The organism is Photobacterium phosphoreum (assembly GCF_002954725.1).
GTDB classification, from domain to species: domain Bacteria; phylum Pseudomonadota; class Gammaproteobacteria; order Enterobacterales; family Vibrionaceae; genus Photobacterium; species Photobacterium phosphoreum.
On the sequence record NZ_MSCQ01000001.1, the window covers coordinates 589,528 to 647,198 of the forward strand.

The following is a 57,671-nucleotide window of genomic DNA, read 5'->3' on the forward strand; positions in this document are numbered from 1 at the left end:
AAAATTTTGCGTCGTGTCTTACGTGAAGAGTCGGACAAGAAAAACCTACAAACACCGAAATAATATCTTTACTGACATAATATAATGTCGGTTTGATAAAATAGTAGCAACTGATTGTGCTAGCACGTATCTAATGCCGGCTTTTATGCCGGCATTTTACTATAAAATATTTAATAGACTCTAAAACGGGGTCGTTCTGTCATCAAAGGGTACATTGTGAATTTCGAGATTGTTACAACAACTGAGCAACTTCGCCTACGGTGTGAGTTAGCATGTCAGCATACTGCTGTTATGCTTGATACTGAATTTGTACGTACGCGAACGCTTTACCCTCGTTTAGGTCTGATTCAAATGTTTGATGGTGAATATTTATCACTTATCGATCCACTTGAAGTGGAAGATATGACACCTCTATGGGATTTATTACGAAATCAAGCCGTGATTAAAGTTTTGCATGCTTGTGGTGAAGATCTTGAAGTTTTTCAGCATCATGCAGGCTGTTTACCAGTGCCTATGCTTGATACCCAAATTATGGCTGCGTTTTTAGGCCATGGTATTTCAACAGGTTTCGGTGCATTAGTTAAAGAATATGTTGGTGTTGAACTTGATAAAGGTGAAGCGCGTACCAATTGGTTAGCTCGACCGTTAACCGATAAACAACTTGATTATGCGGCGGCGGATGTACATTACCTTAAACCCTTATATGAAACGCTATTAGCGAAAGTTGAGGCGGCAGGGTATATGGATGCGTTACAGCAAGAATGTAATACCATTATGTTACGTCGTACTAAAGTTCTAGATCCGAATAAAGCGTATCTTGATATTAAAAATGCTTGGCAGTTAAATCCAAAACAATTGGCTATATTACAGCAATTGGCAGCTTGGCGTGTACGTGAAGCAAGAAAGCGCGATATTGCACTTAACTTTATTGTTAAAGAGTTACATTTATGGAAACTGGCGCATTTAGAAATAAAGTCACGCTCAACGCTTGAAAAAGAAGGGTTTGAACCAATGGAAATTCAGCGCCATGGTAATCGTTTATTAAAAATGGTCCATGACTGCGATGCGATTAATTGTGCTAATTATCCACAAAAAATAGATCGTCTGGTTGATTTTCCTGGTTACAAGCAAATGGTGAAGCGTTTAAAAGATGTGGTGACTGACGTTGAAAAAACAACAGGATTAGCACCTGAGTTTTTAGCGTCTAAAAAGCAGATTCATCAATTGTTATCATGGGCGTGGAAACATCAACGCGCTGATGAAAAGCGTCCCGAAATGCTTAAAAATTGGCGTCAAAGTTTATTTGAAACACGAGTGTTATCAATACTTGATGAAAAATAAGTGCTAGGTTAGAAAAGAAAATCCCCGCTAAGTGTTACTTAACGGGGATTTTTTATTTTTCTTCGTCAGGTAACGTGACGTTAAGTTCTAGTACCGATAACTCATCACCGTTATGATCTAGATTTACTGAAACATGTTCAGGATTGATTTGAACATATTTACTAATAACCGCTAAAATATCGCGCTTCAATTGTGGTAAGTAGGCTGGGGATTTTTGTCCAGCACTACGTCTTTCAGCAACAATAATTTGTAACCGTTCTTTTGCTACATTTGCAGTTTTCGCTCTTTTAGGACGAAAAAACTCGAGCAGTGCCATAGTCAATTAGCCTCCAAATAGACGTTTTAGGAAGCCTTTCTTTTCTTCTTCTAAGAAACGGAAAGGACGTTCTTCACCAAGTAAACGTGCAACTGTGTCTTCATAGGCTAGGCCTGCATCGGAACCTTTATCAAAGATAACAGGTTCACCTTTGTTGGATGCATTCAATACTGCTTGGCTTTCAGGAATAACACCGAGTAGTGGAATGTGAAGGATTTCTTCGACATCTTGCACACTTAGCATTTCACCTTGATTAACGCGGGCAGGGTTGTAACGTGTAAGTAAAAGATGTTGTTTAACCGGCTCGCGGCCTTTTTCTGCACGACGAGACTTAGAATCTAGAATACCTAGAATACGGTCTGAGTCACGAACTGAAGAAACTTCTGGGTTCGTGGTTACAATTGCTTCATCGGCAAAATACAGCGCCATTAGGGCGCCGGTTTCAATACCTGCAGGTGAGTCACAGATAATAAAATCGAAACCCATTTTAGCAAGTTCTTTAAATACTTTTTCAACACCATTACGAGATAATGCATCTTTATCGCGTGTTTGTGATGCTGGTAATACAAATAAGTTATCAACGCGCTTGTCTTTAATTAACGCCTGACTTAGATTTGCTTCGCCATTAATAACATTAACAAAGTCATAAACGACACGGCGTTCACAACCCATAATGAGATCGAGGTTACGCAGGCCGATATCAAAATCGATGACTGCAGTTTTTTTACCGCTCAGTGCCAGACCAGATGCAAGAGCAGCACTTGATGTTGTTTTACCAACGCCGCCTTTACCTGAGGTAACAACGATAATTCGTGCCATTTACTCAATTCCTTTATTAAAACTTTTTATAAAGCCAGGTGTTCTATACTGAGATTATTGTCTTCAAGAGATATGACAACACCTTTGCCCCAAAACTCTTCCTGAATGTTATCACTCAGCCAGTAGTTCCCTGCAACAGAAATTAGTTCAGATTGTAAGTTTTGACAGAAAATTGTCGCACTCTTTTCACCACTTGCACCCGCAATAGCGCGTCCACGTAATGTGCCATAAATATGGATACAACCATCTGAAAGAATTTCTGCACCAGCACTAACATTACTGAGAATAACGAGATCACGATTACGAGCATAAATTTGTTGTCCGGAACGAACCGGGGTACGGATAATTAATGTTGGTTCTTTATCTGTACTTGCTGGGGTATCTAATGTTTCAGCTAAAAATTCAGATGGCTCATCTTTAACAGGTCTTGCCGCATTCATAATAGCAAAACCAGCGGCTTTTGCTTGTGTTTGCTGTGTTTTATTTTTGCAGCCACCGATACCAACAGGGATCATTCCAGCGTCAATAATGCCCGTTTTTAGTTGCTCAAAGTTAATCTCAGTATCAACTTGTGATATATCTATCACAACTGGCGCTGATGCGAAAAAATTGGGAGCGAGTTCAACTTTATCTTTTAGCTGATTAGTTACTTTACTAATGTCATTATCAACTAAATGAAGTGCAGAGAGCGTGAACGAGCTCCCTTTTAGTTCTGCTATCTTGGTCATAGGTATATTATGGCTAAGATTTTAAATTAACCATTTAGTTCATTATCACAAAGGTACTAGCATGGTATATTCACTCGTCGTTAGGGGCAAGCTATCCTTGCTCTGACGTTTGTTTTTCAGACAAACTTCTCACACTATTTACTTAAAACTGAGTCAATAGTGAATGATTGCTCGTAATAGTGTTCTGAAATGTATGGCGCATAAATGAAATAGGCTAATTATATGTTGTGTTCAATCTACAAAAGTTTAAAAAAAGACAATACTTATTTATACATTAATAAAAAAGATGATTTTGCGGATGTACCCACACAATTAATGTCTACATTTGGTAAACCTCAATTTGTGATGGTGATCAAACTTGAGGGAAGAACATTAGCACTGGCTGATGTGGAGAAAGTAAAAGAGGCATTACGTACTGTCGGCTTTTATTTACAAGTACCGCCACCAGTGACTAATTTATTGGAACAATATAAGGCTGATAAAGCCGCTAAATAATAAAATAAGGCTATTATGCATAAGCGTTTGATATCGATTTTTGTTGCCATGGGAATGGGATTGTCCTCTTCTGCGTTTGCCAGTGAAGAAGGATTCGATGCCTACGTAGATAAATTAAAAGTAGAAGCGCGTGGGAATGGTATTTCAGAGCCAATAATTAATGCTGCGTTTGATGGTATTAAATATACCGCTCGTGCTGTTAAAGCTGATAATAATCAACCTGAGAAGAAACTGTCATTAGAGCAATATATTACTCGTGCAGTGCCTGATTGGAAAGTAAAGCAAGCTAATCAGCTTTATCAACAAAATAAAGTTGAACTCGAACGTATAGGTAAACAATATGGTGTGCAACCACGGTTTATTGTCGCGTTATGGGGTGTTGAAAGTAATTTTGGTAAAATCCAAGGTAATTACCATGTCGTCGAAGCATTAACAACATTGGCTTATGATGGTCGCCGTGAAGCATTATTTCGTAAACAAGTAATGGCGGCATTAGAAATATTGCAAGACGGTCATATTACGATTGATGATATGAAAGGTTCTTGGGCGGGAGCCATGGGGCAGTGTCAATTTATGCCAACCTCTTACCTGACTTATGCTGTTGATGGTAATAATGATGGAAAGGCGGATATCTGGAATACCAAAGCGGATGTATTTGCTTCCGCCGCTAATTATTTAAAACTGTCTGGTTGGGATAGTGAATATACGTGGGGGCGTCCAGTTAAGTTATCAGAGCTATTGGCTGATACTTATGAAGGCACCGAAACGGAAAAAGGAAAAACATTAGCTGAATGGCAGCAATTAGGTGTGATGACGAATAGTCGCGGTACATTACCTGATGCTGATATTCAAGCATGGCTAATTCAGCCGGATGGTGGTGAAGGTAAGTCATATCTGATATATGAAAATTATCGAACATTACTTAAATGGAATCGTTCGCATTATTTTGCTTTAGCAGTAAGTGCATTAGCTGATCGTATTCAATAATTTAATTACGATTAGATTTATATACGAACTTAAACAGTAACTAAAAAGTCAGACAATAATGTCTGGCTTTTTTTGTGGCGGATTATATTAATGGGTAAATAGGAATATAAAATTATTCTTATTGGGGATATTTATAAGCAAAATAGTCGTCGTATTATTAAATGATAGATATAAAAAAAGCCTAAAATACTTTAGGCTTTTTTATTTATTCTTTTATATTAGATTTCAAACTCTTCAAGAGCTTTACCATCATCTAATGCTTTCTTTAGGGCACTAGGTGTACGACCTTGGCCTGTCCATGTTTTTTCATCGCCATTTTCATCAATGAATTGATATTTAGCTGGACGAGAAGCACGTTTTGTTTTTGGTGCTTTAGCTAAGCTTGCTAGTAATTCTTCTGGATCAATACCGTCAGCTAATAGCATTTCACGATATTGAGCGAGTTTTTCATTACGCTCAGTTTCTTTTGCTTGTTCTTCAGCTTCAGCTTCAGAACGTTCAGTAACGACAGTTGTTAGTTTATCCAACGCTTCTTCAAGTTGTTCTAGCGTATATTCACGAGAAAGTGCGCGTAGGCTTCGAAGATTTAAAAGCGCTTTCATTGCATCAGACATTTTATATTTCCTGTTATTTTTAATTAACTGTAAATAATAATAGCAGCGTTAAAACATTTTTTGCAATAGTAATACTTTTATACATTCTGTGTAAAACATTTTAATCATTTCTTTATTTAAAAGTATTTATATTCGACCATTTATAAAATCCATCTTCATTAATAGTATAAATACAAGCGAAATAGTTTTAGTTATTGTTACAGCGTATTATATGTTAAATGCTAATGAGTATTTAAATGTTATGCTACTTCATTGTTATCGAGCGGTTATGGATGCATATCGTCTGTTTATGGTGAGTTATGTTAATTTTTACCATTGATGGTGTTGCAAAATTATGTCACTTACGTAGAATGATTTATTCCTTAACGATAAGGGTAGAGGCGCATTGTTTATTAGTAATTAATACGAGGGTGATACCGATGACTATTAGTGAAAGGAGCCGATGCCGAAGTGAGAACAATAAATCAAATATTCTTACTGGGGTTACATTGAATAAGTGTAACACTGCCATAGTAGATAAACACATAACTATGGAGTGCTACTGTGGAGGCTGGGGAGGCTAACCTTCTTTCCTTATACTCAAACCAATATGCCATTATGGTTATATCAAGCAGTAGATCTTCTAACCAAAATTGGTTGTTGTAGAGATCATAAACTTTGATAGATTATTCCCATTCATTAATATCCATTATTCCGCCATTAGTTGCACTTGGCTTGGCGATCTTAACGCGTAGAGTATTATTGTCTTTAGGTACAGGTGTTGTACTCGGGGCATTATTTCTTAACGATTTTTCTTTTTTAAATACAGGAAGTTACCTTGCAGTATCCGTAAGAGGATTATTTATTTCTGATGGTGGTATCAATACGTGGAATATGAGTATTGTGCTATTTTTAATATTGCTAGGAATGACCACCGCATTATTAACGCTTTCCGGTGGAACCCATGCTTTTGCTGAATGGGCACAGACAAAAATTAAAACCAAACGTGGGGCGAAACTTCTGGCCGCTTTTTTAGGGGTCTTCATTTTTGTTGACGACTATTTTAATAGCCTCGCTGTTGGTTCTATTGCTCGTCCTGTGACTGACCGTTTTCAGGTTTCACGTTCAAAACTAGCCTATATTCTTGATTCTACTGCAGCACCAATGTGTGTATTAATGCCTGCATCAAGTTGGGGCGCATATATTATTACCCTGATTGGTGGCATATTAGTGACTCATGGCGTGACAGAATATACGCCATTAAGTGCTTTTATGACGTTAGCACCAATGAACTTTTATGCTATTTTTGCGCTAGCAATGGTATTTGTGGTGTCATGGTTTCAATGGGATATTGGACCGATGAAAAAGCATGAACTTGCCGCTAGTCATGGTCGTGGTACCGATGTCGGTGGTGATGTTGACGATCAAGCCAAAGATTTAACCGAAGAACTTGATATCAAAGAAAGTCAGCATGGTCGAGTTGGTGATTTAGTCTGGCCAATTGTTATCCTTATTATTGCAACGTTCTTTTTTATGATATTTACGGGTTATCAGGTGCTAGCAGCAGAAGGTAAGCCGTTTGCATTATTAGGTGCCTTTGAAAATACCAATGTCGGTCAGGCATTATGCTTAGGCGGTGCTTTCGGTTTAGTTGCGGCTATCATTCCCGTGTTGCGTCAACGTATCCCTTATTCTGATATCAGCCATACATTATGGATTGGCGCAAAATCGATGTTTGGTGCGATTCTAATTTTATTGTTTGCATGGAGTATCGGTAGTGTTATTGGTGATATGAAAACAGGCCAATATTTATCAACGCTTGTTCAAGGTAATATCAACCCAGCATTCTTGCCTATGATTCTATTTTTACTATCAGGCATTATGGCTTTTTCTACCGGCACCTCATGGGGGACATTTGGTATTATGTTACCCATCGCGGGTGATTTAGCAGGGGCGACTGAAATCAGCTTAATGTTACCGATGTTAGCCAGTGTGTTAGCCGGTTCAGTCTTTGGTGATCACTGTTCACCTATCTCTGATACTACAATTTTGTCATCGACGGGCGCACGTTGTCATCATATTGATCATGTCGCAACGCAATTACCTTATGCGTTGTCTGTTGCTGTTATTTCTGCAATGGGCTTTTTAGTGTTAGGTATGACGGATTCATTAGCGTTAGCATTTTTAGTTGCAACTACCGCGTTTATTTTAATGTGTTGCTTATTGGCTTGGCTATCACGTCAACCTAAGAAAGTTATTGCATAAAATTAACCGTTATTAAAATAACCCAATGGGTGTAATTTGAACCAGTTGATGCTGTCAGCTGGTTTTTTTTATAACAACAATAACAGTTGTTGATGTAGGTACTTTTCATTGGCGATAATTTTATGTAGCATCAGCGCGATTTTTCAAATGCAATCAATATTACTAGGAAAGCCTAATGGCCCAGATGTATTTCTATTACTCAGCAATGAACGCTGGGAAATCGACCACATTATTACAATCATCATTTAATTACCGTGAGCGCGGTATGACGCCAATTATTTTCACGGCTGCAATTGATGATCGTTTTGGTAAAGGTAAAGTGAGTTCTCGCATTGGTTTGCAGGAAGATGCCGAGTTGTTTAATTCTACCGATGATCTTTATCAGACATTAATTCAGATTTCAGCAGCGGGTAAAATTGATTGTGTATTAATTGATGAAAGCCAGTTTTTAACCAAAGATCAAGTTTATCAATTAACTGAAGTGGTCGATAAATTAGATATTCCAGTGTTATGTTATGGCCTCCGCACCGATTTTCTTGGGGAGCTATTTGAAGGCAGCCGTTATTTATTATCATGGGCTGATAAGTTAGTTGAGTTAAAAACAATTTGTCATTGTGGTCGTAAAGCAAATATGGTTATTCGCCAAGATGCAGAGGGCAATGCTATTGCTGGCGGCAACCAAGTTGAAATTGGTGGCAATGATCTTTATGTATCAGTATGTCGCGCTCATTATAAAGAAGCGTTAGGGCTGTAATACGCATTCATATGAATAAAAAAGGAAGCGATGCTTCCTTTTTTATGGGTGACGATAAATAATTACTTAATCTTTATTAATGGTTATTTTTGGTGACGCTGCTTAAGTTTATTAATAACATCTTCAAGGGCGAGATTCTGATCTTGCAATAGAACTAATAAGTGATAAATAAGATCGGCTGATTCACAAACTAATTCCGCTTTATCGCCCGACGTTGCCGCCAGCGCGACTTCAACCCCTTCTTCACCCACTTTCTGCGATATACGTTTGGTGCCACGGGCGTAGAGGCTGGCGGTGTAAGAGGAATCAGGATCCGCACCTTTACGATCAGCCAATACTTGCTCAAGTTGATGCAGGAATACCAACGCAGGTTGCGCGTTAGTATTGTCGTCGTTATCAAAACAGCTGGTGGTGTTTAAATGGCAAGTTGGGCCAATTGGATCGACTTGAATTAATAGCGTGTCTTGATCGCAATCGAGCTTAATACTTTTAAGCCGTAACACGTTGCCTGAGGTTTCGCCTTTGGTCCATAACCGATTTTTAGTGCGCGACCAAAAAGTCACTTGTTCTGTGGCTAAGGTTTTAGCGAGGGCTTCATCATTCATATAACCTAGCATTAAGACTTGGCCACTGTTGTTATCTTGGATAATAGCAGGGATCAATCCGGCTACTTTTTCCCAATCAATAGTCGTTGTTAAACTCATAGTCGAATCTCCAGCTGTTGTTGTTTAAGATAGTGCTTTAATTCACCAATATTAATAATTTGTTTATGGAACACCGAGGCAGCAAGCGCACCATCGGCATTCGCTAGTTGAAAGGCATCACGGAAGTGGAACATTTCACCTGCACCACCAGAGGCAATTAAAGGCACTTGGCATACATTACGGACTTTATTTAATTGGTCTAAATCATAACCGTTACGAACCCCATCTTGATTCATCATATTTAATACGATTTCACCCGCGCCAAGACGTTGAACTTCTTGTACCCAATCACAAGTTTGCCATTGGGTCGCTTGAGTACGGTGTTCATCACCTGTAAATTGATAAACCTGATATTGACCTGTTGTAGCATCAAAGTAAGAATCAATTCCGACCACGATACATTGCACCCCAAATTTATCGGCAAGCTCAGTAATTAAAGCGGGATTAGCCAGCGCAGGGGAGTTAATCGAGACTTTATCTGCACCAAATTGCAGAATACGACTCGCATCAGCCGCTGATTTAATGCCACCCGCGACACAAAATGGAATATCAATCACTTCAGCAACACGAGATACCCAGCTTTTATCAACCACTCGACCATCACTTGAGGCGGTAATATCATAAAATACCAGCTCGTCTGCACCTTCTTCCGCGTAACGCTTAGCCAGTGGGACGATATCACCAATGATTTCATGGTTACGAAACTGTACCCCTTTCACTACTTGACCATCACGGACATCTAAACAAGGAATAATACGTTTAGCTAACATGGGTTCTCCTTAGCTATTCCAGCAATTAAACGCTTGTTCAGCGGTAAACTTACCGTCTAATAATGCGCGACCAACAATGACTCCAGCCACGCCTGAACCTTTTAGTGCAGCAATATCGTCCAGTGAGCCAATGCCGCCCGATGATTGAAATTGAACTTGTGGGTATTGGCGGCATAAGTCGACATACAGTTCAACGTTTGAACCTGCAAGCGTGCCATCGCGTGAAATATCAGTACACAAGACGTGTTTTAATCCTACTTTTAGAAAGTCTTCAAGTAGTGTTTCAATCGTGACACCTGAGTCTTCTTGCCAACCAGAAACCGCAACGATACGTTTTCCATGATTATCAATGTTGATATCAAGGGCTAATACAATGTGTTCAGCGCCGTATTTTTCGATCCAACCTTTGACGATTTCAGGCTGTTTTACGGCGGTTGAGCCAATGACTACCCGTTGTGCACCAGCATGAAGTAAATCACTAACATCTTGTTCGCAGCGGACACCGCCACCAATTTGAACATTGGCAGGTGTACTCGCAAGTAATTGACTAATTAGGCTCAGTTGGCGTGCTTGAGTGTCTTTAGCCCCTGTTAAATCGACAAGGTGGAGCCAATGAGCACCTGCTTGGTGATAGAGAGCAAATTGTTCAGTAGGGTTGACGTTATATTCGGTGACCTGTCCGTAGTCGCCTTGGAATAAGCGCACTACTTGACCTTCAATTAAGTCTAATGCGGGAATAATCATCACACGTCCTTTTGTTATCGTTATTTTGTTATCGTTATAGTTCGAGGAAATTCTTTATCAATTGTGCGCCAGCTTTACTTGAACGCTCTGGGTGAAATTGAACCCCATAAAAATTGCCATTTTGTACTGCTGCGGTAAACGGCTGACCATATTCCGTGGTCGCAATGGTTGCTCCACCTTGGCTATCACGATGATCAAACACAGGCATGGCATAGCTATGAACGAAGTAAAAATAACTGCCTGCGGGAATATTGTTAAACAGCGGGTGGTTTACTTGTGGCGTAATGGTATTCCACCCCATATGCGGCAGTGGTAAACCCTCAGCTTGGATTTTCTCAACTGACGCATCACACAACGCTAAACAAGGAATAATGTCGTTGCCATTTTGACCGTGTTCTTGTGACTCTTTGCCAAGTAACTGCATCCCTAAACAAATCCCAAGCAGTGGTTTGGTAACTTGTTTTACCAGTGCGATAAGATCACGTTGTTCAAGATTGTGCATTGCTTCGCTAGCAGTACCCACGCCAGGTAAAAACAGCTTATCGGCGGCAAGTACAACTGCTGGATCTTTGCTGACTTCGACCTGATAGCTAAGGCGCTCAATAGCAAAGCGAACCGACGCTACATTGGCGCAACCGGTATCAATAATGACTACACGTTGATCAGTGTTTGCGATTGATGGTGCTGTCATTACAACACTCCTTTGCTGCTTGGAAGCTCGTTACCTTCAACTTTGATTGCTTGGCGCAATGTACGTCCAAAGGCTTTAAATAAGCTCTCAACAATGTGGTGATCATTATTGCCTGTTGACGATAAGTGCAGCGTACAAGCTAGGGTGTCGGTTAATGAACGAAAGAAGTGTGGCACCATTTCGGTAGAAAGATCACCGACACGATCGCGGCTAAATGTTGCATCAAATTTAAGGTAAGGACGACCTGATAAATCTAACGCGCATTGGGCTAAACATTCATCCATCGGTAAGCTAAACCCAAATCGACCAATACCGCGCTTATCGCCGAGTGCTTGACGTAATGCTTCGCCCAAGGCAAGTGCGGCATCTTCGACACTGTGGTGATCATCAATGTGTAAATCACCATCGACCGTTAATGTCATTTGGAAACCACCGTGAGTGGCAATTTGATCGAGCATATGATCAAAGAAACCAAGCCCTGTTGAGATAGTATTGCCGCCAGTTTGATCTAAATTCACTTTGACATGAATATTGGTTTCTTTGGTGGTGCGTACTACTTCCGCGATCCGTGGCTGGGTAGTGAGATCTGTCACGATCTGTTGCCAATTCATGGTTTGTGGATGATATTGAATGCCTCTGATCGCCATATTTTCGGCCAATTGAAGATCCGTTTGACGATCGCCAATCACTGCTGAGGTAGCAAAATCAACTCGACCTTGTTGTAAGTAGTCTTTGACTAACCCCAGCTTTGGCTTACGGCAACTGCATTGCTGGTGGTCAAAGTGGGGGCAGATCAATACGTCACTAAAGTGAATCCCTTGTGAGCTGAAAATATCCATCATCATCGTATGAGGGGCATCAAAATCAGCTTGAGGGTAACTGTTAGTACCGAGGCCGTCTTGGTTGGTGACCATCACTAGGGTATAACCGGCATTTTGAAGTGCAAGTAATGCCGGAATAACATTGGGTTCAAATTGTAGTTTGTCTAATCGATCAACTTGAAAGTCGACCGGCGGCTCAACAATTAAGGTGCCATCACGGTCGATAAATAGAATTTTCTCTTTGCTCACAATCAATGTCCTTATTAATTATTGTTGTAATTGGCCGCGAATAAACGCGAGGGTTTTTTCACATTCGTCGCGGTTACCAACACTGATACGAATGCAGTTCTCAACCGGTGAGCGGCGTAAAATAATGCCGTTATCCCATAGCGTGTTGAATAGCTTATCGGCATCGGTAAATTTGACTAATAAGTAGTTGGCATAACCATCAAATACGGTAACGCCTGCTAACATACCTAAACCCGCTTGTAGATAAGCACGATTTGCACACAGATCTAAAACTTGAAATTTAGTCCGCGCACGACCTGCAATTGAGAGTGCTTGAAGGGCAATTTCTGTTACCGGTACAGGTACAGGGTAAGGAGCAATAACCTTGAGTAGGATTTCAATAATATCGCTATTGGCTAAGGTAAAACCACAGCGTAGTCCTGCCAGCGCAAACGCTTTAGATAAGGTTCGCAAAATAACCAAATGTGGATATGTTGCTAATAAATCTTTCACGCTATCTTGGAGACTAAAATCAATATAAGCCTCATCAATAACCACGAGTGCTTTATCTGTTGTCATCTCTAGCAGGGCAACAATATCTTTGCGGACTAATAAATTACCGGTTGGATTATTAGGGCTACAAGCAAACACAACTTTCACGCTTTCAAGGTTATTGGCGATAGCGTTAAGATCAAGTTGCCATTCAGGCGTTAACGGCACAACTTTAGCGTTAACATCGTTGGTTTCTGCACTGATGGCATACATACCATAAGTGGGTGGGCAATAGAGAATGCTATCGCACTTAGGCTCACAGAAGGCTTTTATAATAAGCTCAATGCCCTCATCCGCCCCACGCGAGGTTAAGACTTGTTGTGGTTCAACCCCTGCATAGTCAGCATAAGCGTTAATAAGTTCTGGTGGTTGGCACTCACTGTAACGGTTTAAGCCCGCAAGATTAAGCGTGTACTCATTGGCAAACGGTGATTCATTCGCATTGAGCCAAATATCACCTTTACCGCCTAAACGACGCGCTGATTGGTAAGGGGTTAATTCACGTACGGTTTTACGGGCTAGTTGAGCGATGGTCATAATGTATTCTCTTGTTGTGCAATTAATTTATTAACCCGAATAGTGACAGCGTGTTTGTGGGCGTCAAGACCTTCTGCCTCTGCAATTGTGGTCACTGTTTTTGCAATACCGAGTAAACCGTCGGCGGATAATTCTTGTACTGTCATTCGTTTGCTGAAATCGGCTAAACCGAGGCTGGAATAAGTACGGGTATAACCATATGTCGGCAATACGTGATTAGTGCCTGATGCATAATCACCGACGGATTCTGGTGACCATTGACCTAAAAAAATAGAGCCTGCGTTATCAAGCAGTGACACTAATTCTCTTGGCTCACAGGTTTGGACAATTAAGTGCTCTGGACCATATTGATTAGAGATAGCAACACACTGTAGCAATGTTTCTGTCACAATTAATAAGCTTGATGCTAAGGCTTGTTGTGCAATATCAGCGCGTGTTAATTGGGTTAATTGACGTTCAATTGCAGCAGCAGTACGGTCAGCAATATCTTGGCTAGATGTCACCAATAGTACTTGTGAATCAGGTCCGTGTTCAGCTTGGCTTAATAAGTCAGCGGCAATAAATTCAGGATCGGCGCTGTCATCAGCAATCACTAACACTTCAGATGGGCCTGCGGGCATATCAATCGCAGCGCCTCTAAAATCATTACTGACTTGGCGTTTGGCTTCGGTAACAAACGCATTACCAGGGCCAAAAATCTTATCGACACGGGTAATGGTTTCAGTGCCATAGGCCATGGCAGCAATCGCTTGGGAACCACCGACATTGTAAATATTATTAATCCCACACAGTTTGGCGACATATAAAATTTCATCGGCAATTGGTGGCGGTGAACATAAAGCAATATGACGACAACCAGCAATTTGTGCTGGAACGCCTAACATTAGTACGGTAGAGGGCAATGGCGCACTACCGCCGGGAATATATAATCCTACAGAGTTAACAGGGCGGGTGATTTGTTCACAAACGACACCTGCTTGGGTTTCAACCCGTAACGTTGGTTGCTGTTGAGCAAGATGAAACGTACTAATATTACGGTGCGCTTGCTTTAAAGCGGCTTTCATATTCTCACTTAAACGCTCACAAGCAGCATCTACATCTGCCGTTGATACGTTAAGTGTTGCTGGGCGCTGACCATCAAATTTTTCAGTAAGTGTCATCAGAGCATGATCGCCTTGCTGGCGTACTTGCTCAATAATATCACTGACAATGGCGGTGATCTTTGCGCTATTAGTAACCGCTGGGCGAGCAAGCAGCTGCTGTTGCTGATCTTTAGTGAGAGATTGCCATACTACCGTCTTCATGCCTTACTCCATCATTTTTTCAATTGGCAGTACCAGAATAGAGCTGGCACCTAACTCTTTAAGTTGTTCCATGGTTTCCCAAAACAGATTCTCAGAGCTTACAAGGTGGATCGCAACGCGGCTTTTATCACCCGCTAGCGGTAAGACGGTTGGATCTTCCGCACCAGGCAATAATTGTTTAATTTGGTCAAGGCGATCTGTCGGCGCGTGTAGCATGATGTATTTAGATTCTTTGGCTTGAATAACACCTTGCATACGGGTGAGCAGGCGATCAATTAAGGCTTGTTTGTCATTACTGATAGCTGTCGTTGATTGAATCAGTACCGCTTTAGATCGCAAAATAACTTCGGCTTCTTTTAAGCCATTAGCTTCTAGGGTCGCACCAGTGGAAACCAAATCACAAATCGCATCAGCAAGGCCTGCACGCGGCGCGACTTCAACTGAACCGTTCAGCATACAGGTGGTAAATTTAACCCCGATATCATCCATGTAGCGCTTAACTAATTGCGGATAAGTGGTCGCAATACGTTTACCATTAAGATCTTGGGGACCGTTGTAATCAGCGTCTTTATCAATCGCAATGGATAGACGACAACCACCAAAATCAAGGCGACGGAGTTTGATGTAATCACAGGCTTCGTTGCGAGCCGCACGCTCAAGGCCAACTTCTTCAAGTTCATTTTCACCAATGACGCCCAAATCCACTACGCCATCCATGATCAAGCCGGGAATATCATCATCACGGACTAATAATAGGTCAATCGGCATATTTTCAGCGTGAACCACTAAACGTTCACCGACCATATTGAATTTAACCCCACAGCGTTTAAGTAGATCTTGGCACTCTTTGCTAAGACGGCCTTTTTTCTGAATTGCAATGCGTAGTCGTTGTGTTTGCATAGTTATATTCCTTGTCTAAATTCATTCATATAATCAAAATTTGAATTAAAAATTAGGTATAAAAAAACCCTCGAAAGAAGTTTCTTCCGAGGGTCTGAATGAGATATTCCGTTATGACCACTGGAAGAAAAAATGCGTCTTCCAGGGTGAGGCGTATCCTCCCGAAAGACTAGTCAGGATGATGATGATGTTGAGATAGAATCATTTGGATACGCATAAATATTTACTCAATAAGGTTGAACGCTATTCGTTGTTGTTATTCACACTAACGAAGCTGGTTGTTTTTTGCAACAATAATTTTAGCAAAAAGTTAAAATTATTGTTAATTGTTTGTGTTAATACTTTAAGGGGATGAAATGAAGGTGGAAACAAATTAACCTCATGAAGTATAATAAGTTCTTTGATTTGTATTTAGTACGTTAGTTTTTACACTGTGATAATAAGTGAGTGCTTTTAGATGAAATTATCAATGTTGTAACAATATAGGCAGGTTAATGGGAACCAGATGATCCCCATTCATTGATTATCGTGGGTATTTATTATTGATAAAGTGGGATTTATTTTGTCTAGCCACAACATTTTTTGTGTTTTTTACCGCTACCACAGGGGCAAGGATCATTACGACCTACGCTTTTATTGCTAGTGATAGACGCAGGTGATATTGGTTGTTCATTGGAGGGCGGTTGTGGGTATTCACCATCAATATAAAACCAGCATAGTTCACCGTTTATTGACTCTTGTACAAACCGAGAACGTTCTTGCAAGAGATATTCTTCACCTGCTTCTTTATAGCCAGCTTTAAACTCGACATAACCTTGTCCGTCAGCGGCTATTTCACTGCTTATAACCTCAAGGCCGAGCCATTTTAGTGCGATAGATTCTGCAATGGCGGTGCGGTGTTGCTCAGCTTCGCAACTTGAGTGATAAGTTTGTACCACGAAATCAACTAAGCCTAAGACATGGGCGCTGTAACGCGCGCGCATGAGTTGTTCTGGGTGAGTTGCTAATGCGTGATTGGCATGAATAGGTTTACAGCATTCAGTTAGAGGTTTATGACTGCCACAAGGACATTCATCATGATGTTTTGACATGTTTTTAGCCGATCTTAGTAAAGAAGTTAGCCCTAGTTTACGTTTTCACCAGCTTCATTGGCAATCAGTGTTTATATTTGCTGCAATATATTGATGGGGTGATTAAAATAATGGTAAGTCATTGCGTATAAGTACATAATATCCTCAATTGGAATAACCCCCAATGACAATGCACCTTTTGTGCTCCTCGAATAACCCTCTTTGTGTTTAATAGTTGTTATGTCCATATTTACCTTGATACAAGCGGGATTGCTTGTAGGTGGCGGTGTTTTTTGCTTTATGTTGTTTATAGCATGGCGAAAAAACCGTAAGCAGGAAGCTGATACACGTATTATCCCTGTTGCTATTGTCGGTGGTTTTGCCCACTTTTGTGACACATTAGGGATTGGCAGTTTTGCTATTATGACGGCAGGCTATAAACAGTTTAAGTTGATTGATGATCAACAGTTACCTGGAACCCTTAATTGTCAGTCAGTAATGCCTACTGTTTTTCAGGCATTTATATTTATGACGGCGGTTTCGGTTGATTCGGTAACATTACTGAGTCTAGTCGTTGCAGCTTGTGTTGGGGCAACCATTGGGGCGCGTTTAGTCTCAAGTTGGGATCGACAACATATTCGTATTGTAATGAGTGTCGCTCTATTAATTGTGGCGGGTTTAATGCTTGCTGGTCAATTAAAGTTGTTTCCACTTGGTGGCAGTAGTCTTGGTTTAAGTGGTTGGAAATTGGTTATTGGTATTGTCGGTAACTTTATTTTTGGTGCTTTAATGACCGTAGGAATAGGCTTATATGCGCCTTGTATGGTGATGATTTACTTATTAGGTATGAATCCATTAGCGGCTTTTCCTGTCATGATGTGTTCGTGTGCGTTCTTAAGTTTCTTTTCATCGGCGAGTTTTATGCGTCATAATCGTTTTAATAGCCGCGCAACAGTAACTGTCGCGCTAATCGGACCTATTATGGTGATGATTGCTGCTTATTTCGTGAAATCATTAGATATGCATGTACTTGCGTGGTTAGTGTGCGCGGTGGTGTTTTATACTTCAGTGACTATGTATCGGTCATGGGCTGCGGATAGAAAAATCATGCCGAGTACAGCAATGAAATTACAATAAGATTAATGATCATAATAATGTATGATTAATCCATAAAAAAGGTACGTATATCGTACCTTTTTTTGTTTTTGTATTTTGGGTAGAAATGATTAATCTGAGCTTGGGGTATTGAAATTACGAGTCTCTAGTTGGTAACCTTCGACGTTATACACCAGTACCGAACCATGATCATACCAATCACCAAGAACGATACGCTGCGCTGGTATGCCATCGATATCAAGATCATGAATATCCGGTCGGTGCGTATGGCCGTGAATCATTTGGGTGACATTTGCCTCACGCATTACCCGTACTACTTCTTCTTGAGTAACATCCATAATCGATTGGCTTTTGGTTTTATTATTTTTACCACTATTGGAACGGATCTTATCACCGACTTTTATACGGTACGATAATGGTAATCGCGCAAAGAGCCACTGAATAATAGGGTTATGGACTTTTTTTCGGTAGCGTTGGTAGGCGGGATCGCTAATACACAGTGTATCGCCATGTAAAATTAACGTTGGGGTACCGTAAAGATCAACCACAGTATGCTCGGGTAATAATATTATTCCCGTTTCACGGCTAAATCGTTTACCAATTAAAAAGTCACGGTTGCCATGAATAAAATAGCAAGGTGTGCCAGTGTCTGTCAGCGTTTTGAAGGCTTGTTTAACTTGCTGTAGAAAAGGAGAGTCTTCATCATCGCCAATCCACATTTCGAATAAATCCCCTAATACATACAGGGCATCGATATGGTGGGTTTCCTCGGCCATAAAGCGTAAGAAACAAGCGGTAATGTCAGGTCGTTCAGCACTTAAGTGCAAATCTGCAATAAATAATGTCGTCATAATTGATTAATAAAGGGCGGTAACTAACCGCCCTTTGCGAAGAATTACTCTTCGATTGTTACGTTTTTGATAATAACGTCTTCAACTGGCACGTCATCGTGGTAACCGTTACGGCCTGTTTTAACTGCTTTGATTTTCTCAACTACGTCCATGCCTTCAACAACAGCAGCAAACACACAGTAGCCCCAGCCACTCATGTTCTCGCCAGTGAAGTCTAGGAAGTTGTTATCTTTTACGTTAATGAAGAACTGTGAGCTAGCAGAATGCGGTGCGTTGGTACGCGCCATTGCTAATGTGCCTGTTTTGTTGCTTAGGCCATTGTTTGCTTCATTATTGATTGTTGCGCGTGTTTCTTTTTCTTCCATACCAGGAAGCATGCCGCCGCCTTGAACCATGAAACCATCAATAACACGGTGGAAAATAGTACCGTTATAGAAACCGTCACGGCAGTACTGTAAGAAGTTAGCACAAGTTACCGGTGCTTTATCTTCGAAAAGGTTAATTTTGATATCACCAAAATTTGTGTGAAGGGTAATCATGATTTTTTCCTTAAATGGAGTATTTTCTTTAAGCCTGAATATTAACTTACCTTAGCCGTGTCAGACAAACATTACCCGCTTAATCTGCACTAATTGCTAAAATAGCATCCATCCTTGAATTTTCCTTGCGATCAAATGCTATAAAAGGTGTAATTACCGACAAATTTGAAATTAATGAGTAATGCTGAGACATGTTAAAGATCTATAATTCGCTCACACGACAAAAAGAAGTATTTACACCCATCCATCCTGGCAAAGTCGGTATGTACGTCTGTGGCGTTACGATCTACGATTTATGTCATATTGGGCATGGTCGTACATTCGTCTCTTTTGATGTAGTGTCGCGTTATTTGCGTTACTCAGGCTACGATCTTACTTTTGTTCGTAATATTACTGATATCGACGATAAAATCATTAAACGTGCGGCTGAAAATGGCGAAAGCTGTGAATCATTAACTGAGCGTCTAATTGGTGAAATGCACACTGACTTTGATGCTTTAGGCATGAAACGTCCAGATGTTGAACCGCGCGCAACGCAATTTATTGCTGAGATTATTGCACTTTGTGAGCGTTTAATTGAACGTGGTTTCGCTTATGTTGCATCAAATGGCGATGTGATGTTTGAAGTGAGTAAGTATGACGATTATGGTCGTCTTTCTAAGCAAGATCTCGATCAACTTCAAGCCGGTGCGCGGGTTGATATTGATATGGCAAAACGTAGTCCACTCGATTTCGTGCTATGGAAAATGTCTAAGCCGGGTGAGCCTACATGGGAATCACCATGGGGCCCAGGTCGTCCTGGTTGGCACATTGAGTGTTCAGCGATGAACTCGTCTATTCTGGGCGATCACTTTGATATTCATGGTGGCGGTTCAGATTTACAATTCCCTCACCACGAAAATGAAATTGCGCAATCATGCTGTGCTCACGATGGTCAATATGTGAATACATGGATGCACAGTGGCATGGTAATGGTTGATCGTGAAAAGATGTCTAAGTCATTAGGTAACTTCTTCACTATTCGTGATGTATTAAAGCATTACGATCCTGAGACAGTACGTTACTTCTTAATGTCTGGTCATTACCGTAGCCAGCTTAACTATAGCGAAGATAATCTAAAGCAAGCTCGTTCAGCGCTTGAGCGTTTATACACTTCACTACGTGGCTTAGATACATCAGTAGAAGCGGCTGGTGGTGAAGAGTTTGTGGCTCGTTTTAAAGAAGCAATGGATGATGACTTCAATACACCTGAAGCATATTCAGCGTTGTTTGATATGGCTCGTGAAATTAACCGTCTGAAGACTGACGATGTAGCCGCGGCATCTGTATTAGGCGCACGTATGCGTGAACTGGCTGATATTTTAGGTTTGTTATCACAAGATCCTGAAGCCTTCTTACAAGGCGGTATTGGTGAAGATGATGACGTTGCTGAAATTGAAGCGTTAATCCAGCAGCGTTTGGATGCACGTGCAGCGAAAGATTGGGCTGCAGCGGATGATGCTCGTGATAAATTACTGGCGATGAACATTATTCTAGAAGACGGTGCTCAAGGTACAACTTGGCGTCGTAAATAATTTAGCTTATTGTTGAATCTATTGAATAAAACCGAGGTTTATATGCCTCGGTTTTTTTATCTTTATATATCCTCAAATTCTCAAATCCTCAAATTCTCAAATTCTCAAATTCTCAAATTCTCAAATCCTCAAATTCTCAAATCCTCAAACCTTCATGTCTATTTTACCTATTACGATTGGTTTCATTTAATTATGCCACTTCAATAACGACACTTCATATTATGAAGCCAATGAGTCTATTCGTTGAATATTTAATGACTGTATTCCACTTTGGAATGAGAGTCACTATTCGAGAATAAATGTCGTTGCGCAACCTGTTAATATTGTTATATACGCATTTGATCGCAATATTGTCATTAATTATCCGTATCATATGTTTCGAATGAAATAAATTATGTTCGATATTGACCAGAAGTGATTGAAGGAATGATAATGAAAAAAGTGATTTTAGCGACGGTGATCGGTTGTGTTGTTTTTTCAATGGGTGCAGTGGCTCAGCCAAATACGGATAAAATTGTGATTGCCCACCGTGGTGCTTCTGGCTATTTACCTGAGCATACCTTGCCAGCCAAAGCACTTGCTTATGGTATGAAGCCTGACTATATCGAACAAGATGTGGTAATGACGAAAGACGATAAACTGGTGGTGTTACATGATCATTATCTAGATCGAGTAACCAATGTTGCAACGTTATTTCCTGATCGCGCCCGTAAAGATGGTCGCTATTATGCGATTGATTTTACACTCGCTGAAATTAAGCAATTGAGTGTGACGGAAGGTTTTAATATTAAAGAGGGTAAGCAAGTCCAAGGTTTCTCTGAACGTTTCCCTATTTGGAAGTCTCATTTTACTGTGCCAACGTTCGAAGAAGAAATCGAAATGATCCAAGGACTAAATAAAACACTTGGTTATGATATTGGCTTATATCCAGAAATTAAAGCACCGTGGTTTCATCGTCATGAAGGTAAAGACATCAGTAAAGCAGTATTAACCGTATTAAAGCAATATGGTTATACGGATAAAAACAGTAATATTTATTTACAAACCTTTGATTTTAATGAGTTGAAGCGTATTAATGATCAATTAATGCCAGCGATGGGAATGGATCTCAATTTAGTACAATTGATGGCTGAAACCGGTTGGAACGAAACCATGGTGTACGATAAATCAGGGAAGGCACATGCATATAGTTATGATTGGATGTTTAAACCTGGTGGTATGAAAACTTTATCGCAATATGCTGATGGTATTGGTCCGTGGAAACCGATGATAGTGAAAGACAGTTCAACATTAGGCCATATTGAATTAACCGATATGGTTAAAAATGCCCACGCGAACGGGATGGTGGTGCACCCTTATACATTCCGTGCCGATAAAGATCGTATTCCTGCCTATGTTAAAGATTACAATGGCATGTTAGAGGTGTTTTATAATCAAGCGGATGTCGATGGTGTCTTTACTGATTTTCCGGATAAAGCGGTGCATTTTTTACAACAACAATCGTCGTCTAAAAAGCACTAAATAGTCATTTATATGTGCAGCCCGTTCTATTGCTAGATACGGGCTTTTTTTATACTGCTATAACGTCTCTGGCAGTTGTGTTCCGCATTTCTTACAGTAATCTGCATCCATTTCATGGCCGCTGGTGGCACAATTCGGACACCGGATCAGGCCGCGATGTGTTTTCATTTCTTGATTTAATTCTGCAGTAATAATACCTGTTGGTACGGCAAGAATAGAATAACCTAATAGCATGGTTAATGAGGCTAATGCCTTGCCCATGACTGTATGTGGCACAATATCGCCATAACCAACAGTGGTAATAGTGACGATTGCCCAGTAAATACTTTTAGGAATACTGGTAAAACCATTTGCAGGACCTTCAATAATAAACATCAACGAGCCAAACACTGTTACAAGGATTAATACTGAACTAAAAAAGACCACTATTTTACGTTGAGCATGACGAAGTGAACGTAATAATATATTGGAATCTTTAAGAAATCTTGCCAGTTTTAGAACACGGAAAATACGCAGTACGCGAATAAGACGAATGATTAATAAATAATTTGAACCTGGGATTAAAAACGCGATATAAGCAGGTAAAATCGCCATTAAATCGATAACGCCATAGAAGCTACGCGCATAAGCCATTGGGCGAGGAGAACAATATAAACGCAAAATATATTCGATGGTAAAGAGGATTGTAAACGTCCATTCAGCACCAATAAGTAAGTGTGAATATTGTGATTCGATACTGGCAACTGATGAAATAATCAAAATGATTTCAGAGCTGATAATGGCAATAATTAAGGCAATATCAAACCATTGTCCGAAGCGAGTAGATGTACCGAAAATAACTTGATATAGACGTTGTCTTGGAGTTAGTGTTAGTTTTGTCATAATTTAATAGTGTTTATTAACAAGTAAAACGCAACGTAATATATTAATCGTTGCGCAGTGCCATTAATTGGCTTGAATAAACCCCAGTATATCAAAACCCCGCAATGACTTAAGGATTTATTGAGTGCTAAAAAAGCCCCACGTTAACATTGAGGCTTAGGTTTGTTATAGGGATTAATAATGATGTTAGCCCAATCCAGGTAACATTACTCGCAGACCGTTAATTATAAACTCAATCCCAAGTGCTGCTAGAATCAAACCCATAATACGAGTGATTACGTTAATCCCTGTTTGGCCTAAAAAACGTACTATATAAGGTGCAGAACGAAATAATAACCAACAGCAAAAAGCAAACACAGTAATTGTGATTATAATACCTATTGTAGAAGTAACACCGGGATAGCGAGAACCATAGACAATGGTTGAACTAATCGCACCAGGTCCCGCCATTAATGGCATCGCTAATGGCACTACACCGACTTGCTCTCGACTAACGGATTCAGATTTCTCTTCTTTATTTTGTTTTACCTCACCTATTTTACCGCTCATCATTGAAAACGCGATACTCAACAGAAGTAAACCGCCTGCAACTCGAAACGAATCAATAGAGATACTAAAGAGATCCAGCAAATGTTGCCCAGCTATTAATGCGACAATCAAAATAATAGCAATGGCAACATTGGTCGTTAATGCGGTCTTATTGCGTTCTTCAGGACTCATTGATCCAGTAAGAGAGACGAAAACGGGCATTATGCCAACAGGGTTAACAGTCGCAATAAGGCCAACGAAAAAATGTAAAAATATAGCTATATCAAAAGCCTGCATAGTTATTCCTGTTAAGTGACCTTAATTTCTAATGGTGTGGTGAGAAAGAAAAATAGCCATTTAAATATTTATCTTGGTAATAAAAATTGAATCGTTAAGAGAACAATTAACCTTAATATGTATTACTTAAATTAGTGATCTATAGAAGGTGTATATGTAAAAACATCGATATAACAATATATTAATCTAAGCGCATTGTTTCAGCTACCAATAAAAGCTGATTTACGCTATTTAGGACGTAGATAATATTTATCTTAGATTGATTATGTAAAGTGAATTTTTGTGGATTAGTATTAGAGGGGAAAAGATGTGCTAGGCTAATATGCAACAAATATTGAGCAGTTAAGCTAATAAATCGTGATTTCTGTCACAACTGGATGTGATAGGGGCTAGTAAATGTATTTTTATTACGTAATATTTCGGCTTGTGAAATAAATGGTTTTGGTACATATTAGATAAATCAACTGCGAGGTTCATAAAATCGCATGTAAAAGTATGAAATACACGCTGTTTTTTGTTATTTAGTGATTATTTCGACATTTTGATGGTGTGGTGATCTAAATCAATTTCTTTTGTAATGTGAAAAATTATAATCAATTTTGAAAGTGATTTACTAAGTGTATGTAGGGCAATAAATGTTAATGCGTTTTAACGATCTAATGTGAAAGAATGCCAGTATATGTTTACTAAATAATTTTTGATGAATTTTAGAGTTTTTATTTTTGGAGAAACAATATGCCTGTAACTAATTTAGCTGAACTTGATGCTTTAGTAGCACGAGTTAAAGTGGCTCAAAAAGAATTTGCAAGTTTTTCACAAGAACAAGTTGATAAGATATTTCGTGCCGCGTCTCTAGCTGCTTCAACTGCTCGTATCGAGCTTGCTAAAATGGCAGCAGAAGAGTCTGGCATGGGTATCATGGAAGACAAAGTGATTAAAAACCATTTTGCTTCTGAGTTCATTTACAATAAATACAAAGATGAATTGACGTGTGGCATCATCGATCGTAACGATGAAGGTGGCACGATCACTATCGCTGAACCTTTAGGTATTGTTTGTGCAATCGTTCCAACGACAAACCCTACTTCAACAGCAATCTTTAAATCGCTAATCTGTCTTAAAACACGTAATGGTTGTATCTTCTCGCCACACCCACGTGCTAAAAATGCAACTAACTACGCAGCTAAAGTTGTATTAGAAGCAGCAGTTAAAGCGGGTGCACCAAAAGATATCATTGGTTGGATTGACCAACCATCTGTTGAATTATCAAATGCACTAATGAAACATGAACACGTCAACATGATCCTTGCTACTGGTGGTCCAGGCATGGTTAAAGCAGCTTACTCTTCAGGTAAACCTGCAATTGGTGTTGGTGCTGGTAATACGCCTGTTGTTATCGATGAGACTGCGGATATCAAACGTGCTGTTTCTTCTATCTTAATGTCTAAAACATTCGATAACGGTGTTATCTGTGCTTCTGAGCAAGCTGCAATCGTTGTTGAATCAATTTACGATGAAGTTAAAGCTCGTTTCGCTAAATACGGTGCGGCTGTTCTAAGTAAAGAAGATGCAGATAAAGTACGTAAAATACTACTTATCAATGGCGCACTTAACGCTAACATCGTTGGCCAACCAGCATACAAAATCGCTGAGCTAGCAAATGTTAAAGTACCTAAATCAACTAAAATTCTTATCGGTGAAGGTCTAGAAGCTTCATGGGATGATGAATTCGCTCATGAAAAACTATCTCCAACGCTAGGTCTATTTAAAGCGAAAGATTTTGAAGATGCTGTGCGTCAAGCTGGTATCGTATTAGACATAGGTGGTGTTGGTCATACATCAGTACTTTACACTGACCAAGATAATAACGAAGATCGTATTACGTACTTCGGTGACAAAATGAAAACTGCTCGTATTCTTGTGAATACACCTGCATCTCAAGGTGGTATCGGTGACCTTTACAACTTTGAATTAGCGCCTTCACTAACTTTAGGTTGTGGTTCTTGGGGTGGTAATGCTATCTCTGAAAACGTAGGTCCTAAGCACCTTATCAACAAGAAAATTGTAGCTAAGCGAGCAGAAAATATGTTGTGGCATAAACTACCAAAATCTATCTACTTCCGTCGCGGCTGTTTACCAATCGCAATGACTGATCTTGAAGGTAAAAAACGTGCACTAATCGTAACTGACCGTTTCTTGTTCAACAACGGTTACATCGATGACCTACGTTCAATCTTGAAAGAGAAAGGCATGGAAGTTGAAGTATTCCATGAAGTAGAAGCAGATCCAACATTAGCAGTAGTTAAAGCCGGTGCTGAAGCATGTGCAAGTTACCAACCTGATGTTATCTTAGCTGTTGGTGGTGGTTCACCAATGGATGCTGCGAAAGTTATGTGGGTGATGTACGAGCATCCAGAAACTGATTTTGAAGATCTATCAATGCGCTTTATGGATATCCGTAAACGTATTTATAAATTCCCTAAAATGGGTCAAAAAGCTGAATTAGTATGTATCACAACGACTTCTGGTACTGGTTCTGAAGTTACACCATTTGCTGTTGTAACTGATGAAAAGACAGGTCAAAAATACCCATTAGCAGATTACGAACTAACGCCAAACATGGCGGTTGTCGATGCTAACCTTGTAATGGATATGCCTAAGTCTTTATGTGCATTCGGTGGTTATGATGCAGTAACTCACGCATTAGAAGCTTACGTTTCTGTTCTTGCTAACGAGTACTCAGACGGTCACGCTCTTCAAGCACTTAAGATGCTTAAAGAGTACTTGCCAAGCTCTTATGTGAACGGTAAAAAAGATCCAATTGCACGTGAGAAAGTTCACAATGCAGCAACAATCGCTGGTATGGCTTTTGCGCAGTCTTTCCTAGGTGTGTGTCACTCAATGGCGCATAAATTAGGCGCTGAATTCCATATCCCACACGGTCTTGCGAATGCGTTATTAATCTCGAATACTGTTCGTTTTAATGCGACTAACAACCCAACGAAACAAGCTGCGTTCTCTCAGTACGACCGTCCTAAAGCACGTGCTCGTTACGCTGAAGTTGCAGAGCATTTAGGTTTCCGTGAAGGCAATACTGAAACGAAAGTTAATGCGTTACTTGGTTGGTTAGAAGAGCTTAAACTTGCATTGGATATTCCACTGTCAATTCAAGCTGCTGGTGTTGATGAAGCTGCGTTTATGGCTAAAGTTGATGCAATTGCTGAAGATGCGTTCGATGACCAATGTACTGGTGCTAACCCACGTTACCCATTGATTAAAGAGCTTAAAGAAGTATTAATTGCTTCTTACTACGGTATAGCATACGTTGACGGCATAACGTTTGAGGGTACAACAGTAATCAAGGAATCAGAGCCAGTACAAGTTGCTGCAAAAGATAAAAAAGTAAAAGCAAAAGCTTAATATCTTTACTGACTAAAATATAAAAAAAGCCCGTCTAGCAATAGACGGGCTTTTTGTTTTGGGGGATTTACATCATCATTGATAAGTGCTTAAAATTCACCTCGCAACCTCTGAACATAAAAAAGGCCAAGTATTAATACTCAGCCTATTGGGTACATTAATTACTTAGTGTGAGTGAGATTAGACCCCTATTTCAGATTCTAGCATCCTACCGTTAAAAGAATCATTTCTTACGATATACTCAACATTACGTGCAATTTCATCTTGCATCGGAACATTGACAATAGCATGCTGATCATAAGATTTATCTTGAAGATTAATCGGTACAATGCCACCAACCCGAATATTAAAAGCGGCCAGTTCGTTTGCCCAATTTTGAGTTAAGCCACTAACAACCGTTTTACTGGTCGTTGGTGCATGAGGGTGATGATTTTCATGGCTTAATGCTAGATTAACAATGACACTTTGATGCGGTTGATGTTGCATGAATTCAGCGGCAACTTTACCAAAGATAAAAAAGCTGGCTGCGCTTTTTTGCATAAGATCATTGAAATCAGTGATAGATGTTGGTGATAAAAGGTGAGGTATTTCTGTACCTGTCCACGTATTCAATAAAATATTAACAGCTCCAAAGCGCTCACTGACTTGTTGAAATAGATTTTGAATACTGGTTTCATCGTAGCACTGTAGAAAAAATGCAGCGGATGTATCACTAATTTTACGACAAGATTGTAAGGTTTTTTTTAGTTCAACTTCGTTATTATCGACTAGTGCTAGGGTAGCCCCTAATGATGCGAAATGAAGTGCTACCGCTTTACCAACAGGATTACCAGCATCGGTAATAATAGCGACTGATTGTCCGATATGCATATATACCTAGCCTTAATGTTTAGAGGGTCGTATTTAGTGCCTTATTAGTATCAGTTTTATTATGGGTATATCTAAGGCAACTATTAAGGACAATACTAGTCAATAAGAACGCAAACTAATAATAATAAAGAAGAAATTATGAGCAAGGTCACGAACAAATAATGGTGATATTTTTGCAGCATAAATGATGTTTTTTATCTTTGATCAACTGCAAATATTGGCTTAGGCTGCCAAACTTATTTCACTAAGGCGTTTAGATTTAATTAACGCTAAGTAAAGATCTTGTGGTGTTGCTTGAAGCGGTTTTAGCTCTATTGGTGGTAATTTTCTGCGTTCATGAAGTGATAAGTTATGGAACAAATCTTCCGGTAAGCCTTTTGTTTGTTGCGGTGGGTATGATAGAGCGGTTGGTTGTAACTGGGCCAGTAAACGGGTACTGGTTAAACTTGCTTGATGAAAAGCTTGTGCTTGTTCTGCTGCTCGTTGATAACAGGTTGGTGTTGATGAGAGGGGTTGTGATGCTGGAATTTCAAAATAAGCCCGCAATTGTTGTGATGATGGTGTTTCGATTGGGGTTGCATCAACAGGAATGTTCTCATTCAGATCAGAAGATAATAACGCTAACATCAATGCAAAATCAGCACGACGTCCACCTTCAATCGCATGGTTGAGATGAGTGCCGAGTTGAATTTCATTAATAAGCTGTAAATTATCAAGTGATTGAGTTTGCATGTAATCAATAGCTGGCTATGTTAAATAAGGTATTAAAGTTATCGACATAAAAAACAATAACTTTAATCATTTATTTTAGGTAATAAAAAGCCCTGAACATGTCAGGGCTAATAATGTTATCGCATTAATCGTCGTTTAGAATTCAGGTTTAGCACCAAACTGATGCGCACAATAAGCAACCCGTTCTTCAGGGGTTGGTGTATGTGACGTTACACCTAGAGATTCAATATGGCGCAAACGTGGCAATAAACCCGTACCATTGGCAATTTGAATCGCTAATCCAGGACGCGCATTAAGTTCTAATACCATTGGGCCTTTGGTTTTATCTAATACCATATCAGTGCCCATATAGCCCAAGCCTGTCATTTCCCACGCACTTGCCGCAAGCACTAACAGTTTGTTCCACTCTGGTACTTTAAGCTCAATTAAGAGGCGATCTGTATCAGGATGACGCTCAATCGGTTGGTTAAATTGCACTGCTCGAATGGCGTGACCTGAGGCAATATCAATACCGACACCGACAGCACCTTGGTGTAAGTTTGCTTTACCATCAGAAGCCGATGTTGAGCAACGCATCATTGCCATAACAGGGTAGCCCTTAAATACAATCACGCGTACATCAGGCACACCTTCATAACTAAAACCATCAAACACATTATCAAATTGAATCAGGTTTTCGACCATGGCAACATCATTTTTACCTCCGAGCGAGAACAGTCCTGCAAGGGTATTGGTAATGTGACGCTCAACATCTTGTTGATTGATTTCTGCACCTGACGGTTTTACATAAATGCCGTCTTTATGCTTTACAATGACTAAGATACCTTTACCACCAGACCCGCGCGCAGGCTTAATGACAAAGCCTGGCCAGTCTTTAACCATATGATGAATATGTTTAACCGTTGCTTGGCTGTCGATAACCCCAATCAAATCGGGGACGGTTGCCCCTGCTTGTTGAGCAATGAACTTCGTTTTTAGTTTGTCATCCACCAGCGGAAAACGACTACGATCATTGTAACGACCAATATAGCTATGATTTCTTATGTTCATTCCCATAATGCCACGATCACGCAGTTTTTTAGGTGAAGTAAACTGTGAAAAAAATGACATAGATTAGTCCTCAACGAGTGGCTTAAAGCGACGTAATTCACTTAGACGATAACCAGTGTAGTTACCTAATATTAAGATCGCTGCCAGAATAAGGAACTGTACACCAATAAAGTTAAACGTTAAGTGACGTACAATTGGTGTTGTCATTGCAAGGTAAATCAATACTGATGTTAGCAATGAACCACCACCTTGAATAAACACTTCCTTCGCACCTTCTTCTTCCCATAGGATTGACATCCGTTCGATGGTCCATGAAAGAATAATCATTGGGAAGAACGTGATTGTTAGACCTTCAATTAAGCCAATCTTAAATGCGACCACGGTGAATATCGAAATAATCAATATTACCGTTATTATGACCGCGGATATTCGGGCGACCAGAAGTAGGTTGAGTTTCGAGAGATAACTTCGAATGATCAAACCGGTACCGACAATCAATAGGAAACCAATAATACCGGTCAATAGCTGAGTTTGCACAAATGCAACCGCAATTAACACAGGCATGAATGTCCCTGATGTTTTTAATCCGACAATGATTCGCAAAAACACCACAATTAAGGCACCAATAGGTACTAACATGATGGTTTTGAACATCGCTTGCTCTTCAAGTGGCAAACTATGAATTGAGAAGTTTAAAAGATCTTCAGCTTTGATTTTTTCTTGTGTTGCACGTTGTGGCGTAATGTCTTGTGCAATAATTGAGAAGCTGATGTTTGAATTACGACCACCCACAACATCAAGTAGTGCATTACCTTGCTGATTCCAAATCATCACATTTTCAGGTTTGCCTTGCTCGCCTGTAGTGAGATTAAACAGTTGCCAGTTTTTCTGTTGTTTATCCCACACTTCAACCATCGGGGATACACTTTGACGACGACGTCCATCTTCAAGTGTTAAACCACTAACAATACGAGAATTGATGCCTTCAAGTGATAATAGGCTAGTAACCACATCTGCCGGTGACATCGTATCAAGTAACACCGCTGCATTTTGATTTTGCTTATCATGTAGCTCACGAATTAACTCGCGGGCTAATGTTACATCATCCGCAGATAAATTACGGGCTTGGGTTAATAGTGCGGTTGCTGCTGTTTGTTGTGGATTACTTAAGCTAACTTCTGCTGGCTCACCTTTAGGTGCTACAGGTTTATACTTAGCGTGATCATCAACCAGTAATTGGGTTTTGTAATACAACACTTGCTTACCAATAGCAGTACGGGTTGCCCAATCGGCTTCACGACCGTCTTTAGTATTGTGGATCACAACAGAATAATTAGGGGGTGATGATGTACTTTCATCAATCAGTGTAAAGCCCTGTTGTGTTCCTGGCGCTGACATTTTTACTTGTACGGGATCGCCGATTGCATCAAATTGTACTCGAGCTTCTACTTCCCATACCGCGCGTTCTTTACCTGGCGTCCATGGCACACCATAGACATCATGGCGATATACGCTTAATCCGATGCCTGAAATAATTAGCAGGGAGATAAGTATATAAAAGGGTATTCTTGACGTCATAACAGCCTCTTTATTTATTAACTTGGACTGGCTTAGGCTCAGTCTTTCCCTGAACAAATTGTTTACCTACATCGACTAACGCAATATCTTTAAAGAATTCACGCCCAAGTAAAACAGGGAAATCCATCTTTGTTCTATCTGCGAGTGTAAATTGTGTTTTTTCGTGTAAAGAACCTAAAGTAATCCATGCTTCAATCACAGGACGGCGAACGGCTTCTTCTGAGGTTGATTGACGAATACGTACCCACCGAAAAATCGGGGCTTCAATGGTTTCTGGCTTTGCTTTGTTATTCACGGCAATTTCTGCAGGTGTATCCATTGCAGAGTCATGACTTAAATCAAAACGAACCCATTCTTTACCATCTCGTTCAAATGTTTGTACATCAACCGCATTGAGTGATGACGTTGTCGCACCAGTATCGACTCGCGCTTTAAAATGGCTCTTAACAGAATCAATCCATACCCATTCTTCTTGCCCTAAAATGACTTTACCGTTGGCAGTTTTGGAGTCGAGAGCGGGTTTCTCAGCTGGAATTCTAATAATTTGTTTTTCAACAATAACTTTAGGTTGAGTGAGGCTTTTATGTTTAAGAAATTTTATATCTTTTGAGATAGATGCTAATTTTCTTTCAAGCTGGCCTATATATTGTTGTTGATTTTCTACATGTGTAGAAACATCATTGATTTTAGTATCAACGTGATTTTCAACACTATTGATAGCAGCTAAAGTTTGTTGATGATTTTTCTCTAGCATTGCGTTTGAGGTACATCCTGAAAGTATCGCCAGTGCAATTACTGATACGCTAAGACGAAGCATCATATCTCCTATATGCGTCTATTTTTATATAATAACAACATTAGTTTACATCAAAAAAAGGATGCAAGCAGCATCCCTTTTGTCAGTCGTTAGTCAGGATTCCGTCCGATGAGAATCGCACGTCTTGGGGCTGGATGACCATCTATCGTTTTTGAGCTATCTTCTTGATTTAAATATTCTGGAAGGGAATTATTCGTCATCCAGTCGGTTGATCTTTGTTCATCAGTGGTAGTGATGTTTTCATCGACAATACGAACGTCAACAAAGCCACATTTTTCCATCCATACCTTTAATGCTTTTGCGGAAGGGAAAAAATAAACATTATGCATTTGTGCATAGCGGTGGGTTGGTACTAGTACTGTATTTTCATCGCCATCAATGACCAGTGTTTCTAAAATAACTTCGCCACCGGCACGCAATTGATTTTTTAATTGTAGAATATGATCGAGTGGTGAACGGCGGTGATATAGCACTCCCATGCTAAATACCGTGTCAAACGCTTTTAGCTCAGGTAATTGCTCAATACCTAATGGTAATAAATAGGCGCGTTCATCTTGACCCATTAAACGTTTAATGGCTTCAAATTGAATTAAGAATAGGCTTGATGGATCAATACCTACTGTTAACTTAGCGCCTTCACCTAGCATGCGCCACATGTGGTAGCCGTTACCACAACCCACATCTAATACACTGCGACCCGCTAGTGGCGTAATGTGCGGTAATACACGATCCCATTTCCAATCAGAGCGCCATTCAGTATCGATATGAATATCGTGCATTGTGAATGGACCTTTACGCCATGGGTGAAGTAAACGTAATAGGCTTTCTAAACGTTTCTTCTCACCATCTGCAATCGGCACTTCATTACGAACACTGACTTCATTTTTTAGATCAATAAGATCGGGCTTATCGGTTGGGAATTTTTGCAATGCGCGCACCCAACGAGCCATATCGCCATGTTCTTGTTGTTCCCAGTCACTTAATTGTTGTGGCAAGGTGTTTAACCATGGACGTAGTGTCTCATGTTGAGCGAGGAGTTGATAAAAAGCAGAAAAACTAAACATATTGGAACTGTAAACCTTATTTAATCGCAAACATTGAGCCAAAGTTGAAGCATTGGAACCACACTTCAGAGCTAGAAAAACCAATATCATTGAAACGTTGTTTGTGAGTTTCAATGGTGTCAGGGCGCATTACGTTTTCTATCGCACTACGCTTTTGACTGATTTCTAATTCGCTATAGCCATTGGCGCGTTTAAAGTCGTGATGAAGATCGATCAGCAGTTCATTAGCGCGTTCATCATCAAAAATGTACTTTTCTGATAGGATCAACATGCCGCCAGGACGTAAACCTGCATAGATTTTTTCTAATAAGGCGAGGCGATCATCAGGAGATAGAAATTGGAGTGTAAAGTTAAGCACAACGACTGAAGCATCTTGGATATCGACATGACGAATATCTGCTTCAATAACTTGTACGGGGGTTTCAGAACGGTAGGCGTTCACTAACAAACGGCAACGTTCAACCATGGCCGCTGAATTATCAATAGCAATAATTTCACAGCCTTCTTGGTGAATATGACGACGCATCGATAACGTGGCAGCACCGAGTGAACAACCAAGATCGAACACTTTTGAATGCGGTTTAGCAAAGCGTTCTGCGAGCATACCAATTGCAGAAATAATATTGCTATAACCCGGCACCGAGCGTTGAATCATATCGGGGAAAACCTCAGCAACACGTTCATCAAACGTAAAGTCGCCGAGCTTTGCAATTGGCGTAGCAAAAATATTGTCGTGGCTTGCCATTCTCACGAACCTCATCATATATAAAAGAACAGGGATCCTACAGGGACTACGATAGAGACTTGAGTGAAAGAGCCTCTACCAGGTGATCCATCACCCTTGAAAAGCCGCGTATTGTAGAGAAAATAGCATCATTTGTCTTTAATAATTGTTGTTGAACCGTTGGCTTTATAATGGTTATAACAACGATATTTGTTGATTGTGTTGCTGGTGTTGGGGCTTAGCTAAATCAGGTAGCGTTATTGTTGCTGCGAGATGTTGTTGTAAGCGGTGATATAAACGTATGGCAGATTCAGGTGCATGGTTGTTATCGGGCGAATGAATAAACAGATACGGTTGTTTGCCTTCAGCTAGCCATAAAGGTATACGCTGTAACCAGTTATTAAAAAAAGGGTCGTTGTAACTATCATTAGGGTGGCCAATAAAGCGAATCACCGGGTTATTAGCCGTCGCAATGGCGTGAACGGGAAGGCGGGGTTTTTTTCTCTGGGCTTCTATTATCGCCGGTGTTGTCGGCTGTGCAGAAAAAAGCGGGCGACTATCCATAATAATTCGATTACTGTTTTTTTCGATTAATAATCGATTAAGTGCTTGTTCAGCAGCACCTTTAGTAAAAAATTCAGGATGGCGAACTTCAACGCCCGTTGTCAGGTGTGATGGTAATCTATCAAGAAACTGAGCCAATACTGGCAGTGCGTCAGGACCAAATTGAGCCGGTAACTGAATTTTCCACATCCCCGTTTTGGGCTCTAGTACTTGCATCGTACTTAAAAAATCAGCTACGGCTTGATCACAATGACGTAGTTGCTGTTGGTGAGTGATGGCTTGTGGCAGTTTAAACGTAAAACGAAAATGGTCAGGGGTGGCATCATGCCACTTTTGTACCGTTGTCATACTGGGTGTGGCATAAAAGGTGGTATTACCTTCTACAGAATTAAAAACCTCGGCATAGTGAGCTAAGCGGTCGCCACTTTTGCATCCTTTTCCATAAAGACTATTGATCCAGTGATTATGTGACCACTGGGTGAGCCCTAATCGAAGTGGTGGCATCATAGCTGTAGTTAATGACATGCAAAGCCTCATGGTGATAACCGTTCATTCATGATCACTTTATCGTATTTGTCGTTAAAATGCTTAAATTGCCGTCATTGGAAATAATTTCAGTAATGATCTGTTTTGATTGGTTGCTGATAGTACGAATAAACGTGCGGTTAACTTCGCAAACTGGGGCTGTTTGGGTATAATAGCTTGTTATTTTTGCCTCTTGGTCGGCTTGCTATCCAATTTTATGCGTAAATTAGACAGCAAGCGGTCGGGATTGAACCAGTTGTGCTTGGGTTAACAGTAAGCTGTAGCACAAGTACAAGCATGCTAAATATATAGATCGGGAATTTCTTATGCGCACCCATTATTGTGGACACCTAAATAAGTCCCTTGCAGGACAAACAGTAGATTTATGCGGTTGGGTTAACCGTCGCCGTGATTTGGGCGGTCTTATCTTTATTGATATGCGTGATCGCGAAGGTGTGGTTCAGGTTGTTATTGATCCTGATATGACAGAGATCTTCACCCTAGCTAACCAATTACGTAACGAGTTTTGTATTCGTCTAACGGGTGAAGTGCGTGAGCGTCCTGAAAGCCAATGCAATAAAGACATGGCTACAGGTGAAATTGAAATTTATGCAACTGGCCTTGAAATTATCAACCGTTCAGAAGCGTTACCACTTGATTTCAACCAAAAGAACTCAGAAGAGCAACGTCTAAAATACCGTTATTTAGATCTTCGTCGTCCAGAAATGAGCGATCGCATCAAGCTACGCGCTAAGGCATCTAGCTTTGTACGTCGTTTCCTTGATGACAACGCATTCCTTGATATCGAAACACCAGTACTAACTAAAGCGACACCAGAAGGTGCGCGTGACTACTTAGTACCAAGTCGTGTACATAAGGGTAAATTCTACGCATTACCACAATCACCACAGCTATTTAAGCAGCTGCTAATGATGTCTGGTTTTGACCGTTATTACCAAATCGTTAAATGTTTCCGCGATGAAGATTTACGTGCTGATCGTCAGCCTGAATTTACTCAAATCGATATCGAAACATCGTTCATGTCTGCTGATCAAGTACGTGCGACAACTGAAAAAATGATCACAGAAATGTGGCAAGAACTGCTTAATGTAGATCTTGGTGCATTCCCTGTTATGTCATTTGAAGAAGCAGCTCGTCGTTTCGGTTCTGATAAGCCCGATCTACGTAACCCACTAGAGTTAGTAGATGTTGCAGACATCCTTAAAGATGTTGAATTCCAAGTATTCTCAGCACCAGCAAATGATCCTAAAGGTCACGTTGCTGTGATCCGTGTACCTGGCGGTGCATCTCTAAGCCGTAAGCAAATTGATGAATACACTAAGTTTGTAGGCATTTACGGTGCTAAAGGCTTAGCATGGATGAAGGTTAACGATCGCGCTGCAGGTATTGAGGGTGTTCAATCTCCAGTGGCTAAGTTCCTAAACGAAGAAATTGTGACTACTTTACTTGAGCGTACTCAAGCAGAGTCGGGCGATATCATTTTCTTTGGTGCTGATAGTAAGCGTGTTGTCACTGAAGCTCTGGGCGCACTTCGTCTTAAACTGGGTGAAGATCTAGCGCTAACAGATAAGTCTGCATGGAAACCACTTTGGGTTGTTGATTTCCCAATGTTTGAAGAAAATGAAGATGGTTCATTGTCTGCAATGCACCACCCATTTACAGCACCTCTTAACCTAACACCTGAAGAATTAGCGGCTAACCCTGCTGATGCATTATCTAATGCATACGATATGGTTATCAATGGTTATGAAGTGGGCGGTGGTTCAGTTCGTATTCACAATTCAGCAATGCAATCAACAGTATTTGATATTCTAGGTATCTCTACTGAAGAGCAACGTTTGAAGTTTGGTTTCTTACTAGACGCGCTACAGTTTGGTACGCCACCACACGCAGGTCTTGCATTTGGTCTTGACCGTTTGGTAATGCTTCTTTGTGGTACTGATAACATCCGTGATGTTATTGCGTTCCCTAAAACAACAGCAGCAGCCTGTCTATTGACAGATGCGCCAAGCCTAGCAAACCCAGCGTCATTGGAAGAACTTTCAATTGCCGTTAAGATTGCAAAGAAGAAAATAGATCAAGAATAAGTGAGTTGTTAAATTAACCCACTTTACGATCTTAACTATTATTAAGCGTCATTAATGATAGTTAATAACAGGCCGACCCTTAGCAATAAGTGGTCGGCTTATTTTTATGTTTATATCAATGTTTATGGGTGGTTATTAATGTTGATGCTGAGGCTCCTGTTAAACATCAGCATGTTAAGATAACGAACAGCAACAGAAGATTGATATATTAGCCAAGTGGTAATATTGGATTCATGTCTATTATTTTAGGTATTGACCCGGGTTCGCGTATTACGGGATACGGGGTTATTCGACAAGTTGGTCGTAAATTAGAATATTTAGGTAGTGGGTGTATTCGTACATCATGCCCTGATATTCCTGGTCGCTTAAAACAGATTTATGCAGGGGTTTCTGAGGTTATTACTCAATTTCAACCCGACTGTTTTGCGATTGAAGAAGTATTCATGGGTAAAAATGCCAGTTCTGCAATCAAGCTTGGACAAGCAAGAGGCAGTGCCATTGTTGCAGCTGTAAATGCAGATTTACCCGTTAGTGAATATGCGGCGCGGTTAATTAAACAAGCTGTTGTTGGTAATGGTGGCGCAGACAAAGTGCAAGTGCAGCATATGGTATGTTCGGTGCTTAAGCTTGAAGGAAAACCACAAGCTGATGCTGCCGATGCCTTAGCGATTGCCATTTGTCATGCTCATACGCATAAAAGTTTAATTGCAATGGCAGGAAAAGCGACCAGTGTTCGTCGTGGGCGTTACCGTTAATTAATCTATATCATCTCTTATGGCAACTATCTCTATAGTCATAAAAAGAGTAATACAAAGCAGCCTTGGCTGCTTTTTTATCGACTGAATTTTCATTTCGGTAATCATGCTAACAATTTCAATTATGTTTGATTAATATCAGACATAAAGGGCTGGATATTGATCCAGTAGTTTACTATTCTAGTGCCAGTTTACTTCCTATTATAGAGATGATGTTGTGATTGGCCGACTACGCGGAATTGTGATTGAAAAACAGCCACCAGAAGTACTACTAGAAGTGGGCGGCATTGGTTATGAAGTACAGATGCCAATGAGTTGTTTCTATGAGTTACCACAGGTAGGCCAAGAAGCGATTATTTTTACTCATTTTGTAGTGCGTGAAGATGCACAATTATTATATGGATTTAATAAAAAAAGTGAGCGTGAATTATTCCGTGAAGTGATTAAAGCGAACGGCGTTGGACCAAAATTAGGCTTAGCAATTTTATCAGCAATGACCGCAAGTCAATTTGTACGTAGCGTAGAATTGGAAGATGTTACTACATTAGTGAAAATCCCCGGTGTTGGTAAGAAAACAGCTGAACGATTAGTGGTTGAGATGAAAGATCGTCTTAAAGGTTGGGGGGAAGGTGATTTATTTACTGCGGCACTAGACACCGCAGCTTCCAATGCTGCAATTCAACATCCAGCGACTCAAGCACGTGCTGAAGATGAAGCCGTCAGTGCATTAATTGTTTTAGGTTATAAACCACAAGTAGCCGCTAAAGTGGTTGCACAAGTTGCTCAACCTGAAATGACCAGTGAAGCGATGATTCGTGATGCACTGCGTTCAATGGTGTAATCGCCCACTCTGTAATAGGTATTTATTATGATTGAAGCCGATAGATTGGTTTCTGGTAATTTTGAGGCTCCTCGTGAAGATGAGATTATTGATCGTGCTATTCGTCCTAAGTTACTGAACGATTATCAGGGACAAGATCATGTTCGTGATCAAATGGAGATTTTTATTCAAGCAGCAAGATTACGTAACGAAGCTTTAGATCACTTATTGATCTTTGGTCCTCCAGGGTTAGGTAAAACCACATTAGCGAATATTGTTGCGAATGAAATGGGTGTTAGCATTCGTACTACATCAGGACCTGTGCTTGAAAAAGCGGGCGATCTTGCTGCATTGCTGACGAATTTGGAAGAGAACGATATATTATTTATTGATGAAATCCATCGTTTAAGCCCGCAGGTTGAAGAAATACTTTATCCAGCGATGGAAGATTATCAATTAGATATTATGATTGGTGAAGGACCAGCTGCCCGTTCGATCAAAATCGATTTACCACCATTTACATTAATTGGGGCAACAACCCGTGCTGGGTCGTTAACGTCACCATTGCGAGATCGTTTTGGTATTACTCAACGCTTAGAGTATTACAAAGTTGGCGATTTAAAAGATATCGTATCCCGTAGTGCGAACTACCTTGGTTTATCCCTCGAAGAGGGCGGGGCAATGGAAATGGCAATGCGTGCTCGTGGTACACCGCGTATTGCTAACCGATTATTACGTCGTGTACGTGATTATGCTGAAGTTAAAAGTAATGGTCATATTTGCCCTGAAATTGCCAATAAAGCACTTGATATGCTTGATGTAGATAGCAGTGGTTTTGATTATATGGATCGTAAATTATTGATGGCGATTATTGATAAATTTATGGGCGGTCCAGTTGGGCTTGATAACCTTGCTGCTGCAATCGGTGAAGAAAAAGACACTATTGAAGATGTACTTGAACCTTATTTAATCCAACAAGGTTTTTTACAGCGTACACCTCGAGGCCGTATTGCGACCCACCGAGCTTATCTGCATTTTGGGCTTGATATACCACAAACAAAATAATGATAACGATAAGATAACAATAAAAACGAGACAATCAGTGTCTCGTTTTTTTATATCCATCTTTTATGGATGCTGAAGAATAAATATAGTTATCAACAACGAATGGTAATAGCAATAATATTCATTACGATTATTCATGTTGATTATCATCAAGATGAATTTAAATAAAGGCGTATTATTATTTTCTGACTTCTGGATGGTATCTTTATTGTTAATTTAATGGCTGGTTTTGTTTACATTTTGACTTGTAGTGAGTATTTTTTTGCCTCTTCAATGCCATAATTTAAATAAAAAGACGTGTATAATTAAAATTTATTTAATACAAAATTATCATTTGAGTGTATTTTTTGAAAAAGCGAATAGAAATTAACAATAACCTATTTAACTATCTGTAATATAGTGAATTTTATTTTTTGTTGGTTATTTTCATGGATGATTGTAAAATAACTTTTATTGTTAATAATTCTTGTTATCGTCTTTGTTGTTCGTAATTTTTTTTTGTAATCATTTGTTTAGTAATGCTTTTTAGGTATACATGGCGAGCGAAAAGATAGTTGTCAGGCTATTTTTTTATGAATAAATGAAAATAGATTATATTGTGATATGTCAATTTAAAAGACTGAATAAAAAATATAATAAATATAAATACTCACATCACGCTAGTAAATTAACTGTTTATTGACACAGATCAAATGTTAAGCTGTCGGAGTCTCTGGGCGGCGCTTTATTTGATAAATATCAAAGAAAAACTATTAATAAATACTTTGAAGATTATTGCTGATATCTGTAATATTAGATCTGAATTTATTAGCTGTGGAATAACAGAAAAGCAATATTTTTGGTACAAAGCTGCAACAAATAGAATGGACGCTATTTATTATCATTATAAATGCGATCAGGAAGATCACCAATATTGCGGTTTGTTATCTACGATTGGCTAAGCCCAATAATCGGTACACTGTGTAGTACTTCACCAGTCAGCCTGGTGAAAAAAGGAGTTATCAATGTTAACTGATGTCGTCGAACTATCGCGGTTACAGTTCGCTTTAACAGCGATGTATCACTTTTTGTTCGTTCCATTGACTCTAGGTATGGCTTTCTTGCTCGCCATCATGGAGTCGGTTTATGTAATGACCGGCAAGCAAATCTACAAGGACATGACAAAGTTCTGGGGTAAGCTTTTCGCGATTAACTTTGCATTGGGTGTGGCAACTGGCCTATCCATGGAATTCCAGTTTGGTACAAACTGGGCTTATTATTCTCACTATGTTGGTGATATCTTCGGTGCGCCATTAGCCATCGAAGCACTGATGGCGTTTTTCCTCGAATCCACTTTAGTCGGTATGTTCTTTTTTGGCTGGGATCGTCTATCAAAACGTCAACACCTTACAGTGACATGGCTAGTAGCGTTAGGTTCTAACTTCTCAGCGTTATGGATTCTCATTGCCAATGGTTGGATGCAAAACCCTGTAGGCGCGGATTTCAATTACGAAACCATGCGTATGGAAATGGTGAGCTTTGCAGAAGTTATCTTTAACCCTGTTGCTCAGGTGAAATTTGTTCACACTGTTGCATCTGGCTATGTCTGTGGCGCGATGTTTATTCTTGGCGTAAGTTCATATTACATGCTTAAAGGACGTGATATTGCTTTTGCTCGTCGTTCATTCGCCATTGCAGCGGCATTTGGTTTAGCATCTATTGTTTCAGTGATGATTCTGGGTGATGAGTCTGGTTATGAATTAGGTGACGTTCAGAAAACTAAGCTAGCAGCAATTGAAGCAGAGTGGCATACCGAACCTGCACCTGCAGCATTTACTGCGTTTGGTTTCCCTAACCAAGAAACGATGGAAACAGATTACGCGATTAAGATCCCGTACCTTATGGGTATTATTGCGACACGTTCACTTGATACACAAGTAACGGGTATTCGTGATCTGAAGAAACAACATGAAGTACGCATTCGTAACGGTATGGTTGCCTACGGATTACTTGAGAAACTGCGTGATGGCGAAAGAACGCCTGCTAATATCGCCGCATTTGATGAAGTAAAAGGTGACTTAGGTTATGGCTTATTATTGAAGCCTTATACTGATAAAGTTGTTGATGCGACGCCAGAACAAATCCAAAAAGCCGTTGATGATTCTATTCCTCGCGTATGGCCGTTATTCTTTAGCTTCCGTATCATGGTCGGTGCTGGTTTCTTAATGTTTGCCATTATTGGTGCAGCATTTGTGCAGTCTTGCCGTCATAAAATCACAGGTAATAAGTGGGTACTTAAAGCTGCATTGTTTGGTATTCCATTACCGTGGATTGCAATTGAAGCGGGTTGGTTTGTTGCAGAATATGGTCGTCAGCCATGGGCTGTTGGTGAAATCTTACCTGTACATATGGCTGCATCGAATCTTGAACCATCACAATTATGGTTCTCATTAGCTGCGATAATCGGACTTTACACCTTGTTCTTGATTGCCGAAGTGTACTTAATGCTTAAGTTTGCACGTTTAGGTCCAAGTAGCTTGAAGACAGGCCGTTATCATTTTGAACAAAAAGATACGGCACAAGATGTGGTTTCACGTCAGGTTGAAGTGTAAGCAGGGAGAGACTGAATAATGTTTGATTATGAAAGTTTGCGAGTCATTTGGTGGATATTAATTGGTGTATTGTGCATCGGTTTTGCTATCACTGATGGTTTTGATATGGGCGTAGGTATGCTGTCACCTTTTATTGGTAAGACAGATAACGAACGTCGTGTAATGATTAACTCAATTGCACCACACTGGGATGGTAACCAAGTTTGGTTGATCACCGCTGGTGGTGCATTGTTTGCGGCATGGCCATTAGTGTACGCAACTGTATTCTCTGGTTTTTACGTGGCAATGATTCTAACGTTAGCGTCACTTTGGTTACGTCCGTTAGGTTTCGATTACCGTTCTAAGTTACCCGATACTAAATGGCGTAATTTGTGGGATAAAGCGATCTTTGTTGGTAGCTTTGTACCGCCACTTATTTTTGGTGTTGCTTTTGGTAACCTTATGCAAGGCGTACCATTTGAAGTAAACGAATTTATGATGACCAGCTACAAAGGATCATTCTTTGGGTTATTAAATCCGTTTGCTTTATTGTGTGGTGTTGTGAGTGTACTCATGATCATTACTCAAGGTGCAGCGTTCTTACAGTTGAAAACAACCGATGCTATTCATGCACGTGCACGTAATGTTGCCGTCATCTCTTCGGTATTAATGGCTGTAGTGTTTATTATTGCAGGCTTTGTTTCTCAAGGTATCAACGGCTATGTGATCACATCGCAAGTATTACCTAATGCAGCGTCAGATCCATTAACCAAAGAAGTTGTTCGTCAAGTAGGCGCGTTGTTCATTAACTATAACAACTATCCTATCTTGTGGATTGCACCGGTTCTTGCGGTCGTTATGCCATTACTAACAGCATTATGTTCACGTGCTGATCGTGGTGGTTTTGCATTCTTGTTCTCAAGCTTAACAGTTGTTGGTGTGGTATTAACGTTTGGTTTTGCAACATTCCCATTCATTATGCCATCAAGCTTAGATCCAAATGTAAGTTTGACTCTTTGGGATTCAACGTCATCTGAATACACATTGCAGATTATGACAGTGGTAGCATTTGTTATGGTGCCAGTGATCTTGGCTTACACCTCATGGTGTTATTACAAAATGTTTGGTCGTCTTGATACGAAATATATCGAAGACAACAAGACGTCACTGTACTAAGGAGTAGACGAACTATGTGGTATTTCGCTTGGATTCTAGGTGTTCTACTGGCTTGTTCTTTCGGTATTGTCAATGCATTATGGCTTGAAACGACCGAAAACATGGATAAAGACAGTGAGTAAAATAGATAGTGCGGTTAAGTTAATTCATGCACCATTGAGTGTGTTACCGCTTAAATTATTAGCAATAGTAATGGCGTTGACTGTTACTGGGTTATTAATGTGGGAGCCTCGACAATTTGCCGAAGATATTGGTGGATTCAGTGCGGGATTAGCGCCGCTGATGATTTGGGCAACCTGTAGCGCGATGGTGTTTGGTATGGGTTTTGTTCCTCGTCGGTGGTATTTTCAGGTGTTCTTTACACCTTATATCGCACTGCCTGTATTATTGTATATTCTTGGGTTACGTTTTTTATAACGCTTAATCTATAGAACCTAAAAAGCCTGTTTCCTTTATGGAACAGGCTTTTTTTATGTGTGATTTTTAATGCATGATAACTGAACAGAATTGTAATTTAATTGTCAGAAACTACTGACAAATTTCATTTTTTTGTTAAATGCATTATCTATTTACTTCACGGTAACTATCACTCGATGAGTTAGGGTATAGTAGTACACCAAACACGATTGTTAGCACCGTGTAGGCATGACAGTTATGGGTACCTAATGAAAGAACAAGATATTTTTAAATGGCCAATTACCATTTATTATGAAGACACTGATGTCGGTGGAGTGGTATATCACGCCAATTACTTGAAATTTTTTGAGCGAGCACGAACAGAGTTACTGCGTTATATTGGTCTAAATCAGCAACAATTATTTGCTGATAATATGAGTTTTGTTGTACGTAGTATGAATGTTGATTTTATTCGCGGTGCCAAGCTCGATGATCAGCTCGTTGTTAACACGACTATTCAAAATGTACGTAATGCATCAATAGAATTTAATCAAGAACTGGTTAATGACGATGATGTGGTTTTTTGCCGTGCAGTTGTAAAAATTGCCTGTATTAATCCAACCATTATGAAACCGATAGCGTTACCTACACAATTAAAGCCGGAGATAGATTAAGTGAACTCAGAATTAACCATTTTAGACCTTTTTTTACAAGCAAGTTTGTTGGTAAAGCTGGTTATGCTTATTTTGCTTGGCATGTCGATTGCTTCGTGGGCAATGATCATTAAACGCTCACAAGTTTTAAAAAGTGCTGAACGCAATGCCGTTCAATTTGAAGATCGATTCTGGTCAGGTGTTGACCTTTCACAACTGTATCAAGAAGTTCAACAACGTAAAGACGAATTGTCAGGTTCAGAACGTATTTTTTATTCAGGTTTTAAAGAGTTTGCACGCTTACATAGCAGCAATGGTCGAGTGCCAGAAGCGGTAATGGAAGGTACAGGGCGTGCTATGCGAGTTTCATTATCAAAAGAAGTCGATGAACTAGAAACTAACTTACCGTTTCTTGCAACCGTTGGTTCAATCAGTCCTTATATCGGTCTTTTTGGTACGGTATGGGGCATCATGACTGCATTTATTGCATTAGGTGCTGTAAAACAAGCAACATTAGCCATGGTTGCACCAGGTATTGCAGAAGCATTAGTCGCAACGGCGATGGGTCTTTTTGCTGCGATCCCTGCGGTAATGTTTTATAACCGCCTTACCAATAAAGTGACTAAACTTGAACATACTTACGCAACCTTTATGGAAGAGTTTTCAAGTATTTTACACCGTCAGGCATTTGCAGCGAATCAGGAGTAATAAGCAATGGCTTATCAACCGAAGAAACGCAAAATGACGGCTGAAATTAACGTCGTACCTTATATCGATGTGATGTTAGTTTTATTGATTATTTTTATGGTGACAGCACCGTTTGTAAACCAAGGAGTAGATGTTGATTTACCTAAAACACAAACAGCTGAAACTGTCGCACAATTAAATAAAGAAAATGATACCCCACCGATCATTGTTGAAGTTGATAAAGATGGTAACTTAGGGGTAAGTATTGATAACGCCGATATGGTACACGGGTTGAGTCTTGATGAACTCATTGCTAGAGTCAAAGCTGAACTTGCTAGTGATCCAAAAACCTTAGTGATGGTTGGTGGAGATGGACGTACACCTTACGCGAATATTGTCGAAACCTTAGATGCACTGAGTCATGCTGGGGTAGGATCTGTTGGTTTGATGACCGATCCGTTAGATAAACCCGGAAATTGAGGCATGAAAAAGAGTAATTATTCGAAGTCTGTCGTTATATCGGTGTCCATTCACGCGTTATTTATTATGTTGTTATTATGGGGGGCTGACTTTAGTTTTGATCACAAACAATCGGTAGGAAATACCATTCAAGCCACAATGGTTGATCCGGCGATGTTAAATCAACAAGCTCAACAAATTCGTCAACAACGCCAAGCAGCTAAAGATGCCGAACAAGCACGTCAAGATCGCCTTGAGCAACAAACAGCCGTACTTGAAAAACAACGCAAAGCAGAAGCTGAGCGGATACGGCAATTAAAAGAAGATAAGCTAACCGCGGAAAAAGCGACCCGCGAAGCCGAAAAGCAGCGTCAATTGCAGCAACAACAAGTAGCAGAAGCTAAAGCAAAAGCCGATGCTCAAGCAAAGGTAGACGCTAAAGCGAAGGCGGACGCTAAAGCCAAGGCAGAAGCTCAAGCGAAGGTTGATGCTCAAGTAAAGGCGGATGCTCAAGTAAAGGCGGATGCAAAAGCGAAAGCCGATGCTCAAGCGAAGGTTGATGCTCAAGCAAAGGCGGCTGCTAAAGCGAAAGCCGATGCTCAAGCGAAGGTTGATGCTCAAGTAAAGGCGGCTGCTAAAGCGAAAGCCGATGCTCAAGCAAAGGTTGATGCTCAAGTAAAGGCGGCTGCCAAAGCGAAGGCAGACGCTAAAGCGAAGGTAGACGTTAAAGCGAAGGCAGACGCTAAAGCGAAGGCAGATGCCAAAGCGAAGGCAGACGCTAAAGCGAAGGCAGACGCTAAAGCGAAGGCAGACGCTAAAGCGAAGGCAGACGCTAAAGCGAAAGCCGATGCTCAAGCGAAACAAGATGCGGCATTAAATGATATGTTTTCGGGGTTAGAGGCTGAGAATGTTCAACGCGGTGGTGCTAAAGGTAAGCATATTGCTGATGAAGTTGCCCGCTATGGCACTATCTATAAGCAAATGATTCAACAAAATTTATTGGTTGATCAAAGCCTAAAAGGTCAACAATGTAAGCTAACATTGCGTTTGTCTGCTAATGGTTTAGTACTGAATGTTTCACAGTTAGCCGGAAATGACACCCTTTGTCGAGCTGCTAAATCAGCAGTATTACAAGTAAGTGAATTTCCGATGCCAGATAACCCTGATGTAGTTAAGCAATTACGTGTGATTAACTTAACCGTTAGTCCGTAGATTATTCGTAGAGCTTGTAAATACTGACTTTATTTTTTGCCACAACAGCAGTTGTGGCTTTCGTAACTATAAGGAGCGATTGATGAAACGTTGGATGATAGGTGTATTTTTTGCCTTACTAAGCGTTAGCCAATTTGCACATGCCGCACTTGATTTGGTCATCACTGATGGTGTTGATTCCGCCCGTCCAATTGGAATAGTACCTTTTGAGTGGCAAGGTCCAAATAAATTACCTACCGATATTTCAGCCGTTATTGCTTCTGACTTACAACGAAGCGGTAAATTTAGCCCAATCGCAAATAATAAGTTACCGCAACGTCCTTATAATGAAAGCCAAATTAATTACAGCGCATGGACAAAATTAGGCGTAGATGCGCTAGTGACAGGCAGTATTACTCAAAATGCAGAGGGTAATTATGTTATTGATTATCAACTGGTTGATATAGTTAAAGGTAAACTAAATAGTGACTCGCAAGGTACAGCAAGTGATTACTTACTGTTAAATAATCGTGCGGTAGTCAAACCTAATCGTATGCGTCAGTATGCGCATCGAATCTCAGATATGATTTATCAAAAACTGACTGGGGAACGTGGTGCATTTTTAACCCGTATCGCTTATGTGGATGATAATCAAGGAGCTGAGTTTCCGTATCAATTACGTGTGGCCGATTATGACGGTTACAACGAACGTGTCGTTTTAAAGTCAAAACAACCGTTAATGTCACCAGCTTGGTCACCTGATGGCAGTAAGCTCGCTTATGTCAGTTTTGAAAATGGCAAAGCAGAAATTTTTGTGCTGAATATTTATAAAGGTACGCGTGAGCTTATTGCTAATTATCCGCGTCATAATGGTTCACCACAATTTTCACCAGACGGCACAAAATTAGCAATGGTGTTATCTAAGACGGGCAGTTTACAGATCTATATTAAAGATCTGAAAACGAAACAGTTACGTCAAATAACGCATGGCCGTGCCAATAATACCGAAGAAGTTTGGACGCCTGATGGTAAATCAATGTATTTCACATCAGATCGTGGTGGTCGCCCACAAATTTACCATCTTGATTTAGCCACAGGTGATACACAGCGTGTAACATGGCAAGGTAGTCAAAATATGGGGGCTCAAATTACCCCTGATGGCCGTTTCTTAGTGATGGTGAACCGTTCAGATAGTGGTTACAACATCGCCAAGCAAGATTTAAAAAGTGGTGCTGTTCAGATTTTAACAAAAGCACAGTTAGCTGAATCGCCAAGTATTGCGCCTAACGGCAGTATGATTATTTATAGCTCAGCACAAAAGAATGGCTATGAATTGTCATTGGTATCTATTGATGGTCGATTCCAAGCGCGTTTACCATCGACAAGTAAACGTGTACGAGCACCTGCTTGGGGTCCATTCCTATAATAGGATTATAGAACAATAACATACTCAAATAATGGGTATTACTGAATGATAAAGGATGAAAAATAGATGCAACTTAACCGAATTTTAAAAGGCTTAGCGATTGCGTTACCAATGATGACATTGGCTGCATGTAGTTCAACAGACAGTACTGGCAGTTCAGCTGGTTCTCAAAACCAGAATGGTGGTATTGGTGGCGGTGCTGGTCAAACAACTATATCTACACCTGTTGATCAAGGTGGTGCGATGACAGAGCAACAATTGCATGAACAACAAATGCAAAAGTTGCGTCAAGAACAACAAACTGTTTTCTTTAAATTTGATAATGCAGAAATCCAACCTGAATATCAAAAAATGTTAGAAGCACACGCAGAATATTTACGAAATAACCCAAATGTAAAGGTTGTTGTTCAAGGCCATGCTGATGAACGTGGTACGCCTGAATATAATATTGCGTTAGGTGAGCGTCGTGCAACTGCCGTGTCTCAATACCTTCAGGCATTAGGTGTTCCCGCTAATCAAATGTCGATTGTAAGCTATGGCGAAGAAAAACCATTATTGTTTGGACATACTGATGCTGATTACGCGAAAAATCGTCGTGCAGTGATCGTATACTAATTAAAACTTAGGTTAATGATTATGAACAGTAACAAAATAATGCGTCAATTTGCATTAGTGTTGCTGGTTGGTGCAGCGACTCAGGTGGTCGCTGAGCCTGCTTCAGCAGCTAATTTACAAACGTTAGAGCGTATGCTTGAAGCACAAGGGCAATCGCAATTACAGGTTCAACGTCAGTTAGATCAAATGTCGGCTGATATTGATAATATTCGTGGCAAAGTCGAACGTAATAGCTACGATATTAAGCAAATGAAAGAGCGTCAGCGTCAGTTATATAATGATGTTGACCAACTTAGTCGCCAGCCAGTAAAAGCCGCGCCAGTCGCTAAAAAGGCAATAGCAGCAGCATCAGAAGAAGCATATTCAAAAGATATGAGTGAAAATGATGCTTATCAAAATGCGGTAAATTTAATCTTGAAAAAGAAAGACTATCAAGGTGCAACTCAAGCCTTTGAGTCATTCTTAACCACTTACCCTAATTCTGTTTATAAACCTAATGCGAGTTATTGGTTAGGACAACTTCATTTTGCTCAAAATGACTTAGCACAAGCAGCAAAGAATTTTGAGGTGGTTGCAAGTATTAAAGATTCTAGTAAGCGTGCTGATGCTTTATTAAAGCTTGGTATGATTGCAGAGCGAGGTACTGATACTGTTAAAGCGATGTCTTATTACACTACAGTAGTAAAAGGTTACCCTAACTCAACCAGTGCTAAGCAAGCACAGTCTGCATTAGCAAATTTATCAAAGCACTAAAACGATTGTTTTAAGCTATTTAAAACCTGCATTTATGTGGGTTTTTTTATGTTTTCTATTTGACATTAGTGATGATTTTTCTCTTTTTATATTGTTAAAAATAGATTTATCAAAAATGTAAACTATCATGGAAATTATTGTTTTTTTTGGTATTATTCGATTCTGTGAAATGAGTAACTATTGTTACTCTTTATAATGTTACTACTATGGATAGTTGGAGTTATTTTGTTAAGTAAAAAAAAAATATTATGTTACTCATTGATCTCAATTTCAGGTTGGCTATTTGCTGCTTATTTAATGTTTACACATTTAAGTAATGATCGTGATTTTATCAATGATAAGATTACAGAGAATGCTTACAACATTGTGTCTCAATCATTACAAGATACAAAGACAGATCCAGAAATTGTTGCACAAGTACAAGATTGGTTTGCAAAAGGGTGGACAGCTCAAACAGGATCTGTAACTACTATTTGTGATAATGACCGTGATAAATTGAAGCAAATTCTGTCTGATTCAGCCATCGTAACAATCTGTCGCTTACGTATATAATTACCGAGGTTATTTTATGAATAAATTAATGTCGGTATTCTTAGTGTTATTGGCTTTGTCTGGTTGGATTACTGGTGGCGTATTTATTTATGGCACTACAATGAACCATAATTACGCTACTAAAATGGCAGGGGCGAATGCGTTTAATATTATTGAGCAATCATTACATAATACGGATTCAGAAGCCGCGGTTTTAGCTAAAGTAATGTTATGGAAGCAAGAGGGCTGGACAGCACAAACGGGTTCAATTGCTACATTATGTCAAAGTGATCGTCAGCAACTTCGTCATTGGGTTACTGCAAAGAATATTTCTAAAATTTGTAAATTGGTTCAATAGGTAAGATAAATGGATCTCTTTATGATTGTTATGCTTATCTTTTTTTGTGTCATGACAGTTGTTTCTTATATCTATTTATTGATCTCTTTTGATGAAAAGGAGCAACAATTACATTTTGATGATAAAACAAAAACCCTATTTTGTGATGGTAAGAAAGTTATTTCAGTACGTGATGGTAGCGGTAACTATCGATTCATAAAATACATTTTTCAGCATACGGATAGACCTATTTCAGTTGCTGATCTTGAAGCTAATGTTTTTTTTGGTCAAAATGTAAATATTGTTAAAGTGTTGAGTAATACACATTTACCCAAAGAGATTATTAATACGTTCTTTTCTGTTAGCAAAGATAGCCTGACCTTTAAAAATAAAGCCTTTCTCAAATGAGAAAGGCTTTCGGCTTAAATTATAATTATATGCCGTAAGGGCTAGTTTAGATGAAAGTTATAGACATCCATCAATGTCTCACCTCTTCTACAGGTAGTTAAATCTTTGCTTCAAAAGCGATAACCTATTATTTGATATGTGACGTTTTAAAACTGTGATCAGCGTCAATAATATTTTTTCTGAGATGTTCTCAGAGGATTCTCAAAATAAAAAAATATATTTTTATTTTTATATAGACCTTTTAGGTAATTAATATCGCTTTTTAGCGTTTATTTGTGAAGTTTTGTGCTGTTTGAATGTTGGTGGGTTAATGATGAAATTTAGAAATTCATGCGTATAATAACCAAACATGTAAGGAATGCTGACGAGCAAATGAATAATGAATATTGCATTTGATCCATCGGAAATGATCTATCCATTTCCACCTAAGCCTGCCGTATTATCGGATAATGAAAAGCAGGTTTATATTACAAAAATCAAGCAACTGTTAAATAACAATAATGCGGTACTGATTGCCCACTATTATACCGATCCGGAAATTCAGGCCCTAGCTGAAGCGACGGGGGGATTTGTTGGTGACTCACTTGAAATGGCCCGATTTGGTAATCAACACTCAGCAACAACGTTAATTGTTTGCGGGGTGCGATTTATGGGCGAATCTGCAAAAATATTAACCCCTGAAAAAACAGTGTTGATGCCAACATTAGAGGCTGAATGCTCGTTAGATCTTGGTTGTCCTGTTGATGCATTTACTGAGTTTTGTGATCAGCATCCTGATCATACTGTGGTGGTTTATGCGAATACATCCGCCGCTGTTAAAGCACGCGCTGATTGGGTGGTCACATCCAGTATCGCTTTAGAAATTATTGATCACCTTGACAGTGAAGGACATAAAATCATTTGGGGGCCAGATCGTCACCTAGGTGGTTATATTCAAAAACAAACTGGCGCAGAAATGTTGCTGTGGCAGGGCGAGTGTATTGTGCATGATGAGTTTTCAGCGCTGGCACTAAAACAGATGAAAAATCTTTATCCAGATGCTGCTATTTTGGTACATCCAGAGTCGCCAGCAAGTGTGGTCGCATTAGCCGATGCTGTTGGTTCAACAAGCCAATTAATTAAAGCAGCATTAGCACTACCGCAACAAAAATTAATTGTGGCTACTGATAAAGGCATTTTCTTTAAGATGCAACAAATGGTACCAGACAAAGAATTAATTGAAGCGCCGACCGCAGGTGCTGGTGCAACATGTCGCAGTTGTGCACATTGTCCGTGGATGGCAATGAATGGTTTAAAAGCTATTTATACAGCCTTAGCTGAAGGTGGCCAGCAACATGAAATTTTTGTTGATGAAGCGGTACGTGTGAAATCGCTCATTCCATTAAATCGAATGTTAAACTTTGCCGCTGAATTACAGTTAAAAGTCAAAGGTAATGCGTAAGTAGTTACTTACTTAATAAAAACGAAAAGGCGGGTTGATTTAAAACTAGTATTAGTTAAATGATCAACTCGCCTTTTTTAGTCGTGTTTTAGGTGGAATATTACTGAGCTGCGACTAATTGTGCGCCGCGTTGTGTTAGACCACATAACATAACTGGAATGGCATTAAAGATTTCTTCAAATTGCGCTAGAGCATCGGCATTTTGTTCTTTTAACGCTTCTAATGCCGTTTCAGGATCAAATAATAAGCTAAAAGATAATAATACACCGCCAAGTAACGCGTTATCTTCACTATCTGACGGCATAATTGTTTCCCAATCATCACTCGCTAATTGCCATCCTTGTAACATACCTTCGCAAAAGCTGCTGGTTGAGTCGGTAACAATTTGGCTGTTATCTAAAGCGCAGCCTTCAGGCCATTGCCAAGTACTTTCAAATAATGCAGCGCGGGCTTCATTCCAAATTTCAATGATTGCTTTTGCATAAGTTTCTAAGTCATCATGACTAGCGAAAGGTGATGTTTCTTCGCCACCCCACATAAATGCTAACCATTCAGTCGGATCAATAAGGTGCGGTGCTGCTGCCATTGCAGTTACAAAGCCGCGAGTTTGTGATTCAGATAGCAATTGATCTGCTAGTTGAGAGTTTTGCAAAATAGTGCTTAGGTGTGAAGGCATAAAACAATCTCAGGTTAAGTATGATTCAGTGTTCAGGTGCATTAACTATACATGCATAGCTGAACTTTAGACCACTATTGTAACAGCCTCTTGATAACAACCTAGTAATGGTCAAATATATTTGTCGTCTTGTGTTTTAAAAGGTGAACAAAATACCTTTGTAGAGATTAAATTACTTATTTTTGATTTTAATTAAAACATCATGGCCTCACTAATAACATAATCTTCAATTGATTAGCAGATATATTCTTTAATAATGTAATTTTACTCAAGGTTAAGCAATGTATAGTGAACAATTAATGATGTTATTAGCCGTATTTGAACGAGCGGCATTGATGTTAATGACATTATTTTTATTAACGCGTACGCAATTGTTTCAATCCATTGTAAAGAAAACCCATCGGCGTCCGGTTGAAACGGCAATGATCTCGTCATTGTTTATTTTATTTGCTGTATTTAGTACTTATACAGGTTTAAATGTCGATGGATCTTTAGTAAATGTACGTATTATTGCGGTGTTATCTGGCGGTATTATTTTTGGTCCGTGGGTTGGTATTCCTGCTGGTATTATTGCTGGTATTCACCGTTATTTAATTGATGTTGATGGCCCAACATCTGTTGCATGTTTAATTACCAGTGTTTTTGCCGGATTATTAGCAACATGGATCCACTGTCGCTGTATTAAAAAGAATTATGCTCAATTAGGTATTCTAGCTGGAATGTGCTGCGAAATGCTAACAATGGTATTGATTGTGGTGCTATCTGATAACAAAGTACAGGCTTATAATATTGTTTCACATATTAGCTTTCCAATGATAGTGGGTACGCTATCTATCGGGTTAATTATTAAATTGGTGCAAGATCTTGATGAAGAAAAGGATCTTATTGCAGCCCAGCAAGCAAAGTTAGCCCTTGATATCGCCAATAAGACGTTACCTTATTTTAGAATTAATACTCGTCATGCTCTGCAAAAAGTGTGTAGTATTATTCGGTTTTATACCGACGCAGATGCAGTTGCAATAACCAATACTCAAGATGTGCGTGCTTATGTCGGCTGCGGAGAAGAACAGTTTTTGGATGCTCACCATCAAATCAGTAAAATGACGCGTCAAGCAGTAGAAAGTGGTGAACAAATTATTAGTAATAACCTCAATGTACATAATTTCCATTCATTGCTTATTATTCCATTATGGGAAAATGGCGAGGTCAGCGGCACGCTTAAAATATTTTACTGCCAGCCAGATCATATTCGAATGTCATTACGTGAAATGGCGATTGGGTTATCACAAATCATCTCAACTCAGATGGAAGTGTCGCGAATTGAACAGTTAAAGCAAATGGCAACAAAAGCCGAATTTTCAGCACTGCAAAGTAAAATAAACCCCCATTTTTTATTTAATGCCCTTAATGCTATTTCGACGTTAATTCGTATTCGTCCTGATGATGCTCGACAATTGATTGCTAATTTAGCTGATTTTTTGCGTTACAACTTAGAACGTGATGTTGAATTAATTGATATTCAAGAAGAAATCCAACAAGTTAGAGATTATGTTGCTATTGAACAAGCGCGGTTTGGATCAAAACTTGAGGTGGTATTTGATATTGATGATGTTCATCCTTGTGTACCATGTTTATTAATTCAGCCATTAGTTGAAAATGCTATTTTGCATGGTATTCAGCCATCACGTATACCTGGAAAAGTGCTTATTTCGGTTAAAAAGGGTGTTGATGATGTGGTAATTACTATTACAGATACTGGCGTTGGCATTGATCAACAAATGATAGATAAATTATACCAAGGTAAAATAGATTCCCATCGTATCGGGCTCAATAATGTCCATCAGCGGCTATTATTATTGTACGGCGATGGATTGCATATTCGTCGTCTTGAACAAGGAACGATAATGCAGTTTTTTATAAAAGATCAGGATTAGGATCATGAGATTAAATGCTTTGATCGTGGAAGATGAATATTTAGCGCGTGAAGAATTAACTTATTTAATTGAAAAATATAGCACGATTAATATCGTAGCCGCCTTTGATGATGGTTTAGATGCCTTTAAATTCCTACAATCCAATAAGGTCGATATTGTCTTTTTAGATATTAATATTCCCTCCATTGATGGGATGTTATTAGCGCGTAATATAGCTCAGTTTTTGCATAAGCCTCAAATTGTATTTACCACGGCTTATAAAGAATATGCGGTAGAAGCGTTTGAATTAGAAGCCGTTGATTATTTACTGAAACCGCTTAATGAGCAGCGGGTGATGGGACTCTTAACGAAACTACAGACGCGTGCTCAAGAGCAAGTATTACCGCAGTCGACGACGAATATACGCGGTAATAGTATTAACTTAATACAGAATAATCGTATTCATGTTACTGCTATCAGTGATATTTGTTGTGCTATCGCCAATGAAAAAGTGACCCATGTTTATACGGCTGAAGGCTGTTTTGTTGCGCCTATTACGATTAGTGAATTAATGCAGCGATTGCCGAGTAGTGATTTTTTCCGGTGTCATCGTTCTTATTGTATTAATATTAATAACGTTAAAGAGATCATTCCGTGGGTCAATAGTACCTACATGATAAAATTGACGAATGTTGAGCAACATATCCCTGTTAGCCGCAGTAATTTAAAAGCTTTTCGTATTCTCATGCAACTGTAAGTAGTGATATGTTATTTGCGGCTATGATGTATTTCATGCCGCTATATTGCACTTTATACCTTATACATGACCGCTGATTTTATTGTTTTATTACCCTCTTGTTATCTATGGTTATTGTCGTATTTTGGTGAACAGCAGCAAGGAACGTGCAATGTTACCTTGAATATTTTACCGTAAGAGGGCATAACCATGACCACTCAAATTACCAGTCGTAGCCGTTATTTTACGTTATTGGGCACTATCATTACTCAGTTTGCTTTAGGTTCAGTTTATACCTGGAGTTTATTTAATGCTCAACTCGCGGGTAAGTTATCAGAGCCTGTAAGTCGTGTTGCTTTTTCTTTTGGGATCATGAGTTTGGCTTTAGCCGTCGCGTCATCAATGGCCGGTAAAATGCAGGAACGCTTTGGAGTACGTAATGTTACTTTAGGGGCTGGCGTTTTACTTGGCGCAAGCTTATTACTTACGGCACATGCGACTAATATTTGGCTTTTATATATTTTTGCTGGCTTATTAATTGGCTTTGCTGATGGTACGGGCTATCTCATGACACTATCTAATTGCGTTAAATTTTTCCCTGAGCGCAAAGGCTTAATTTCGGCCTGTGCAATAGGTGCTTATGGTTTAGGTAGCTTAGGGTTTAAATATATTAATATGTATTTCCTTGAACATAATGGCTTAGAAAGCACTTTTGATTATTGGGGCATTATTGCAATGGTCATGGTTATCATTGGTGGCTTAATGATGAAAGATGCACCTAAACAACAAGTATCTGCCACAGAATCTGCTGCTGAAGTGCGTGATTTTAGCCTTTCACAATCAATGAAATGCCCACAGTTTTGGATGTTGGCTTTAGTGTTCTTAACGGTTTGTATGAGCGGTTTATATGTTATCGGTGTCGCTAAAGATATCGGTCAAGGCTTTGTTCATCTGTCATTAGACGTTGCAGCTTCTGGTGTGGCTATTATTGCAGTGGCTAACTTGGGCGGACGTTTAGTGCTTGGCGTACTATCAGATAAAATTGCGCGTACTAAGGTTATCGCGATTGCATTAGTTGTCTGTTTAGTTGGCGTATGTGCATTATTGTTTGCTCACCAAAGTATGATGAGTTTCTATGTCGCTATCGCCTGTATTGCCTTTAGTTTTGGTGGCACTATTACTGTATTCCCGTCATTAGTCAGTGACTTCTTTGGTTTAAATAATCTCACCAAAAATTACGGTATTATTTATTTAGGTTTTGGTATCGGTAGTTTTATTGGCTCAATTGTCGCGTCTATTTTCGGTGGTTTTATCGCGACATTTTATTTAATGTTTGTGTTATTAATTGTTTCATTAATTATTGCACTAACGATTAAATTACCGATTTTACCCAAGCAAAAAATAGCATAAATTATTCTAAGAATAGACCAGTTATAAAAACCCAAGCTTTGGAAGTTTGGGTTTTTTTATACCTGAAAAGTAACATATAACGCCTATTAGGTATGATTGTTGCGTGGTGGTAATAATCAATTGCCAGTTAATGGGCTAGTGTCAATTGTAAAAATAATTAAAAATACCTTATAGATTTTTAAATAATATAAAAAATAATTAACAGAATAAGGTGTTATATTTATGGATAAGATTATTATTAGCCCAAGTAAGTATGTACAAGGCGAAAATGCGA

The 57,671-nt window shown here is 39.6% G+C and carries 59 protein-coding genes, 1 riboswitch and 1 other annotated feature (2 of these 61 only partly in view); of the genes, 33 read left to right on the forward strand and 26 right to left on the reverse strand.

Annotated elements, in window-relative coordinates:
- Together fadD and rnd are read left to right on the forward strand one after the other, a co-directional pair.
- Positions 1 to 63, forward strand: the 3' end of a protein-coding gene (fadD, locus tag BTO21_RS02555; protein ID WP_045026767.1) for a long-chain-fatty-acid--CoA ligase FadD. 1,629 nt of this gene lie to the left of the window's left edge; 63 of the gene's 1,692 nt are visible here — the last part of the coding sequence; its start codon lies beyond the left edge, outside the window; it ends in the stop codon at positions 61 to 63.
- Positions 64 to 216: 153 nt separating this feature from the next.
- Positions 217 to 1,341, forward strand: coding sequence for a ribonuclease D (gene rnd / locus BTO21_RS02560; RefSeq protein ID WP_045026764.1), 1,125 nt, complete (start codon positions 217 to 219; stop codon positions 1,339 to 1,341).
- Between the two features lie 52 nt (positions 1,342 to 1,393).
- On the opposite strand, the gene minE is transcribed toward rnd, so the two are convergent.
- Genes minE through minC form a run of 3 tightly spaced genes read right to left on the reverse strand, consistent with a single transcriptional unit; the run spans position 1,394 to position 3,204 of the window.
- A complete protein-coding gene (minE, locus tag BTO21_RS02565; RefSeq protein ID WP_045026762.1) occupies positions 1,394 to 1,657 on the reverse strand; it encodes a cell division topological specificity factor MinE in 264 nt (87 codons plus the stop codon).
- Positions 1,658 to 1,663: 6 nt separating this feature from the next.
- The gene (gene minD, locus BTO21_RS02570) at positions 1,664 to 2,476 is read right to left on the reverse strand and encodes a septum site-determining protein MinD (protein WP_045026759.1); all 813 of its coding nucleotides are present in this window, start codon (positions 2,474 to 2,476) and stop codon (positions 1,664 to 1,666) included.
- A 26-nt stretch (positions 2,477 to 2,502) separates the two neighbouring features.
- Positions 2,503 to 3,204, reverse strand: coding sequence for a septum site-determining protein MinC (minC, locus tag BTO21_RS02575; protein WP_045026757.1), 702 nt, complete (start codon positions 3,202 to 3,204; stop codon positions 2,503 to 2,505).
- Between the two features lie 222 nt (positions 3,205 to 3,426).
- Between minC and BTO21_RS02580 the strand changes: the two genes are divergently transcribed.
- Complete coding sequence (locus BTO21_RS02580) at positions 3,427 to 3,699, forward strand: YcgL domain-containing protein (protein ID WP_045026753.1); 273 nt, start codon at positions 3,427 to 3,429, stop codon at positions 3,697 to 3,699.
- A gap of 15 nt (positions 3,700 to 3,714) precedes the next feature.
- The gene (locus tag BTO21_RS02585; protein ID WP_045026752.1) at positions 3,715 to 4,686 is read left to right on the forward strand and encodes a lytic murein transglycosylase; all 972 of its coding nucleotides are present in this window, start codon (positions 3,715 to 3,717) and stop codon (positions 4,684 to 4,686) included.
- Positions 4,687 to 4,904: 218 nt separating this feature from the next.
- On the opposite strand, the gene BTO21_RS02590 is transcribed toward BTO21_RS02585, so the two are convergent.
- Positions 4,905 to 5,300 carry an H-NS family histone-like protein gene (locus tag BTO21_RS02590; RefSeq protein WP_045026750.1) on the reverse strand — a complete coding sequence of 132 codons (396 nt, stop codon included), beginning with the start codon at positions 5,298 to 5,300 and terminating at the stop codon, positions 4,905 to 4,907.
- Between the two features lie 367 nt (positions 5,301 to 5,667).
- A riboswitch (Lysine riboswitch) is annotated at positions 5,668 to 5,849 on the forward strand.
- Between the two features lie 108 nt (positions 5,850 to 5,957).
- Between BTO21_RS02590 and BTO21_RS02595 the strand changes: the two genes are divergently transcribed.
- A complete protein-coding gene (locus BTO21_RS02595) occupies positions 5,958 to 7,544 on the forward strand; it encodes a Na+/H+ antiporter NhaC family protein (protein WP_045026748.1) in 1,587 nt (528 codons plus the stop codon).
- 175 nt (positions 7,545 to 7,719) lie between these two features.
- The gene (locus tag BTO21_RS02600) at positions 7,720 to 8,298 is read left to right on the forward strand and encodes a thymidine kinase (protein ID WP_045026747.1); all 579 of its coding nucleotides are present in this window, start codon (positions 7,720 to 7,722) and stop codon (positions 8,296 to 8,298) included.
- Positions 8,299 to 8,381: 83 nt separating this feature from the next.
- On the opposite strand, the gene hisIE is transcribed toward BTO21_RS02600, so the two are convergent.
- From hisIE to BTO21_RS02645, 9 genes are all read right to left on the reverse strand, one after another.
- Complete coding sequence (gene hisIE, locus BTO21_RS02605) at positions 8,382 to 9,002, reverse strand: bifunctional phosphoribosyl-AMP cyclohydrolase/phosphoribosyl-ATP diphosphatase HisIE (RefSeq protein WP_045026745.1); 621 nt, start codon at positions 9,000 to 9,002, stop codon at positions 8,382 to 8,384.
- On the reverse strand, positions 8,999 to 9,772 hold the full coding sequence (gene hisF / locus BTO21_RS02610; protein WP_045026744.1) for an imidazole glycerol phosphate synthase subunit HisF: 774 nt from the start codon (positions 9,770 to 9,772) through the stop codon (positions 8,999 to 9,001). Before hisF ends, hisIE begins: the two co-directional genes overlap by 4 nt.
- Positions 9,773 to 9,781: 9 nt before the next feature.
- Positions 9,782 to 10,516 (reverse strand): 1-(5-phosphoribosyl)-5-[(5-phosphoribosylamino)methylideneamino]imidazole-4-carboxamide isomerase, encoded by a 735-nt coding sequence (hisA, locus tag BTO21_RS02615; RefSeq protein WP_045026742.1) that lies wholly within the window; start codon positions 10,514 to 10,516, stop codon positions 9,782 to 9,784.
- Between the two features lie 34 nt (positions 10,517 to 10,550).
- Positions 10,551 to 11,207: an imidazole glycerol phosphate synthase subunit HisH gene (hisH, locus tag BTO21_RS02620; RefSeq protein ID WP_045026741.1), complete on the reverse strand. Its 657-nt coding sequence runs from the start codon at positions 11,205 to 11,207 to the stop codon at positions 10,551 to 10,553.
- Positions 11,207 to 12,277, reverse strand: coding sequence for a bifunctional histidinol-phosphatase/imidazoleglycerol-phosphate dehydratase HisB (hisB, locus tag BTO21_RS02625; RefSeq protein ID WP_082056764.1), 1,071 nt, complete (start codon positions 12,275 to 12,277; stop codon positions 11,207 to 11,209). The genes hisH and hisB overlap by 1 nt, the downstream gene beginning before the upstream one ends.
- An 18-nt stretch (positions 12,278 to 12,295) precedes the next feature.
- Positions 12,296 to 13,339 (reverse strand): histidinol-phosphate transaminase, encoded by a 1,044-nt coding sequence (gene hisC / locus BTO21_RS02630; protein ID WP_065195068.1) that lies wholly within the window; start codon positions 13,337 to 13,339, stop codon positions 12,296 to 12,298.
- A 2-nt stretch (positions 13,340 to 13,341) separates the two neighbouring features.
- A complete protein-coding gene (gene hisD, locus BTO21_RS02635) occupies positions 13,342 to 14,649 on the reverse strand; it encodes a histidinol dehydrogenase (RefSeq protein ID WP_045026739.1) in 1,308 nt (435 codons plus the stop codon).
- A 3-nt stretch (positions 14,650 to 14,652) separates the two neighbouring features.
- Entirely contained in the window at positions 14,653 to 15,549 is an 897-nt protein-coding gene (hisG, locus tag BTO21_RS02640) for an ATP phosphoribosyltransferase (protein ID WP_045026737.1), read from the reverse strand.
- Between the two features lie 58 nt (positions 15,550 to 15,607).
- Positions 15,608 to 15,743, reverse strand: a sequence feature (His leader region).
- Positions 15,744 to 16,115: 372 nt separating this feature from the next.
- A complete protein-coding gene (locus BTO21_RS02645) occupies positions 16,116 to 16,640 on the reverse strand; it encodes a YchJ family metal-binding protein (RefSeq protein WP_045026736.1) in 525 nt (174 codons plus the stop codon).
- Between the two features lie 219 nt (positions 16,641 to 16,859).
- Between BTO21_RS02645 and BTO21_RS02650 the strand changes: the two genes are divergently transcribed.
- Complete coding sequence (locus tag BTO21_RS02650) at positions 16,860 to 17,756, forward strand: sulfite exporter TauE/SafE family protein (protein WP_045026734.1); 897 nt, start codon at positions 16,860 to 16,862, stop codon at positions 17,754 to 17,756.
- 89 nt (positions 17,757 to 17,845) lie between these two features.
- Here BTO21_RS02650 and lpxH read toward each other — a convergent pair whose 3' ends face one another.
- Together lpxH and BTO21_RS02660 are read right to left on the reverse strand one after the other, a co-directional pair.
- Positions 17,846 to 18,586: a UDP-2,3-diacylglucosamine diphosphatase gene (lpxH, locus tag BTO21_RS02655; RefSeq protein ID WP_045026733.1), complete on the reverse strand. Its 741-nt coding sequence runs from the start codon at positions 18,584 to 18,586 to the stop codon at positions 17,846 to 17,848.
- Between the two features lie 44 nt (positions 18,587 to 18,630).
- Positions 18,631 to 19,125, reverse strand: a complete 495-nt coding sequence (locus tag BTO21_RS02660) for a peptidylprolyl isomerase (protein ID WP_045026731.1) — start codon at positions 19,123 to 19,125, stop codon at positions 18,631 to 18,633.
- A gap of 191 nt (positions 19,126 to 19,316) precedes the next feature.
- Here BTO21_RS02660 and cysS point away from each other — a divergent pair, with 191 nt between their 5' ends.
- Positions 19,317 to 20,699: a cysteine--tRNA ligase gene (gene cysS / locus BTO21_RS02665; RefSeq protein WP_045026730.1), complete on the forward strand. Its 1,383-nt coding sequence runs from the start codon at positions 19,317 to 19,319 to the stop codon at positions 20,697 to 20,699.
- Positions 20,700 to 21,131: 432 nt separating this feature from the next.
- Entirely contained in the window at positions 21,132 to 22,220 is a 1,089-nt protein-coding gene (glpQ, locus tag BTO21_RS02670) for a glycerophosphodiester phosphodiesterase (RefSeq protein ID WP_045026728.1), read from the forward strand.
- Between the two features lie 57 nt (positions 22,221 to 22,277).
- On the opposite strand, the gene BTO21_RS02675 is transcribed toward glpQ, so the two are convergent.
- Entirely contained in the window at positions 22,278 to 23,102 is an 825-nt protein-coding gene (locus BTO21_RS02675; protein WP_065208548.1) for an ion transporter, read from the reverse strand.
- 186 nt (positions 23,103 to 23,288) lie between these two features.
- Positions 23,289 to 23,927, reverse strand: coding sequence for a YchE family NAAT transporter (locus BTO21_RS02680; RefSeq protein WP_045026726.1), 639 nt, complete (start codon positions 23,925 to 23,927; stop codon positions 23,289 to 23,291).
- Positions 23,928 to 24,662: 735 nt separating this feature from the next.
- Here BTO21_RS02680 and adhE point away from each other — a divergent pair.
- A complete protein-coding gene (gene adhE / locus BTO21_RS02685; protein WP_045026725.1) occupies positions 24,663 to 27,347 on the forward strand; it encodes a bifunctional acetaldehyde-CoA/alcohol dehydrogenase in 2,685 nt (894 codons plus the stop codon).
- A gap of 180 nt (positions 27,348 to 27,527) precedes the next feature.
- Here adhE and BTO21_RS02690 read toward each other — a convergent pair whose 3' ends face one another.
- The 8 genes from BTO21_RS02690 to BTO21_RS02725 all read right to left on the reverse strand — a co-directional run bounded on the left by BTO21_RS02690 (position 27,528) and on the right by BTO21_RS02725 (position 35,271).
- Positions 27,528 to 28,217, reverse strand: coding sequence for an SDR family oxidoreductase (locus BTO21_RS02690; protein ID WP_065192705.1), 690 nt, complete (start codon positions 28,215 to 28,217; stop codon positions 27,528 to 27,530).
- A gap of 222 nt (positions 28,218 to 28,439) precedes the next feature.
- Complete coding sequence (locus BTO21_RS02695; RefSeq protein ID WP_045026723.1) at positions 28,440 to 28,949, reverse strand: VC2046/SO_2500 family protein; 510 nt, start codon at positions 28,947 to 28,949, stop codon at positions 28,440 to 28,442.
- 135 nt (positions 28,950 to 29,084) lie between these two features.
- Positions 29,085 to 30,059, reverse strand: coding sequence for an alpha-L-glutamate ligase-like protein (locus BTO21_RS02700; RefSeq protein WP_045026722.1), 975 nt, complete (start codon positions 30,057 to 30,059; stop codon positions 29,085 to 29,087).
- Between the two features lie 3 nt (positions 30,060 to 30,062).
- Positions 30,063 to 31,577, reverse strand: coding sequence for an inactive transglutaminase family protein (locus tag BTO21_RS02705; RefSeq protein ID WP_045026721.1), 1,515 nt, complete (start codon positions 31,575 to 31,577; stop codon positions 30,063 to 30,065).
- A 10-nt stretch (positions 31,578 to 31,587) separates the two neighbouring features.
- Positions 31,588 to 32,394, reverse strand: coding sequence for an ATP-dependent zinc protease family protein (locus BTO21_RS02710; RefSeq protein ID WP_045026719.1), 807 nt, complete (start codon positions 32,392 to 32,394; stop codon positions 31,588 to 31,590).
- Between the two features lie 89 nt (positions 32,395 to 32,483).
- Positions 32,484 to 33,458 (reverse strand): tRNA 5-methoxyuridine(34)/uridine 5-oxyacetic acid(34) synthase CmoB, encoded by a 975-nt coding sequence (gene cmoB / locus BTO21_RS02715; RefSeq protein WP_045026718.1) that lies wholly within the window; start codon positions 33,456 to 33,458, stop codon positions 32,484 to 32,486.
- A 16-nt stretch (positions 33,459 to 33,474) separates the two neighbouring features.
- On the reverse strand, positions 33,475 to 34,203 hold the full coding sequence (gene cmoA / locus BTO21_RS02720; RefSeq protein ID WP_045026716.1) for a carboxy-S-adenosyl-L-methionine synthase CmoA: 729 nt from the start codon (positions 34,201 to 34,203) through the stop codon (positions 33,475 to 33,477).
- A 174-nt stretch (positions 34,204 to 34,377) separates the two neighbouring features.
- Positions 34,378 to 35,271, reverse strand: a complete 894-nt coding sequence (locus tag BTO21_RS02725; protein WP_045026715.1) for a DUF72 domain-containing protein — start codon at positions 35,269 to 35,271, stop codon at positions 34,378 to 34,380.
- 326 nt (positions 35,272 to 35,597) lie between these two features.
- Between BTO21_RS02725 and aspS the strand changes: the two genes are divergently transcribed.
- The 19 genes from aspS to nadA all read left to right on the forward strand — a co-directional run bounded on the left by aspS (position 35,598) and on the right by nadA (position 52,662).
- On the forward strand, positions 35,598 to 37,379 hold the full coding sequence (gene aspS, locus BTO21_RS02730; RefSeq protein ID WP_045026713.1) for an aspartate--tRNA ligase: 1,782 nt from the start codon (positions 35,598 to 35,600) through the stop codon (positions 37,377 to 37,379).
- A gap of 233 nt (positions 37,380 to 37,612) precedes the next feature.
- Entirely contained in the window at positions 37,613 to 38,134 is a 522-nt protein-coding gene (gene ruvC, locus BTO21_RS02735; RefSeq protein ID WP_045026712.1) for a crossover junction endodeoxyribonuclease RuvC, read from the forward strand.
- A gap of 217 nt (positions 38,135 to 38,351) precedes the next feature.
- Entirely contained in the window at positions 38,352 to 38,975 is a 624-nt protein-coding gene (gene ruvA, locus BTO21_RS02740) for a Holliday junction branch migration protein RuvA (protein ID WP_045026710.1), read from the forward strand.
- 27 nt (positions 38,976 to 39,002) lie between these two features.
- Positions 39,003 to 40,019 (forward strand): Holliday junction branch migration DNA helicase RuvB, encoded by a 1,017-nt coding sequence (gene ruvB, locus BTO21_RS02745; protein WP_045026709.1) that lies wholly within the window; start codon positions 39,003 to 39,005, stop codon positions 40,017 to 40,019.
- Between the two features lie 1,004 nt (positions 40,020 to 41,023).
- Positions 41,024 to 42,610, forward strand: a complete 1,587-nt coding sequence (gene cydA / locus BTO21_RS02750; protein ID WP_045026707.1) for a cytochrome ubiquinol oxidase subunit I — start codon at positions 41,024 to 41,026, stop codon at positions 42,608 to 42,610.
- Positions 42,611 to 42,628: 18 nt separating this feature from the next.
- The gene (cydB, locus tag BTO21_RS02755) at positions 42,629 to 43,765 is read left to right on the forward strand and encodes a cytochrome d ubiquinol oxidase subunit II (protein ID WP_045026706.1); all 1,137 of its coding nucleotides are present in this window, start codon (positions 42,629 to 42,631) and stop codon (positions 43,763 to 43,765) included.
- Positions 43,766 to 43,779: 14 nt separating this feature from the next.
- The gene (gene cydX / locus BTO21_RS02760) at positions 43,780 to 43,887 is read left to right on the forward strand and encodes a cytochrome bd-I oxidase subunit CydX (protein WP_036795409.1); all 108 of its coding nucleotides are present in this window, start codon (positions 43,780 to 43,782) and stop codon (positions 43,885 to 43,887) included.
- Entirely contained in the window at positions 43,880 to 44,182 is a 303-nt protein-coding gene (locus BTO21_RS02765) for a cyd operon YbgE family protein (RefSeq protein ID WP_045026704.1), read from the forward strand. Before cydX ends, BTO21_RS02765 begins: the two co-directional genes overlap by 8 nt.
- 248 nt (positions 44,183 to 44,430) lie before the next feature.
- Complete coding sequence (gene ybgC / locus BTO21_RS02770) at positions 44,431 to 44,835, forward strand: tol-pal system-associated acyl-CoA thioesterase (protein ID WP_045026702.1); 405 nt, start codon at positions 44,431 to 44,433, stop codon at positions 44,833 to 44,835.
- On the forward strand, positions 44,836 to 45,522 hold the full coding sequence (gene tolQ, locus BTO21_RS02775; protein ID WP_045026700.1) for a protein TolQ: 687 nt from the start codon (positions 44,836 to 44,838) through the stop codon (positions 45,520 to 45,522).
- 6 nt (positions 45,523 to 45,528) lie between these two features.
- Entirely contained in the window at positions 45,529 to 45,981 is a 453-nt protein-coding gene (gene tolR / locus BTO21_RS02780) for a protein TolR (RefSeq protein ID WP_045026699.1), read from the forward strand.
- Between the two features lie 3 nt (positions 45,982 to 45,984).
- Positions 45,985 to 47,172, forward strand: a complete 1,188-nt coding sequence (tolA, locus tag BTO21_RS02785; protein ID WP_105026680.1) for a cell envelope integrity protein TolA — start codon at positions 45,985 to 45,987, stop codon at positions 47,170 to 47,172.
- An 82-nt stretch (positions 47,173 to 47,254) separates the two neighbouring features.
- Entirely contained in the window at positions 47,255 to 48,577 is a 1,323-nt protein-coding gene (gene tolB / locus BTO21_RS02790; RefSeq protein WP_045026696.1) for a Tol-Pal system beta propeller repeat protein TolB, read from the forward strand.
- 66 nt (positions 48,578 to 48,643) lie between these two features.
- Positions 48,644 to 49,192, forward strand: a complete 549-nt coding sequence (gene pal, locus BTO21_RS02795) for a peptidoglycan-associated lipoprotein Pal (RefSeq protein ID WP_045026694.1) — start codon at positions 48,644 to 48,646, stop codon at positions 49,190 to 49,192.
- A 21-nt stretch (positions 49,193 to 49,213) separates the two neighbouring features.
- Positions 49,214 to 49,945: a tol-pal system protein YbgF gene (gene ybgF / locus BTO21_RS02800; protein WP_045026692.1), complete on the forward strand. Its 732-nt coding sequence runs from the start codon at positions 49,214 to 49,216 to the stop codon at positions 49,943 to 49,945.
- A gap of 225 nt (positions 49,946 to 50,170) precedes the next feature.
- Positions 50,171 to 50,497: a hypothetical protein gene (locus BTO21_RS02805; protein ID WP_045026691.1), complete on the forward strand. Its 327-nt coding sequence runs from the start codon at positions 50,171 to 50,173 to the stop codon at positions 50,495 to 50,497.
- A gap of 16 nt (positions 50,498 to 50,513) precedes the next feature.
- A complete protein-coding gene (locus BTO21_RS02810) occupies positions 50,514 to 50,834 on the forward strand; it encodes a hypothetical protein (protein ID WP_045026689.1) in 321 nt (106 codons plus the stop codon).
- Positions 50,835 to 50,855: 21 nt separating this feature from the next.
- Entirely contained in the window at positions 50,856 to 51,221 is a 366-nt protein-coding gene (locus BTO21_RS02815; protein ID WP_045026687.1) for a hypothetical protein, read from the forward strand.
- Between the two features lie 379 nt (positions 51,222 to 51,600).
- Positions 51,601 to 52,662, forward strand: a complete 1,062-nt coding sequence (gene nadA, locus BTO21_RS02820; protein ID WP_045026686.1) for a quinolinate synthase NadA — start codon at positions 51,601 to 51,603, stop codon at positions 52,660 to 52,662.
- Between the two features lie 100 nt (positions 52,663 to 52,762).
- Here the strand turns inward: nadA and BTO21_RS02825 are convergent, their stop codons facing one another.
- Positions 52,763 to 53,338, reverse strand: coding sequence for a UPF0149 family protein (locus BTO21_RS02825; RefSeq protein WP_045026684.1), 576 nt, complete (start codon positions 53,336 to 53,338; stop codon positions 52,763 to 52,765).
- Between the two features lie 281 nt (positions 53,339 to 53,619).
- Here BTO21_RS02825 and BTO21_RS02830 point away from each other — a divergent pair, with 281 nt between their 5' ends.
- The 4 genes from BTO21_RS02830 to BTO21_RS02845 all read left to right on the forward strand — a co-directional run.
- A complete protein-coding gene (locus BTO21_RS02830; RefSeq protein WP_045026683.1) occupies positions 53,620 to 55,272 on the forward strand; it encodes a LytS/YhcK type 5TM receptor domain-containing protein in 1,653 nt (550 codons plus the stop codon).
- Positions 55,273 to 55,276: 4 nt separating this feature from the next.
- On the forward strand, positions 55,277 to 56,008 hold the full coding sequence (locus tag BTO21_RS02835; protein ID WP_045026681.1) for a LytR/AlgR family response regulator transcription factor: 732 nt from the start codon (positions 55,277 to 55,279) through the stop codon (positions 56,006 to 56,008).
- Between the two features lie 189 nt (positions 56,009 to 56,197).
- Positions 56,198 to 57,397, forward strand: coding sequence for an L-lactate MFS transporter (locus BTO21_RS02840; RefSeq protein ID WP_045026680.1), 1,200 nt, complete (start codon positions 56,198 to 56,200; stop codon positions 57,395 to 57,397).
- A gap of 222 nt (positions 57,398 to 57,619) precedes the next feature.
- Positions 57,620 to 57,671, forward strand: the 5' end (the start) of a protein-coding gene (locus tag BTO21_RS02845) for a glycerol dehydrogenase (RefSeq protein WP_105026681.1). The gene runs 1,037 nt beyond the window's last position; 52 of the gene's 1,089 nt are visible here — the first part of the coding sequence; it begins with the start codon at positions 57,620 to 57,622; its stop codon lies off the right edge, out of view.

Excerpts from the sequence above, each read along its gene's own strand:
- BTO21_RS02680 (WP_045026726.1), bottom strand. The coding sequence starts at position 23,927 with ATGCAGGCTTTTGATATAGCTATATTTTTACATTTTTTCGTTGGCCTT.
- glpQ (WP_045026728.1), top strand. The coding sequence starts at position 21,132 with ATGAAAAAAGTGATTTTAGCGACGGTGATCGGTTGTGTTGTTTTTTCA.
- BTO21_RS02700 (WP_045026722.1), bottom strand. The coding sequence starts at position 30,059 with ATGTCATTTTTTTCACAGTTTACTTCACCTAAAAAACTGCGTGATCGT.
- pal (WP_045026694.1), top strand. The coding sequence starts at position 48,644 with ATGCAACTTAACCGAATTTTAAAAGGCTTAGCGATTGCGTTACCAATG.
- ruvB (WP_045026709.1), top strand. The coding sequence starts at position 39,003 with ATGATTGAAGCCGATAGATTGGTTTCTGGTAATTTTGAGGCTCCTCGT.
- BTO21_RS02810 (WP_045026689.1), top strand. The coding sequence starts at position 50,514 with ATGAATAAATTAATGTCGGTATTCTTAGTGTTATTGGCTTTGTCTGGT.
- BTO21_RS02585 (WP_045026752.1), top strand. The coding sequence starts at position 3,715 with ATGCATAAGCGTTTGATATCGATTTTTGTTGCCATGGGAATGGGATTG.
- cmoB (WP_045026718.1), bottom strand. The coding sequence starts at position 33,458 with ATGTTTAGTTTTTCTGCTTTTTATCAACTCCTCGCTCAACATGAGACA.
- BTO21_RS02840 (WP_045026680.1), top strand. The coding sequence starts at position 56,198 with ATGACCACTCAAATTACCAGTCGTAGCCGTTATTTTACGTTATTGGGC.
- BTO21_RS02590 (WP_045026750.1), bottom strand. The coding sequence starts at position 5,300 with ATGTCTGATGCAATGAAAGCGCTTTTAAATCTTCGAAGCCTACGCGCA.
- BTO21_RS02695 (WP_045026723.1), bottom strand. The coding sequence starts at position 28,949 with ATGCAAACTCAATCACTTGATAATTTACAGCTTATTAATGAAATTCAA.
- hisG (WP_045026737.1), bottom strand. The coding sequence starts at position 15,549 with ATGCAAACACAACGACTACGCATTGCAATTCAGAAAAAAGGCCGTCTT.
- ybgF (WP_045026692.1), top strand. The coding sequence starts at position 49,214 with ATGAACAGTAACAAAATAATGCGTCAATTTGCATTAGTGTTGCTGGTT.
- BTO21_RS02815 (WP_045026687.1), top strand. The coding sequence starts at position 50,856 with ATGATTGTTATGCTTATCTTTTTTTGTGTCATGACAGTTGTTTCTTAT.
- hisA (WP_045026742.1), bottom strand. The coding sequence starts at position 10,516 with ATGATTATTCCCGCATTAGACTTAATTGAAGGTCAAGTAGTGCGCTTA.
- cmoA (WP_045026716.1), bottom strand. The coding sequence starts at position 34,203 with ATGGCAAGCCACGACAATATTTTTGCTACGCCAATTGCAAAGCTCGGC.
- hisH (WP_045026741.1), bottom strand. The coding sequence starts at position 11,207 with ATGACAGCACCATCAATCGCAAACACTGATCAACGTGTAGTCATTATT.
- BTO21_RS02675 (WP_065208548.1), bottom strand. The coding sequence starts at position 23,102 with ATGACAAAACTAACACTAACTCCAAGACAACGTCTATATCAAGTTATT.
- hisD (WP_045026739.1), bottom strand. The coding sequence starts at position 14,649 with ATGAAGACGGTAGTATGGCAATCTCTCACTAAAGATCAGCAACAGCAG.
- tolA (WP_105026680.1), top strand. The coding sequence starts at position 45,985 with ATGAAAAAGAGTAATTATTCGAAGTCTGTCGTTATATCGGTGTCCATT.
- tolB (WP_045026696.1), top strand. The coding sequence starts at position 47,255 with ATGAAACGTTGGATGATAGGTGTATTTTTTGCCTTACTAAGCGTTAGC.
- aspS (WP_045026713.1), top strand. The coding sequence starts at position 35,598 with ATGCGCACCCATTATTGTGGACACCTAAATAAGTCCCTTGCAGGACAA.
- cydX (WP_036795409.1), top strand. The coding sequence starts at position 43,780 with ATGTGGTATTTCGCTTGGATTCTAGGTGTTCTACTGGCTTGTTCTTTC.
- minC (WP_045026757.1), bottom strand. The coding sequence starts at position 3,204 with ATGACCAAGATAGCAGAACTAAAAGGGAGCTCGTTCACGCTCTCTGCA.
- BTO21_RS02710 (WP_045026719.1), bottom strand. The coding sequence starts at position 32,394 with ATGCTTCGTCTTAGCGTATCAGTAATTGCACTGGCGATACTTTCAGGA.
- BTO21_RS02830 (WP_045026683.1), top strand. The coding sequence starts at position 53,620 with ATGTATAGTGAACAATTAATGATGTTATTAGCCGTATTTGAACGAGCG.
- lpxH (WP_045026733.1), bottom strand. The coding sequence starts at position 18,586 with ATGACGACATTATTTATTGCAGATTTGCACTTAAGTGCTGAACGACCT.
- BTO21_RS02725 (WP_045026715.1), bottom strand. The coding sequence starts at position 35,271 with ATGTCATTAACTACAGCTATGATGCCACCACTTCGATTAGGGCTCACC.
- ruvC (WP_045026712.1), top strand. The coding sequence starts at position 37,613 with ATGTCTATTATTTTAGGTATTGACCCGGGTTCGCGTATTACGGGATAC.
- cydB (WP_045026706.1), top strand. The coding sequence starts at position 42,629 with ATGTTTGATTATGAAAGTTTGCGAGTCATTTGGTGGATATTAATTGGT.
- BTO21_RS02825 (WP_045026684.1), bottom strand. The coding sequence starts at position 53,338 with ATGCCTTCACACCTAAGCACTATTTTGCAAAACTCTCAACTAGCAGAT.
- cydA (WP_045026707.1), top strand. The coding sequence starts at position 41,024 with ATGTTAACTGATGTCGTCGAACTATCGCGGTTACAGTTCGCTTTAACA.
- minE (WP_045026762.1), bottom strand. The coding sequence starts at position 1,657 with ATGGCACTGCTCGAGTTTTTTCGTCCTAAAAGAGCGAAAACTGCAAAT.
- hisIE (WP_045026745.1), bottom strand. The coding sequence starts at position 9,002 with ATGAGTTTAACAACGACTATTGATTGGGAAAAAGTAGCCGGATTGATC.
- BTO21_RS02705 (WP_045026721.1), bottom strand. The coding sequence starts at position 31,577 with ATGACGTCAAGAATACCCTTTTATATACTTATCTCCCTGCTAATTATT.
- BTO21_RS02645 (WP_045026736.1), bottom strand. The coding sequence starts at position 16,640 with ATGTCAAAACATCATGATGAATGTCCTTGTGGCAGTCATAAACCTCTA.
- ybgC (WP_045026702.1), top strand. The coding sequence starts at position 44,431 with ATGAAAGAACAAGATATTTTTAAATGGCCAATTACCATTTATTATGAA.
- BTO21_RS02580 (WP_045026753.1), top strand. The coding sequence starts at position 3,427 with ATGTTGTGTTCAATCTACAAAAGTTTAAAAAAAGACAATACTTATTTA.
- BTO21_RS02650 (WP_045026734.1), top strand. The coding sequence starts at position 16,860 with ATGTCCATATTTACCTTGATACAAGCGGGATTGCTTGTAGGTGGCGGT.
- minD (WP_045026759.1), bottom strand. The coding sequence starts at position 2,476 with ATGGCACGAATTATCGTTGTTACCTCAGGTAAAGGCGGCGTTGGTAAA.
- BTO21_RS02600 (WP_045026747.1), top strand. The coding sequence starts at position 7,720 with ATGGCCCAGATGTATTTCTATTACTCAGCAATGAACGCTGGGAAATCG.
- nadA (WP_045026686.1), top strand. The coding sequence starts at position 51,601 with ATGAATATTGCATTTGATCCATCGGAAATGATCTATCCATTTCCACCT.
- tolR (WP_045026699.1), top strand. The coding sequence starts at position 45,529 with ATGGCTTATCAACCGAAGAAACGCAAAATGACGGCTGAAATTAACGTC.
- BTO21_RS02835 (WP_045026681.1), top strand. The coding sequence starts at position 55,277 with ATGAGATTAAATGCTTTGATCGTGGAAGATGAATATTTAGCGCGTGAA.
- BTO21_RS02690 (WP_065192705.1), bottom strand. The coding sequence starts at position 28,217 with ATGCATATCGGACAATCAGTCGCTATTATTACCGATGCTGGTAATCCT.
- cysS (WP_045026730.1), top strand. The coding sequence starts at position 19,317 with ATGTTAAAGATCTATAATTCGCTCACACGACAAAAAGAAGTATTTACA.
- BTO21_RS02660 (WP_045026731.1), bottom strand. The coding sequence starts at position 19,125 with ATGATTACCCTTCACACAAATTTTGGTGATATCAAAATTAACCTTTTC.
- adhE (WP_045026725.1), top strand. The coding sequence starts at position 24,663 with ATGCCTGTAACTAATTTAGCTGAACTTGATGCTTTAGTAGCACGAGTT.
- hisF (WP_045026744.1), bottom strand. The coding sequence starts at position 9,772 with ATGTTAGCTAAACGTATTATTCCTTGTTTAGATGTCCGTGATGGTCAA.